This window comes from Serratia sp. B501 (genome assembly GCF_051172315.1).
Lineage (GTDB): Bacteria > Pseudomonadota > Gammaproteobacteria > Enterobacterales > Enterobacteriaceae > Serratia > Serratia ureilytica.
Genome location: NZ_JBPIZB010000002.1, coordinates 731,500 through 788,839, shown reverse-complemented (window position 1 = coordinate 788,839; position 57,340 = coordinate 731,500). Strand labels below are relative to the sequence as shown.

The 57,340-nt window shown below is 59.7% G+C and carries 53 protein-coding genes (2 of these 53 running past the window's edge); 28 read left to right on the top strand and 25 right to left on the bottom strand.

Annotated features, from left to right (window positions below):
• Together sbcC and sbcD are read right to left on the bottom strand one after the other, a co-directional pair.
• Positions 1 to 2,700, bottom strand: the 5' portion of a protein-coding gene (gene sbcC, locus ACSBQV_RS10320; protein ID WP_099783821.1) for an exonuclease subunit SbcC. The gene continues 552 nt to the left of window position 1, outside the view; the window shows 2,700 of its 3,252 coding nt (coding positions 1-2,700); the start codon lies at positions 2,698 to 2,700; the stop codon falls past the left edge of the window.
• Entirely contained in the window at positions 2,697 to 3,929 is a 1,233-nt protein-coding gene (gene sbcD / locus ACSBQV_RS10315) for an exonuclease subunit SbcD (protein ID WP_099783819.1), read from the bottom strand. Before sbcD ends, sbcC begins: the two co-directional genes overlap by 4 nt.
• Positions 3,930 to 4,144: 215 nt before the next feature.
• Here sbcD and phoB point away from each other — a divergent pair, with 215 nt between their 5' ends.
• From phoB to proY, 5 genes are all read left to right on the top strand, one after another.
• Positions 4,145 to 4,834, top strand: a complete 690-nt coding sequence (gene phoB, locus ACSBQV_RS10310; RefSeq protein ID WP_004940438.1) for a phosphate response regulator transcription factor PhoB — start codon at positions 4,145 to 4,147, stop codon at positions 4,832 to 4,834.
• A gap of 24 nt (positions 4,835 to 4,858) precedes the next feature.
• Positions 4,859 to 6,175, top strand: a complete 1,317-nt coding sequence (phoR, locus tag ACSBQV_RS10305) for a phosphate regulon sensor histidine kinase PhoR (RefSeq protein ID WP_004940434.1) — start codon at positions 4,859 to 4,861, stop codon at positions 6,173 to 6,175.
• Positions 6,176 to 6,189: 14 nt separating this feature from the next.
• Positions 6,190 to 7,152: a PstS family phosphate ABC transporter substrate-binding protein gene (locus tag ACSBQV_RS10300; protein WP_042783778.1), complete on the top strand. Its 963-nt coding sequence runs from the start codon at positions 6,190 to 6,192 to the stop codon at positions 7,150 to 7,152.
• Between the two features lie 485 nt (positions 7,153 to 7,637).
• The gene (gene brnQ / locus ACSBQV_RS10295; protein ID WP_021504688.1) at positions 7,638 to 8,954 is read left to right on the top strand and encodes a branched-chain amino acid transport system II carrier protein; all 1,317 of its coding nucleotides are present in this window, start codon (positions 7,638 to 7,640) and stop codon (positions 8,952 to 8,954) included.
• A gap of 73 nt (positions 8,955 to 9,027) precedes the next feature.
• A complete protein-coding gene (gene proY, locus ACSBQV_RS10290; RefSeq protein WP_033651183.1) occupies positions 9,028 to 10,434 on the top strand; it encodes a proline-specific permease ProY in 1,407 nt (468 codons plus the stop codon).
• 45 nt (positions 10,435 to 10,479) lie between these two features.
• Here the strand turns inward: proY and ACSBQV_RS10285 are convergent, their stop codons facing one another.
• The 4 genes from ACSBQV_RS10285 to ACSBQV_RS10270 form a co-directional block, all read right to left on the bottom strand.
• On the bottom strand, positions 10,480 to 10,767 hold the full coding sequence (locus tag ACSBQV_RS10285) for a HigA family addiction module antitoxin (RefSeq protein WP_025160069.1): 288 nt from the start codon (positions 10,765 to 10,767) through the stop codon (positions 10,480 to 10,482).
• A complete protein-coding gene (locus tag ACSBQV_RS10280) occupies positions 10,767 to 11,045 on the bottom strand; it encodes a type II toxin-antitoxin system RelE/ParE family toxin (RefSeq protein WP_033651073.1) in 279 nt (92 codons plus the stop codon). The genes ACSBQV_RS10285 and ACSBQV_RS10280 overlap by 1 nt, the downstream gene beginning before the upstream one ends.
• 85 nt (positions 11,046 to 11,130) lie before the next feature.
• Positions 11,131 to 11,400: a hypothetical protein gene (locus ACSBQV_RS10275; protein ID WP_033651074.1), complete on the bottom strand. Its 270-nt coding sequence runs from the start codon at positions 11,398 to 11,400 to the stop codon at positions 11,131 to 11,133.
• Between the two features lie 132 nt (positions 11,401 to 11,532).
• Complete coding sequence (locus ACSBQV_RS10270; protein ID WP_033651075.1) at positions 11,533 to 12,789, bottom strand: mechanosensitive ion channel family protein; 1,257 nt, start codon at positions 12,787 to 12,789, stop codon at positions 11,533 to 11,535.
• A 247-nt stretch (positions 12,790 to 13,036) separates the two neighbouring features.
• On the opposite strand from ACSBQV_RS10270, the gene malZ reads away from it, so the two are divergent.
• Positions 13,037 to 14,860, top strand: coding sequence for a maltodextrin glucosidase (gene malZ / locus ACSBQV_RS10265; RefSeq protein WP_033651076.1), 1,824 nt, complete (start codon positions 13,037 to 13,039; stop codon positions 14,858 to 14,860).
• 53 nt (positions 14,861 to 14,913) lie between these two features.
• On the opposite strand, the gene ggt is transcribed toward malZ, so the two are convergent.
• The 3 genes from ggt to ACSBQV_RS10250 form a co-directional block, all read right to left on the bottom strand.
• Entirely contained in the window at positions 14,914 to 16,677 is a 1,764-nt protein-coding gene (gene ggt / locus ACSBQV_RS10260; RefSeq protein ID WP_099783817.1) for a gamma-glutamyltransferase, read from the bottom strand.
• 235 nt (positions 16,678 to 16,912) lie between these two features.
• Positions 16,913 to 17,515, bottom strand: coding sequence for a peroxiredoxin C (locus ACSBQV_RS10255; protein WP_004940403.1), 603 nt, complete (start codon positions 17,513 to 17,515; stop codon positions 16,913 to 16,915).
• Positions 17,516 to 17,744: 229 nt separating this feature from the next.
• On the bottom strand, positions 17,745 to 18,326 hold the full coding sequence (locus ACSBQV_RS10250) for an ACP phosphodiesterase (RefSeq protein ID WP_025301748.1): 582 nt from the start codon (positions 18,324 to 18,326) through the stop codon (positions 17,745 to 17,747).
• A 120-nt stretch (positions 18,327 to 18,446) separates the two neighbouring features.
• Between ACSBQV_RS10250 and queA the strand changes: the two genes are divergently transcribed.
• The 5 genes from queA (at position 18,447) to secF (ending at position 23,931) form a co-directional block, all read left to right on the top strand.
• Positions 18,447 to 19,517, top strand: coding sequence for a tRNA preQ1(34) S-adenosylmethionine ribosyltransferase-isomerase QueA (queA, locus tag ACSBQV_RS10245; protein ID WP_434991438.1), 1,071 nt, complete (start codon positions 18,447 to 18,449; stop codon positions 19,515 to 19,517).
• A 72-nt stretch (positions 19,518 to 19,589) separates the two neighbouring features.
• Complete coding sequence (gene tgt, locus ACSBQV_RS10240) at positions 19,590 to 20,714, top strand: tRNA guanosine(34) transglycosylase Tgt (RefSeq protein ID WP_016928877.1); 1,125 nt, start codon at positions 19,590 to 19,592, stop codon at positions 20,712 to 20,714.
• 33 nt (positions 20,715 to 20,747) lie between these two features.
• Complete coding sequence (gene yajC / locus ACSBQV_RS10235; protein ID WP_004940391.1) at positions 20,748 to 21,080, top strand: preprotein translocase subunit YajC; 333 nt, start codon at positions 20,748 to 20,750, stop codon at positions 21,078 to 21,080.
• 24 nt (positions 21,081 to 21,104) lie between these two features.
• Positions 21,105 to 22,952, top strand: a complete 1,848-nt coding sequence (gene secD, locus ACSBQV_RS10230) for a protein translocase subunit SecD (protein WP_071845087.1) — start codon at positions 21,105 to 21,107, stop codon at positions 22,950 to 22,952.
• Between the two features lie 10 nt (positions 22,953 to 22,962).
• On the top strand, positions 22,963 to 23,931 hold the full coding sequence (gene secF / locus ACSBQV_RS10225) for a protein translocase subunit SecF (RefSeq protein WP_019454209.1): 969 nt from the start codon (positions 22,963 to 22,965) through the stop codon (positions 23,929 to 23,931).
• Between the two features lie 65 nt (positions 23,932 to 23,996).
• Here secF and ACSBQV_RS10220 read toward each other — a convergent pair whose 3' ends face one another.
• Positions 23,997 to 24,557 (bottom strand): DUF3251 domain-containing protein, encoded by a 561-nt coding sequence (locus ACSBQV_RS10220; RefSeq protein WP_099783814.1) that lies wholly within the window; start codon positions 24,555 to 24,557, stop codon positions 23,997 to 23,999.
• A gap of 176 nt (positions 24,558 to 24,733) precedes the next feature.
• On the opposite strand from ACSBQV_RS10220, the gene nrdR reads away from it, so the two are divergent.
• From nrdR to pgpA, 6 genes are all read left to right on the top strand, one after another.
• Complete coding sequence (nrdR, locus tag ACSBQV_RS10215; protein WP_004940387.1) at positions 24,734 to 25,183, top strand: transcriptional regulator NrdR; 450 nt, start codon at positions 24,734 to 24,736, stop codon at positions 25,181 to 25,183.
• 10 nt (positions 25,184 to 25,193) lie between these two features.
• Complete coding sequence (gene ribD, locus ACSBQV_RS10210) at positions 25,194 to 26,303, top strand: bifunctional diaminohydroxyphosphoribosylaminopyrimidine deaminase/5-amino-6-(5-phosphoribosylamino)uracil reductase RibD (protein ID WP_033642057.1); 1,110 nt, start codon at positions 25,194 to 25,196, stop codon at positions 26,301 to 26,303.
• A 107-nt stretch (positions 26,304 to 26,410) separates the two neighbouring features.
• Positions 26,411 to 26,881, top strand: coding sequence for a 6,7-dimethyl-8-ribityllumazine synthase (gene ribH / locus ACSBQV_RS10205; RefSeq protein WP_099783812.1), 471 nt, complete (start codon positions 26,411 to 26,413; stop codon positions 26,879 to 26,881).
• A 20-nt stretch (positions 26,882 to 26,901) separates the two neighbouring features.
• The gene (gene nusB, locus ACSBQV_RS10200; RefSeq protein ID WP_004940384.1) at positions 26,902 to 27,318 is read left to right on the top strand and encodes a transcription antitermination factor NusB; all 417 of its coding nucleotides are present in this window, start codon (positions 26,902 to 26,904) and stop codon (positions 27,316 to 27,318) included.
• 52 nt (positions 27,319 to 27,370) lie between these two features.
• Entirely contained in the window at positions 27,371 to 28,363 is a 993-nt protein-coding gene (gene thiL, locus ACSBQV_RS10195; protein WP_099783810.1) for a thiamine-phosphate kinase, read from the top strand.
• A complete protein-coding gene (gene pgpA, locus ACSBQV_RS10190) occupies positions 28,356 to 28,850 on the top strand; it encodes a phosphatidylglycerophosphatase A (protein WP_033634010.1) in 495 nt (164 codons plus the stop codon). Before thiL ends, pgpA begins: the two co-directional genes overlap by 8 nt.
• A 32-nt stretch (positions 28,851 to 28,882) precedes the next feature.
• On the opposite strand, the gene ACSBQV_RS10185 is transcribed toward pgpA, so the two are convergent.
• The 4 genes from ACSBQV_RS10185 to xseB all read right to left on the bottom strand — a co-directional run bounded on the left by ACSBQV_RS10185 (position 28,883) and on the right by xseB (position 33,055).
• Positions 28,883 to 29,857, bottom strand: a complete 975-nt coding sequence (locus ACSBQV_RS10185; RefSeq protein ID WP_033642059.1) for an aldo/keto reductase — start codon at positions 29,855 to 29,857, stop codon at positions 28,883 to 28,885.
• 108 nt (positions 29,858 to 29,965) lie between these two features.
• Entirely contained in the window at positions 29,966 to 31,831 is a 1,866-nt protein-coding gene (dxs, locus tag ACSBQV_RS10180; protein WP_033642060.1) for a 1-deoxy-D-xylulose-5-phosphate synthase, read from the bottom strand.
• Positions 31,832 to 31,865: 34 nt separating this feature from the next.
• Positions 31,866 to 32,786, bottom strand: a complete 921-nt coding sequence (gene ispA, locus ACSBQV_RS10175; protein WP_033651083.1) for a (2E,6E)-farnesyl diphosphate synthase — start codon at positions 32,784 to 32,786, stop codon at positions 31,866 to 31,868.
• Positions 32,787 to 32,791: 5 nt separating this feature from the next.
• Positions 32,792 to 33,055 carry an exodeoxyribonuclease VII small subunit gene (gene xseB / locus ACSBQV_RS10170; protein ID WP_033642062.1) on the bottom strand — a complete coding sequence of 88 codons (264 nt, stop codon included), beginning with the start codon at positions 33,053 to 33,055 and terminating at the stop codon, positions 32,792 to 32,794.
• Between the two features lie 160 nt (positions 33,056 to 33,215).
• On the opposite strand from xseB, the gene thiI reads away from it, so the two are divergent.
• A complete protein-coding gene (gene thiI / locus ACSBQV_RS10165; protein ID WP_033642063.1) occupies positions 33,216 to 34,664 on the top strand; it encodes a tRNA uracil 4-sulfurtransferase ThiI in 1,449 nt (482 codons plus the stop codon).
• A 66-nt stretch (positions 34,665 to 34,730) separates the two neighbouring features.
• On the opposite strand, the gene yajL is transcribed toward thiI, so the two are convergent.
• Positions 34,731 to 35,321, bottom strand: a complete 591-nt coding sequence (gene yajL / locus ACSBQV_RS10160; protein ID WP_033642064.1) for a protein deglycase YajL — start codon at positions 35,319 to 35,321, stop codon at positions 34,731 to 34,733.
• On the bottom strand, positions 35,284 to 36,195 hold the full coding sequence (gene panE / locus ACSBQV_RS10155) for a 2-dehydropantoate 2-reductase (protein ID WP_089194354.1): 912 nt from the start codon (positions 36,193 to 36,195) through the stop codon (positions 35,284 to 35,286). Before panE ends, yajL begins: the two co-directional genes overlap by 38 nt.
• 182 nt (positions 36,196 to 36,377) lie before the next feature.
• Between panE and ACSBQV_RS10150 the strand changes: the two genes are divergently transcribed.
• Positions 36,378 to 36,869: a YajQ family cyclic di-GMP-binding protein gene (locus ACSBQV_RS10150; RefSeq protein ID WP_004940373.1), complete on the top strand. Its 492-nt coding sequence runs from the start codon at positions 36,378 to 36,380 to the stop codon at positions 36,867 to 36,869.
• A gap of 34 nt (positions 36,870 to 36,903) precedes the next feature.
• On the opposite strand, the gene ACSBQV_RS10145 is transcribed toward ACSBQV_RS10150, so the two are convergent.
• From ACSBQV_RS10145 to ACSBQV_RS10110, 8 genes are all read right to left on the bottom strand, one after another.
• Positions 36,904 to 38,268, bottom strand: coding sequence for an MFS transporter (locus tag ACSBQV_RS10145; RefSeq protein WP_168177229.1), 1,365 nt, complete (start codon positions 38,266 to 38,268; stop codon positions 36,904 to 36,906).
• A gap of 199 nt (positions 38,269 to 38,467) precedes the next feature.
• Positions 38,468 to 39,358, bottom strand: a complete 891-nt coding sequence (gene cyoE / locus ACSBQV_RS10140) for a heme o synthase (RefSeq protein ID WP_025301761.1) — start codon at positions 39,356 to 39,358, stop codon at positions 38,468 to 38,470.
• Between the two features lie 17 nt (positions 39,359 to 39,375).
• Positions 39,376 to 39,714, bottom strand: coding sequence for a cytochrome o ubiquinol oxidase subunit IV (locus ACSBQV_RS10135; protein WP_004940369.1), 339 nt, complete (start codon positions 39,712 to 39,714; stop codon positions 39,376 to 39,378).
• Positions 39,714 to 40,328, bottom strand: a complete 615-nt coding sequence (locus ACSBQV_RS10130; RefSeq protein WP_004940367.1) for a cytochrome o ubiquinol oxidase subunit III — start codon at positions 40,326 to 40,328, stop codon at positions 39,714 to 39,716. The genes ACSBQV_RS10135 and ACSBQV_RS10130 overlap by 1 nt, the downstream gene beginning before the upstream one ends.
• The gene (gene cyoB / locus ACSBQV_RS10125) at positions 40,318 to 42,309 is read right to left on the bottom strand and encodes a cytochrome o ubiquinol oxidase subunit I (protein ID WP_033642067.1); all 1,992 of its coding nucleotides are present in this window, start codon (positions 42,307 to 42,309) and stop codon (positions 40,318 to 40,320) included. Before cyoB ends, ACSBQV_RS10130 begins: the two co-directional genes overlap by 11 nt.
• Positions 42,310 to 42,312: 3 nt before the next feature.
• Positions 42,313 to 43,263: a cytochrome o ubiquinol oxidase subunit II gene (gene cyoA, locus ACSBQV_RS10120; RefSeq protein ID WP_033642069.1), complete on the bottom strand. Its 951-nt coding sequence runs from the start codon at positions 43,261 to 43,263 to the stop codon at positions 42,313 to 42,315.
• A gap of 440 nt (positions 43,264 to 43,703) precedes the next feature.
• Positions 43,704 to 45,182 (bottom strand): muropeptide MFS transporter AmpG, encoded by a 1,479-nt coding sequence (gene ampG / locus ACSBQV_RS10115; RefSeq protein WP_033642070.1) that lies wholly within the window; start codon positions 45,180 to 45,182, stop codon positions 43,704 to 43,706.
• 51 nt (positions 45,183 to 45,233) lie between these two features.
• Entirely contained in the window at positions 45,234 to 45,812 is a 579-nt protein-coding gene (locus ACSBQV_RS10110; protein ID WP_033642071.1) for a lipoprotein, read from the bottom strand.
• 314 nt (positions 45,813 to 46,126) lie between these two features.
• Between ACSBQV_RS10110 and bolA the strand changes: the two genes are divergently transcribed.
• The 9 genes from bolA to ACSBQV_RS10065 all read left to right on the top strand — a co-directional run bounded on the left by bolA (position 46,127) and on the right by ACSBQV_RS10065 (position 56,765).
• Entirely contained in the window at positions 46,127 to 46,441 is a 315-nt protein-coding gene (gene bolA, locus ACSBQV_RS10105) for a transcriptional regulator BolA (RefSeq protein WP_004940361.1), read from the top strand.
• Positions 46,442 to 46,808: 367 nt separating this feature from the next.
• Positions 46,809 to 48,113, top strand: coding sequence for a trigger factor (gene tig, locus ACSBQV_RS10100; RefSeq protein WP_031300019.1), 1,305 nt, complete (start codon positions 46,809 to 46,811; stop codon positions 48,111 to 48,113).
• A gap of 438 nt (positions 48,114 to 48,551) precedes the next feature.
• Positions 48,552 to 49,175 carry an ATP-dependent Clp endopeptidase proteolytic subunit ClpP gene (clpP, locus tag ACSBQV_RS10095; protein ID WP_016928858.1) on the top strand — a complete coding sequence of 208 codons (624 nt, stop codon included), beginning with the start codon at positions 48,552 to 48,554 and terminating at the stop codon, positions 49,173 to 49,175.
• Positions 49,176 to 49,318: 143 nt separating this feature from the next.
• Complete coding sequence (gene clpX / locus ACSBQV_RS10090) at positions 49,319 to 50,590, top strand: ATP-dependent protease ATP-binding subunit ClpX (protein ID WP_004940354.1); 1,272 nt, start codon at positions 49,319 to 49,321, stop codon at positions 50,588 to 50,590.
• A 194-nt stretch (positions 50,591 to 50,784) separates the two neighbouring features.
• Complete coding sequence (gene lon / locus ACSBQV_RS10085) at positions 50,785 to 53,139, top strand: endopeptidase La (RefSeq protein ID WP_019454189.1); 2,355 nt, start codon at positions 50,785 to 50,787, stop codon at positions 53,137 to 53,139.
• A gap of 216 nt (positions 53,140 to 53,355) precedes the next feature.
• Positions 53,356 to 53,628, top strand: a complete 273-nt coding sequence (gene hupB / locus ACSBQV_RS10080; protein ID WP_004940351.1) for a nucleoid-associated protein HU-beta — start codon at positions 53,356 to 53,358, stop codon at positions 53,626 to 53,628.
• Between the two features lie 178 nt (positions 53,629 to 53,806).
• Positions 53,807 to 55,690, top strand: a complete 1,884-nt coding sequence (gene ppiD, locus ACSBQV_RS10075; protein WP_033642073.1) for a peptidylprolyl isomerase — start codon at positions 53,807 to 53,809, stop codon at positions 55,688 to 55,690.
• Positions 55,691 to 55,828: 138 nt separating this feature from the next.
• Positions 55,829 to 56,209: a ComEA family DNA-binding protein gene (locus ACSBQV_RS10070; RefSeq protein WP_033642074.1), complete on the top strand. Its 381-nt coding sequence runs from the start codon at positions 55,829 to 55,831 to the stop codon at positions 56,207 to 56,209.
• Between the two features lie 154 nt (positions 56,210 to 56,363).
• Complete coding sequence (locus ACSBQV_RS10065; RefSeq protein ID WP_033642075.1) at positions 56,364 to 56,765, top strand: acyl-CoA thioesterase; 402 nt, start codon at positions 56,364 to 56,366, stop codon at positions 56,763 to 56,765.
• Positions 56,766 to 56,812: 47 nt separating this feature from the next.
• Here ACSBQV_RS10065 and queC read toward each other — a convergent pair whose 3' ends face one another.
• Positions 56,813 to 57,340: the 3' portion of a 7-cyano-7-deazaguanine synthase QueC gene (gene queC / locus ACSBQV_RS10060; RefSeq protein WP_033644204.1), read on the bottom strand. It continues 171 nt past the right edge of the window; 528 of the gene's 699 nt are visible here — the last part of the coding sequence; the start codon falls outside the window, past its right edge — the gene reads right to left on this strand; it ends in the stop codon at positions 56,813 to 56,815.

Here is a 57,340-nt window from a genome sequence, read left to right as displayed (position 1 = left end):
CGCCTGCTGATTGAGGCGACGAGCGGCATCGCTTTCCAGCTGATTGCGCAGTTCGCCCTGACGCAGCTGCAACGTTTTCAACTGCTGTGCCAGCTCGGCCAGCGATTGAGTGAGCGCATCGATATCCGCATTGGCCTCATCCAGCCCTTCAGGACGGTGCTGCCGATGCTGCTCCAGCGTTTGCGTCGCCTGTGTCAGCAGGGCGGCGGCCTCCACCTGTCGCTGTTGCAGCCGCTCTTTGCGCTGCTGCAATTCGCGACGCAGGGCGTCGTCCAGCAGCGCGGCGGCGAAGGCGGTTTCATCGGCGAACTCGCTGTCGGCCAGCGCCTGCTGCCACTGCTGCTGCGCCTGCTGCAGCCGCTCCTGCATCTGGGTGAGCTGTTGTTGCAGCCCGGCCTGCTGGCCGGCCAGGCGTTCGCGCAGTTCCTGCGCCTTTTGCCACTGCTCGGCGGCCTGTAAGCTGGCCTGTTCACAGGCGGTTTGTTTGGCGCGCAGCTGCTCGCGCACCTGAGTCACCTGCTGTTCGCCGAACAGCGCCAGCCGCTGCGCACGTCGTTCAGCGAGGGTTTTCTCGCCTTCTTGCCAGCGTTGTTGCAGCTCTTGCTGCTGTTGCAGGCTGTCGGCGTGGGCTTTCTGCAGCAGCGTAAAGCGTTCTTCGAGCAACGCCAGCTGTTGCTGCGTCTGCTGCTGCTGCGTTTGCAGAGCGATGAGCGCGTCTTTCGCCTGCTGTACCGCCTGCGCCGCCTGTTCATGCTGCTGCAGCGCCTGTTGCCCGCGCCGTTCTTCGTCGTCGCAGCCGTTCAGCCAGGCGCTGAGCTGCTCGCCATCCGCCAACGTAAAGTCGAACGCCAGCGGTGCGCTGAGCTGCCGCCACTGCTGCTGTTGGGCAGCCAGCTGCTGTTCATCCTGCGCGATGGTTTGCTGTTGGCGCTGTTGTTGTTCCTGCAGGCCTTCGCAGCGGGTACGCAGCTCGGTGCCCTGGGTTTGCAGTTTCTCGGCGAGGGTACGCATCTCGACCAAACGCTGTTCCGTGGCCGAAGGCTGCACTGCCTGATACTGCTCTACCGCCGGATGGCTGGTGGAACCGCACAGTGGGCAGGGGGCACCGCTTTGCAGCAGGGCGCGCTCCGCTTCCAGACTGACGATGCGTTTTTCCAGTTCGTGGATCCGCTCCACTTCCTGCAGCTGCGCCTTGTGCTGTTTGAATTGCTGACGCGCGCTCTCCAGCTGTTGTTGCAACCCGGCGAGCTGCGTTTGCCGCTCGGCATGCTCCGCCTGTTGCCGGGCCAGACGCTCGCGAGTCTGACGGTGAAGGGACGTCAGAGTAAATAGCTGCTGGCGCGTTGGGCGCAGGTCTGCCAGGGCGCTCAGGCGCTGGCGCAGCGGGGCCAGCGGCGTTTTCGCCTCCAGCGTCTGCTGCTGTTGCTGTTGAGCGGCCAGCGCATCACTCAGCGCATTCAACTGCTGCTGAAACTGTGCGGCCTGCGTCGTCAGCTGGCTGCGCTGAGCGGTGAGCTGCTCCAGCGTAGTTTGCTGCTGGGCGCACTGCTGCGCGGCGGCATCGCCGGCCTGTCGCCGCTCGGCCTGGGTCGATAGCAGTTGGGCTATCTGGTGATCGAGCGGGGCGACCTGCTCGTCGATCAGCTGTTGCTGTTGCCGCATATGCTCGGCATGGGTTTGCTGCGCCTGGCGGGTTTTCTCCACCGCCTGCTGCAGCGGGGTCAACTGCGCTGACTGCTGTTCCTGCTGCTGCGCCAACAGAGCCGCTTGCTGCTGTATCGTCTGCAGCTCGGCGCGGCAGCGATCGCGTTCACCGCGCAGCGGCCGCAATTTCTCGGCCGGCTCGCTGAGCGTCAGCCGCTGCAGCTGTGGGGCGGCCTCTGCCTGCTCGCGCTGGGCGGTGTCCAGCCGCAATTGCCCCTCGTTTTGCTGTTGCCGGAGGCGTTGCCATTGTTGCAGCCAGCTCAGCGCCTGTTGCTGCCGCTGGGTTTGCTCGCCGAGGGCGCTTTCCTGCGTGCTCAGCGCCGCCAGCTGTTCGGTCAGAGACTGGCGCTGCTCGTCGTTCAGCAGTTCGATGCCGCTGGCGCGTTGGTGCAACGCATCCAGGTCAGTTTTGGCCTGCTTGTGCGACTCGAACACCTGCTCGGACAGCCGCCCATAGATTTCGGTGCCGGTCAGCTCTTCCAACAGCTCGGCGCGATCGTTGGCGTCGGCGTTGAGGAAGGCGGCGAACTGCCCCTGAGACAGCATCATCGATTTGGTGAAGCGGCCGAAGTCCAGCCCGGTGATGGCGGCGGTGAGCTCCAGCTTGTCGCGCACTTTGTCCGCCAGGATCTTGCCGTCCTCGCGGCGCGCTAGTTCGACCTTCGGCGCCTGCAGGTTGCCGTCCGGCGCATTTTTGGCGCGGCGCTGGCTCCAGAAGGCGCGATAGCCGACGCCCTTGACCTCGAACTCGACCTCCGCCAGCGACTCGGCGGTGTGGCGGGTCATCAGCTCATTCTGGCTCGGGGTGACGTTAAGGCGCGGCGTTTGGTGGTACAGCGCCAGGCAAATGGCGTCCAGCAGGGTGGTTTTGCCCGCGCCGGTCGGGCCGGTAATGGCGAACAGGCCGTTGCTGGCGAAAGGCTCGGCGGTGAAGTCAATTTTCCATTCGCCCTGCAGCGAGTTGAGGTTTTTTAACCGCAGGCTGAGGATCTTCATGAATTCGTCTCCTCGGCGTTGTGCTGCACCGCCTCGACCACCTGGCGGAACATCTGGCGCATCCGCTGTTGGCGCGTTTCGGGCATCTCAGCCTCCTGTGCCAACCTGCGCTCGAACACCTCGTTGACGCTCAGTTCGTTCAGCGTTTCCTTATCCTGCTGCGCAATCGCCTGGCGGCGCTGCTCTTTGCTGCGCCGCAACAGCACCACTTCCACCGGCAGCTCATCCGCCAGCAGCTGGATGCGGCGCTGGATGTCGCTGAGGTAGTCCTGCGTCGCCACTTCGATATCCAGCCACACCGGCCGCTCGCCGGCATAGTCGGCAAATTGCCGCAGCTGCCGTTCGATCTCGGCCAGATCGCCTTTGATCAGTTGCATGGGCTGGAACTGCGGGATCGTTAACGCGTCAACCCGCTGCAGGGCGCCGTCGGCGAAATCCACCAGGAAGACGCTTTTGGCTTTGCCCAGCTCATCGAAGCTGAGCGGGATCGGCGAACCGCTATAGCGAATATGCTCCGATTTGGCGACGTTCTGCGCGCGGTGAATGTGGCCCAGCGCGATATAGTCGGCGGGCGGGAAGGCCTGCGCCGGGAAGGCGTCGAGGGTGCCGATATAGATGTCGCGCACCGAGTCGGAGGTGGTGACGCCGACGGTGGTCAGGTGGCCGGTGGCGACGATCGGCAGCGGCAAGCTCAACTGGTCGCGGCGCTCGCAGGCCGCCTGATACAGCGTCTGATAATGTTCGGCGATGGCTTCCTGCAGCGCCTGCTGTTTCTGCGCGCCGGATTCGCCGGCGCGGCTGGTGAGCAGATCGCGCGGCCGCAGGAACGGAATGGCGCACAGCACCGCGCCCGGCTGGCCGTCGCGCCGGTTCAGCACCACGATTTGCTGTTCCGGGGCGCCTTGCGCGCTGGCGATCACCGTGGTGTTCAGGCAGGAGAGCAGCTCCCGCGATTCGTTCAGCGTCGCCACCGAGTCGTGGTTGCCGCCCAGCACCACCAACTGGCAGCCGGTGCGCTGCAGTTCCACCACGAAGCGGTTGTACAGCTCGCGGGCATAGCTGGGCGGTGAGCCGGTATCGAACAGATCCCCGGCGACGATCAGCGCATCCACCTGCTGCTGTTCGATCTGTTCGATCAGCCAGTTCAGAAAAGCCTGGTGCTCGGCGGCGCGGCTTTTGGTGAAAAAGTACTGGCCAAGGTGCCAGTCAGAGGTGTGGATCAGGCGCATGACACTCCCGGATGCAAAGATAATGGCGATGATTATAAAGGCCGCGGCGGCGGCTGTCCCGGCGCAATGATGATGACAACCGGATGATTTTTCTTTACTGCAGGAAATAATCGCTATGCTTACTGCCTATAACAGCCGGTTTTTTTCATAAAAGTGTCACAAAACTGACGCATAATGGCGCCCGAAAAGTCGCTAACACATTGGCAGGATTGACGATGGCAAGACGCATACTGGTGGTGGAAGACGAAGCGCCGATCCGTGAGATGGTGTGCTTTGTGTTGGAACAAAATGGTTACCAACCGTTGGAAGCCGAGGATTATGACAGCGCCGTGACGCGTCTGTCTGAGCCGTTCCCTGATTTGGTGTTGCTTGACTGGATGTTGCCCGGGGGTTCCGGCATTCAGTTTATCAAACATATGAAGCGCGAAGCGCTGACCCGCGATATCCCGGTGATGATGTTGACCGCGCGCGGCGAAGAAGAAGACCGGGTGCGCGGCCTGGAAGTGGGGGCGGATGATTACATCACCAAGCCGTTCTCGCCCAAGGAGCTGGTGGCGCGCATCAAGGCGGTCATGCGCCGCATTTCACCGATGGCGGTGGAGGAGGTGATTGAAATGCAAGGGCTGAGCCTGGACCCGTCCTCCCACCGCGTGATGGCGAACGATCAGGCGCTGGACATGGGGCCGACCGAGTTCAAGCTGCTGCACTTCTTTATGACCCACCCGGAGCGGGTTTATAGCCGTGAGCAGTTGCTTAATCACGTCTGGGGCACTAACGTTTATGTGGAAGACCGTACCGTTGACGTGCATATCCGTCGGCTCCGCAAGGCGTTAGAAACCAGTGGGCATGATAAAATGGTTCAAACCGTTCGGGGCACCGGCTACCGGTTCTCAACGCGCTACTGATCGCGCCGCGCTGGAGAATATGCCGTGTTAGAACGTCTGTCGTGGAAGAGGCTGGCTCTGGAGCTGGCTCTTTTTTGTTTGCCCGCCTTACTGCTGGGGCTGATTTTCGGTTATCTGCCCTGGTTCCTGCTGGCCTCCGCGCTGGCTGCGCTGGTGTGGAATTTCTACAACCAGCTCAAACTCTCCCATTGGCTGTGGATCGACCGCAGCATGACGCCGCCGCCCGGCCGCTGGAGCTGGGAGCCGCTGTTTTATGGCCTGTATCAGATGCAGCAGCGCAACCGCCGCCGCCGGCGCGAGCTGGCGCTGCTTATCAAGCGCTTTCGCAGCGGGGCCGAATCGCTGCCTGACGCGGTGGTGATGACCACCGTCGAGGGCAACATCTTCTGGTGCAACGGGCTGGCGCAGCATCTGCTCGGCTTCCGCTGGCCGGAAGACAACGGCCAGCACATCCTTAACCTGCTGCGTTATCCGGAATTCAGCCACTATCTGCAACAGCAGGAGTTTTCGCGTCCGCTGACGCTGCAGTTGAACAACGAACACTACGTCGAATTCCGCGTGATGCCGTATTCCGAAGGGCAGTTGCTGATGGTGGCGCGCGACGTCACCCAGATGCGCCAGCTGGAGGGCGCGCGGCGCAACTTCTTCGCCAACGTCAGCCATGAGCTGCGCACGCCGCTGACGGTGCTGCAGGGCTACCTGGAGATGATGGGCGACGAAGAGCAAGACGGTTCGCTGCGCAGCAAGGCGCTCAGCACCATGCAAGAGCAGACCCGCCGGATGGACGGGCTGGTCAAGCAACTGCTGACGCTGTCGCGCATCGAGGCGGCGCCCAATGTCGACATGAACGAGCGGGTGGATATCCCGCTGATGCTGCGGGTGTTGCAGCGCGAGGCGCAATCGCTGAGCGGCGGCAATCATGAGATCACCTTCCGGGTGAACGAACAGCTCAACGTGTTCGGCAATGAAGACCAGTTGCGCAGCGCGGTGTCTAACCTGGTGTACAACGCGGTCAACCACACGCCGAAGGGCACCCATATCGAAGTGAGCTGGCAACAGACGGCGCATGGCGCGCAGTTCCAGGTCAGCGACAACGGGCCGGGCATCGCCGCCGAACACCTGCCGCGCCTGACCGAGCGTTTTTACCGCGTCGACAAGGCCCGCTCGCGCCAGACCGGCGGCAGCGGGCTGGGGCTGGCGATCGTCAAGCACGCGCTCAGCCATCACGACGCGCGGCTGGAGATCCTCAGCGAACCGGGGATCGGCACCCGCTTTATCTTTACCTTGCCCAATCGGTTGATTGTTCCCGCCGCTTTATCAGAGAATGCGGTGAAAAATTAACGCGAGACACCGGTATGACCCGAATAACCCGAGGGCTGTTGCTTTGCCTGGCGCTGCTGGCCGGACGCGGCGCGCTGGCGCAGCCTGACGGCATGTTGGCGGGCAACCTGTCCAGCGTCGGTTCCGACACGCTGGCGAATCTGATGGCGCTGTGGGCGCAGGATTTCAGCCAGCATTATCCCAACGTCAACCTGCAGATCCAGGCCGCCGGCTCCTCGACCGCGCCGACCGCGTTGGCCGCGGGCGCCGCGCAGCTCGGCCCGATGAGCCGGCCGATGAAGGCGGCCGAGATCTCGGCATTCGAACACCGTTACGGCTATGCGCCGCTGGCGGTGCCGGTAGCGGTGGATGCGCTGGTGGTATTGGTGCATCAGGATAATCCGCTGCGCGGCCTCAACCTGCAGCAGCTCGACCGCATTTTCTCCGCCACCCGGCGCTGCGGCGAAAGCCAGCCGCTGACGCGCTGGGGCGAGCTGGGTCTGCGCGGCGACTGGGCGTCGCGTTCGCTGCAGCGCTTTGGCCGCAACTCGGCGTCCGGCACCTATGGCTACTTCAAACTGCGCGCGCTGTGCGGCGGCGATTTCATGCCGCGTGTCAATGAGCTGCCCGGCTCGGCCTCGGTGGTGCAGGCGGTGGCCGGTTCGCTCAACGGCATCGGCTACGCCAGCATTGGCTTTCGCGCCAGCGGCGTGCGGCTGCTGCCATTGGCGGAGTCGGGAGAGGACTATGTCGCGCCTACCGCCGCCAACGTGCGCAACGATCGCTACCCGCTGTCGCGCTATCTGTATATCTACATCAACAAAGCCCCCCATCAACCGCTGGAGCCGCTGACCGCCGCGTTTCTCGATCGCGTGCTGTCGACACCAGGCCAAAGCCTGGTCAACCACGACGGCTATCTGCCGCTGCCGCCGGCCACCCTGCAGAAGACCCGTCAGGCGCTGGGGTTGCCACCGCTCGCGCCGGCCATGGCGCAATAAACGACAAAAAACGGCGTAATTTTCACCTTTTTTTATGGCGAAACGAAGCTCATGCCACGCGAAAATCGGCTTTTTATTGGCGATTTCGAGCGGTAAAACGATATATGCTTCACGTTTTGTGAATTCATTGTTCAAAAATGATACAAATCATGTAGTGTATATTTATTGATAGCCAATATGATCGACTGGTGGCTAAAGTTTATATGGTCGATAGCTCTGCTTTTCGCCGTGCGTCTTGCCTTGAAGCGCTATAAACGTTTACCTTAGCCTTCGTTGTCGGATTAAACCTCCATTTTTATAACTCCTAAAATTTTGCCCATCTTTATGAGCGGCCACTTTCGAATAGGGACATAAACGCCGGATCGACTGCGTTTAGGGTGCTTATTTGGCGCGGCGACGATCGGGCATGCCGGCAACCGGGTGGGGCGTCACGCCACCACGCTATCGGACCCTTTTTTTCATTTGAACAGGCAACACGACATCGTATGAGTCATCGTTTAACGTCAAAAGATATCCTGGCACTGGGCTTTATGACCTTTGCCTTATTCGTCGGGGCCGGGAACATCATCTTCCCGCCGATGGTCGGTTTGCAGTCCGGTGAACACGTCTGGACTGCGGCGCTGGGCTTCCTGATCACCGCCGTGGGCCTGCCGGTCATCACCGTCATCGCGCTGGCGCGCGTCGGCGGCGGCATCGACGCCCTCAGTTCGCCAATCGGCCGCGGCGCCGGCTTGCTGCTGGCGACCGTCTGCTACCTGGCCGTCGGCCCGCTGTTCGCGACGCCGCGTACCGCCACCGTGTCCTTCGAAGTGGGCATCGCCCCGCTGACCGGCGACGGGGCCATGCCGCTGTTCATCTACAGCCTGGTGTACTTCGCGCTGGTGATCGGCATCTCTCTGTATCCGGGCCGCCTGCTCGATACCGTCGGCCATGTGCTGGCGCCGCTGAAGATCGTCGCGCTGGCCGTACTGGGCATCGCCGCGCTGCTGTGGCCTGCCGGTGCGCCGATTCCGGCGACGACGGCTTATCAGAGCGTGCCTTTCTCCTCCGGCTTCGTTAACGGCTATCTGACCATGGATACGCTGGGCGCGCTGGTGTTCGGCATCGTTATCGTCAACGCGGCGCGTTCGCGCGGCGTGAAAGACGCCGGTTTGTTGACCCGCTACACCATTCTGGCCGGTTTGATCGCCGGCGTGGGCCTGACGCTGGTGTACCTGAGCCTGTTCAAACTGGGTTCCGGCAGCGGCGCGCTGGTGCCGGACGCCACCAACGGCGCGGTGATCCTGCACGCTTACGTTCAGAACACCTTTGGCGGCCTCGGCAGCTTCTTCCTGGCGGCGCTGATCTTCATCGCCTGCATGGTGACCGCGGTGGGCCTGACCTGCGCCTGCGCCGAGTTCTTCGCGCAATATCTGCCGTTCTCTTACAAGACGCTGGTGTTTATTCTGGGCCTGTTCTCGATGGTGGTGTCCAACCTCGGTCTGAGCCACCTGATCCAGATCTCCATTCCGGTGCTGACCGCGATTTACCCGCCGTGCATCGTGCTGGTGGTGCTGAGCTTCACCCTGCGTTGGTGGCACAGCGCGCCGCGCATCATCGCGCCGGTGATGCTTGTCAGCCTGTTGTTTGGTATCCTTGACGCGGTGAAAGCGTCCAGCTTCCAGCAGTTGCTGCCGGCCTGGACCACTCACCTGCCGCTGGCGGAGCAGGGGTTGGCATGGTTGCCGCCTTCGCTGCTGATGCTGGCGCTGGTCGCGATTTATGATCGGGTGTGCACGCGTTCCCAAGTGACCGCGCACTGATAATCCCCCGGCTTAATCTAGGGCCACGGACATGTCCGTGGCTTTTTTACGTTTAAAACTATGGGTCATTTTCATGCAACAACAGTCACCCACCACTGTCCCCGACAATAAGCTGAAACGCGGCCTCAGCACGCGTCATATCCGCTTTATGGCGTTGGGGTCGGCCATCGGCACCGGCTTGTTCTACGGCTCGGCGGACGCCATCAAAATGGCCGGCCCGAGCGTGCTGCTGGCTTACCTGATCGGCGGCATCGTGGCCTTCATCATCATGCGCGCACTGGGGGAGATGTCGGTCAACAACCCACAGGCCAGCTCGTTTTCCCGCTACGCGCAGGACTACCTCGGCCCGATGGCGGGTTACATCACCGGCTGGACCTACTGCTTTGAGATCCTGATCGTCGCCATCGCCGACGTGACCGCCTTCGGCATTTATATGGGGGTCTGGTTCCCGGAAGTGCCGCACTGGATCTGGGTGCTGAGCGTGGTGTTGATCATCGGCGCCATCAACCTGATGAGCGTCAAGGTGTTCGGCGAGCTCGAGTTCTGGTTCTCGTTCTTCAAGGTTGCCACCATCATCATCATGATCGCGGCCGGCATCGGCATCATCATCTGGGGCATCGGCAACGGCGGGCAACCGACCGGCATTCATAACCTGTGGTCGAACGGCGGCTTCTTCAGCAACGGCTTTATCGGCATGATCCTGTCGCTGCAGCTGGTGATGTTCGCTTACGGCGGCATTGAAATCATCGGCATCACCGCCGGCGAAGCCAAGGATCCGAAAAAATCGATTCCGAAAGCCATCAACTCGGTGCCGTGGCGCATTCTGGTGTTCTACGTCGGCACGCTGTTCGTCATCATGTCTATCTACCCGTGGAACCAGGTGGGCACCAACGGCAGCCCGTTCGTGCTGACTTTCCAGCATATGGGCATCACCGTGGCGGCGGGCATCCTCAACTTCGTGGTGATCACCGCTTCGCTGTCGGCGATCAACAGCGACGTGTTCGGCGTCGGCCGCATGCTGCACGGCATGGCCGAACAGGGCCATGCGCCGAAGATGTTCAGCAAGGTGTCGAAACGCGGCATTCCTTGGGTGACGGTAGTGGTGATGATGTTGGCGCTGCTGCTGGCGGTATACCTCAACTACATCATGCCGGAGAGCGTGTTCCTGGTGATCGCCTCCCTGGCGACCTTCGCCACCGTGTGGGTGTGGATCATGATCCTGTTCTCGCAAATCGCCTTCCGCCGCAGCCTGAGCAAAGAGCAGGTGAAGCAGCTGGCGTTCCCGCTGCGCGGCGGGGTGTTCACCTCGGTGGTGGCGATCGTGTTCCTGGTGTTCATCATCGGCCTGATCGGCTACTTCCCGACCACGCGCGTCTCGCTGTACGCCGGCCTGGTCTGGGTAGTGTTGCTGTTGGCGGGGTACTGGTTCAAGGTCAACCGCCAGAAAAAACGCGCGCTGCTGGCGACGCAGCAAGACTAAATGGAAAAACACCGGCTGAGGCCGGTGTTTTTTTAGGGGCAGGCGTCAAGCGAAGTCCAGCTTGCGCAGTTTGGAAACGTCGATGGACTGCCTGGCCTGCCACAGATCGTAAGCATCTTGCATTCCCATCCAGACCTGTTCGGAACTGCCTATTACGATGGACAGGCGGATGGCCATTTCCGGCGAGATATCGGATTTACCGCTGATCAGGCGTTGAACCGTAGACGGCGCGACGTCCAATGCTTTGGCCAGCGCGCGCGCGCTGAGATTCAGCGTTTCCATGGTTTCTTTGATCAACTCACCAGGATGAGGAGGATTATGCATGCGGTTCATTAGTGATAGTCCTCATAATTCACGATATAAACATCACCCTCGACCAGTTCAAACGTGATGCGCCAGTTACCGGTCACGGTGACGGACCATTGCCCATTGCGAGCGCCCGTTAGCGGATGCAAGAAGAAGCCGGGTAAATCCACGTCATCAATCACTTTCGCTAAATCCAGCACGCTCAGCCGCAGCGCGATTTTTTTCGCCTGTTTGGCGTCGATACCTGCTGTTGAACCGGTTTCGAAAAACTTTTTGAGTCCCTTATGCTTGAAGCTTCTTATCATCCTGATGGCTCCATGAGTGTTGCGCTATACGCATCATAGTAGGGTGTTGCGTATCACGCAACAAATTGGGGCGTTTTTTAACCCACTATGTCTGGCGTTTGTCCTCCGCTTCCTCATCCCCGGCGGCGCGGGCTTCGATGCGTATGCCGCCGTCGTTCAGGCGTTCCTCCTCTTCCTCGCCGGCGCAGCGCGCCAGCACTTCGCGAATGTCCTGCAGGTTGCTGCTGAGGGCGCTCAGCGAAGGTTGCAGATTGCGGGGCATGCGGCTTTCATCCAGCAAAGCGTTGTGCAGGCAGCCGATAAACAGCAGGGTGGCCATCAGGGTAAACAGCCGATGACGTATCCGTTTCAGCAAGGGCTTTCCCTCTCGGTGGTGAAGGTGAGGGCGCATTAACGCCGTTTTCGCCGGGGAAAAGAAGGGGATGGAGATATCTGCTGGCAATTGAAAGCGAATAATTACCAGCAGACACAGTTACGTCAGCCGACGTCAGGAAGCGTTCGCGCTTTGTCGCAGCATGCCGCGCATGTCGTTGCCGGTCGGCGTCTGATGCACGCGCAGGCCGAACTCGTCGATCACCGCCAGGATATGGTCGAAAATATCCGCCTGAATGCTTTCGTACTCCGCCCAGACCGTGGTGTTGGTGAAGGCGTAGATTTCCAGCGGCAGGCCTTCCGGCGTCGGCGCCAGCTGGCGCACCATCAGCGTCATGTTTTGGTGAATGCGCGGGTGAGCGCGCAGGTAGGCTTCCAGATAGGCGCGCAGCGTGCCGAGGTTGGTCAGGCGGCGGCCGTTGAGCGGCGAGGCCAGATCGACGGCGATCTCCTGGTTGTGCTGGCTCAGCTCCTGGGTCTTAACGTTCAGGTAGCTGTGCAGCAGCGGGTTGCGCTGCAGGCGGCGCTGTTCCTCTTCCGACAGGAAGTGCACGCTGCCGGTGTCGATATTCAAGCTGCGCTTGATGCGGCGCCCGCCGGATTCCGACATCGAACGCCAGTTTTTGAACGAGTCGGAGATCAGCGCGTAGGTCGGTATGGTGGTGACGGTGTTGTCCCAGTTACGCACTTTGACCGTGGTCAGGCCGATGTCGGTGACCGCGCCGTCGGCGCCGTATTTCGGCATTTCCAGCCAGTCGCCGATCTTTAGCATGTCGTTGGCGGAGAGCTGAATGCCGGCCACCAGCCCGAGGATCGGATCCTTGAACACCAACATCAGGACCGCCGTCATGGCGCCCAGGCCGCTGAGCAGCAACAGCGGCGATTTGCCCATCAGCAGCGAGACGATCATGATGCCGATCAGGATCGCCGCCACCAGTTTCAGGCCCTGGAAAATGCCGCGCAGCGGCAGCTGATTGGAAATCGGGCTTTGGCGCAGCAGCGCCAGCAGCGTATCCAGCAGCGAGAACAGCGACAGCAGGGTGAAAGCGAGTATCCACACCTGTGCGGCGGTAACGATCACCGCCTGAGTCTGGCTGCCGCTCTGCAGCCACAGCGTCGCCTGGATGCTGATGATCACCCCTTGCAGCAGCAGCGCCACGCGCTGGAACAGTTTGTATTGGGTGATGGCCTGTTGCCAGACGCGTTGCGACTGCTGGCCGCGGCGCTGAAGGGCGGCCAACACCACCCGGTGCAGCACCAGGTGGATCACCACCGAGATCAGGACGATCAACCCCAAGACCATCAACAGCGACATCACTCCGCCGAATTCCAACCCAAATTGTTCCAGCCAGCGCGTTATCTGTTGTTGCATTACCGCTCCTTAAAAAATGCGCAAAAAATATCCTGTATGCTCAAAACGCGTTAGCCTAAGGGGTAACGTGCAGGATTTGTGCCTGTTTACCTTTTTTTACATCGAGTTAGCGTTATTTTTCGGTCTCCGCCCCCCGGCTCATCCCTGGGTTTTGCGGTCAGAGAGGAGGGGGAGTTGCACTTAACGTGGCATTGTTCGCATTCTTGAAGAATGCCGTCGATTTCGTTTGGTACAGCAGGAGAACAGTATGCTTAACGCCTGGCATCAACCGGTTCCGCCTTTTGTGGTGAAGCAAGGGCAACGTTTGGATATCACGCTGTGGTTACAAGGGGATGAACTGCCGGAACGGGTGTTTTTGCGCGCCGAACCGGACAACGAAGAATGGCTGCTGGTGATGAAAGCGCAGCGTCACGAGGGGATGCGGCGCTACCAGGCCAGCCTGACGCTGAATGAGGGCGAGCCGACGCGGCGATACTGCTTCAAGCTGCTGTGGGCCGATCGCCAGCAGTGGTTCGGGCCGCAGGGCTGGTCGCCAACGCCGCCGGGCCAGCTGGCGCAATTCGCCGTCGACGAGCCTGACAATGGCCCCGAGTGGGTGGCGGATCAGCTGTTCTACCAGATTTTCCCCGATCGCTTTGCCAGCAGCGGCGGCGAGCACGGCATCCAGAGCGGCAGCTACCGCCATCACGCGGCCGGCGCCGAGGTGATCCGGCGCGACTGGCAGCATCCGCTGGAGGATAGCCACGCCGCTTCGACCTTTTACGGCGGCGATCTGGACGGCATTTGCGCCAAACTGCCGTACCTGCAGCAGCTGGGCGTGACGGCGCTGTACCTGAACCCGATTTTTACCGCGCCGAGCGTGCATAAGTACGATACCGAGGATTATTACCAGGTCGATCCGCACTTCGGCGGCAACGCGGCGCTGGCGCGTTTGCGAGTGAGCACTCACAAGGTAGGCATGAAACTGGTGCTGGACGGGGTGTTCAACCACACCGGCGACTCGCATCCGTGGTTCGACCGCCATCGCCAAGGGCAAAACGGCGCCTGCCACCATCCCGATTCGCCGTATCGCGGCTGGTTCAACTTCTACCCGGACGGGCGCGCGCTCGACTGGAAGGGCAACGCCAGCCTGCCGAAGCTCAACTTCGCCGAGCCGCAGGTGGCGGAAGCGATCTATCGCGGGGAAGGCAGCGTGGTGCGCCACTGGCTGCGTCCGCCGTACAGCATCGACGGTTGGCGGCTGGACGTGGTGCATATGCTGGGGGAGAACGGCGGCGCTGCTGGCAACCTGCGTCACCTGGCGGGCATCTATCAGGCGGTGAAGCAGGAGAATCCTCAGGCCTACGTAGTGGGCGAGCACTTTGGCGACGCGCGTCGCTGGCTGCACGCCGGCGTGGAGGATGCGGCGATGAACTACATGGGGTTCGCGCTGCCGGTGCGGGCGTTTTTGGCGGGGCTGGACGTGGCCTATCACCCGGTGCGGCTGGACGCCGCCGGGTGCGCGCAGTGGATGGACGGCTACCGCGCCGGGTTGCCGCACGGCCGCCAGCTGATCCAGTTCAACCAGCTGGACAGCCACGATACCGCGCGTTTCCTCACGCTGTTGCAGGGGAACGCGGCGCGCATGCAGATGGCGGCGGTGTGGTTGCTGAGCTGGATCGGCGTGCCTTGCCTCTATTACGGCGATGAGATTGGCCTGGACGGCGGCAACGATCCGTTCTGCCGCAAGCCGTTCCCGTGGGACGTCGGCGACTGGGATCGGCCGCTGCTGGCGCTGTTCCAGCGCATGGCGGTGCTGCGTAAACAGAGCCTGGCGCTGCGTCGCGGCGGCTGTCAGGTGCTGTACGCCAGCGGAGAAACGCTGGTGTTCGTGCGCCTGTATCAGCAGGAGCAGGTGCTGGTGGCGCTGCAGCGCGACGGCAGCGGCCAGGCGCAGCTGCCGCACAACCCGCTGTTGGCCCGCGGCCCGTGGCGGCGTGTGGAAGGGCGGGGAGAGTTGAGCGAAACGGCTGGCGGGCTGCGCCTGCAGCTGGCGGAAGAATCGGCCACCGTGTGGCGCTGTGAAGGCTAAGGGAACTGCGGGGGCCGAAGGGCCCCCGCGATTAAGGTGAGTGGGCGTTTACATCAGTAACCGACCGCGGAGCCTGCCGGGCGACGCACGTCGTTGGCGCCGTACAGGTAACCTTCGCGCACTTTGCCGGAAACCGCCGAATCGTTGCCGGAGTTGGCCGGGCTGACGCCCGCCGCGCCCGGCAAACCGACCAGAATCAGTTCGGCGGCGCCCCACGGCGTTTGTTCGACCATCTTATAGCCCATGCCGCTCAGCAGTTTCAGCGTATCGGCGGAAACGCCGCGCTGTTCGTAGTACACCTCATCCGGCAGCCATTGGTGATGGATGCGCGGCGCGTCCACCGCTTCCTGCGGCGCCATGCCGTGGTCGATCACGTTCAACGCGGTCTGCAGGGTGATGGTGATGATGCGCGAACCGCCAGGCGAGCCCAGCACCATAAAGATCTTGTTGTCCTTGGTCACCAGCGTCGGGCTCATTGACGATAGTGGGCGCTTACCGGGGGCAATACTGTTGGCGGTGCCTTGCACCAGCCCGTACAGGTTTTTCTCGCCCACTTTGACCGTAAAATCGTCCATCTCATCGTTGAGGAAGAAGCCGGTGCCCGGTGCGATCACCACGGCGCCGAAGCGGCCGTTGACGGTATAGGTGGTGGAGACCGCGTTGCCGTCATGGTCGACGATCGAATAGTGGGTGGTTTCCGGCTTCTCATGCGGTTCCATGCCGGGCTGTACGTTTTCCGACGGCGTGGCCTTGTCCGCGACGATTTTCTTGCGGATCTGCTCGGCGTAGCTCTTGCTCACCAGCCGGTCGATCGGGTTCTTGATGAATTCCGGGTCGCCGAGGTAGGTGTTGCGGTCCATGTAGGCATGGCGCATCGCCTCGGTCATGGTGTGAATGGCCGCCGCCGAGTTGAAGCCCATGCTTTTCAGGTCATAGCCTTCCACCACATTGAGGATTTCGCACAGCGTCACGCCGCCGGAGCTGGGAGGCGGCGCCGACACGAACTTGTAGCCGCGATAGCTGCAGGTGATCGGCGGGGTTTCGGTGACTTTATAGTTGGCGAAGTCGGCCGCCGTCAAAATGCCGCCGCCCTGTTTGGCCGCCGCCTCTACCGCCTGCGGGATCTTGCCTTTGTAGAAGGCGTCGGTTCCCCCTTTGGCGATGGCTTCCAGCGTATTGGCCAGATCGGTTTGCACCAGTTTGTCCCCCGGCTGCAGCGGGCTGCCGTCCGGGCGCAGGAAGATTTTGGCCGACTCGGGATCCTGTTTGAAGCGCGCGATGGTGGTGTCGAGAATATCGGTATCGGCGCGGGTCAGCACAAAGCCTTCGCGCGCCAGCTTGATCGCCGGCGCCAGCACCTGTTCGCGGCTCAGTTTGCCGTACTTCTCACGCGCGGTTTCCATTCCCAGCACGGTGCCCGGCACGCCCGCCGCCAGATAGCCGTACAGGCTGGCGTCTTTCTTCACCTTGCCGTCGGCGTCCAGATACATGTTGGCGCTGGCCGCCGCCGGCGCGGTTTCGCGGAAGTTGATGAAGGTGTCGGTGCCGTCCGCCAGGTGGACGGTCATAAAGCCGCCGCCGCCGATGTTGCCGCAGCAGGGGTTAACCACCGCCTGCGCGTAGCCGACCGCCACGGCGGCGTCGATGGCGTTGCCGCCCATCTTCAGGATATCCACCCCGACCTGCGAAGCCAGATGCTGCGAGGTGACCACCATGCCGTTTTTGGCCTCCACCGCCGGATTGGACGCCGCATGCAGGCTGCCGCTGACCAGCAGCGCCGCCATGGTCAGGGGTTTGCTCCATTTCTGTAAAAACATAGTTATTCCTACCCTGTCAGTTTTTTATTGTGTTGTGTTTGCTTGGCTGTTGTTCACTTGCAAAGCGCGAGCCAGCGTTATTGATAGTAGCCGCAGATGGGCGCACGCGCGGCGAGCAGGGTGGGAAATGTGAGCGGAAACAGGGAAATAAAGCACTGAAGGCGGGCGTATTGCCCCAAAAAGGGGCATAAAAAAACCGGCCGCGGAGGCCGGTTGATTCACTATCAGGCTGAAATTACAGCTTGGCAGCGTTTTCAGACAGGTATTTTGCCACGCCGTCTGGGGAAGCGCCCATACCTGCTTTGCCTTTTTCCCACTGAGCCGGGCACACTTCACCATGCTCTTCGTGGAATTGCAGCGCGTCAACGGTACGGATCATTTCGTCGATGTTACGGCCGATTGGCAGGTCGTTAACAACCTGAGCACGCACGATGCCGTCTTTGTCGATCAGGAAGGAGCCGCGCAGCGCAACGCCGGCTTCCGGGTGTTCGATGCCGTAAGCTTTCTGGATTTCACGCTTAACGTCAGCAACCATTGCGTATTTCACTTCACCGATGCCGCCTTTGTCGACAGGGGTTTTACGCCATGCGTTGTGGACGAACTCTGAGTCGAAGGAAACGCCAACCACTTCAACGCCACGCTTCTGGAACTCTTCATAGCGGTGATCGAAAGCGATCAGCTCGGAAGGGCATACGAAGGTGAAGTCCATTGGCCAGAAGAACAGGACGGCCGGTTTGCCGTTCAGGTGCTTCTTCAGGTTGAAGTTTTCAACGATTTCGCCGCTACCCAGTACGGCAGCTGCAGTGAAGTCAGGGGCTTGACGAGTTACCAGGACCATAATTACTCCTGTAATAGGTGTTAAAGGGTGGATGTAAAAACAAGGGCCAGTATAGGGGCCGCGACGTGGTGAATAAAGGGCAAAAGACCAATCGATGAGATAGCTTTTACCTATTAAATTCATTAATTAAATTTGACAGGCTTTAAAAATAACCTTTTCCTACAAAAGGGCAAGCGGCAAAACGTAAATTCTTGCAAGGCGCTGCAATTTCAAACGCTTGGGCTTGACCTCACAGCGTTTTTTCCTTCGCCTGCTGCATCATTTGCGGATAAAACTGCCAGAATTGTGTTTCAAGCTGATGATAATGCCGCTCAACGTCGGCGAACGAGCCGGCCAGGGCATCGAGGCGCGGACGGCGGCTGGCCATGCCCTGCAATACCCGGGCGATGAACGGCAATTCGGCGTAGCGTTCCAGCCAGCGTTCCGGCCACAGATAGCCGTTCAGGTTCTGAAAACGCGGCGGCGTGAGCGGCAGGTAAGGTTCGATCTGGCTGCGGGCTTCCTGGGTAAACTGGTGCAGGTCGCGTGAAGGCTCCAGCTGCTGCCAGTGGCGCGCCAGAAAATGGTCCCACACCACGTCGAGGGTAATGGGCGCCACGCGGCGGTAAGGGGCGCTGAAATAGTCGCGGCAGGCTTTCACCTGCGGCAGGCTGTCGGTCAGCACGTCGACGCGGCGGTGCATCATGATGCCGGCTACCACGTCGGGCTGATAGTCGGCGGCGGGGTTGCCGCGCACGAAATCGGCCAGCAGGTTGCCCAGCAACGAGCTGTCCGCCAGCATGGCCAAGTGAAGATGAGCGAGAAAATTCATCCCTCAACTATACCCGAAGTCAGGCAAATCCTCCTTATTTCTTGCCGCTGACCGCCCCCGGCTTTAGACTAGGCCGCCTGTTTTTTACCAACCAGCCTTAAATTGAAGAAGTGAATACCCATGCGCGTCGCTGATTTTTCGTTTGAACTTCCCGAATCCCTGATTGCCCACTATCCCCAGGCCGAGCGCAGCGCATGCCGCCTGCTGCAGCTGGACGGGCTGAGCGGGGCGCTGACGCACGGCGTATTCACCGATCTGCTGGACAAGCTGGAAGCCGGCGACCTGCTGGTGTTCAACAATACCCGCGTGATCCCGGCGCGCATGTTCGGCCGCAAGGTCAGCGGCGGCAAGATTGAAGTGCTGGTGGAGCGCGTGCTGGACGACCATCGCGTGCTGGCGCACGTGCGCGCGTCGAAAGCGCCCAAGCCGGGCGCCGAGCTGCTGCTGGGGGATGACGAGAGCATCGCCGCCACCATGGTGGCGCGCCACGAGACGCTGTTCGAGCTGCGCTTCAACGACGAACGCGATGTCTTCACCCTTCTCAACGCGGCCGGCCACATGCCGCTGCCGCCTTATATCGCTCGCCCGGATGAGGACGCCGACCGCGAACTGTATCAGACGGTCTACAGCGAGAAGCCGGGCGCGGTCGCCGCGCCGACCGCCGGTCTGCACTTCGACGAACCGCTGCTGGCGGCGTTGCGCGCCAAGGGCGTTGAAATGGCGTTCGTGACGCTGCACGTCGGCGCCGGCACCTTCCAGCCGGTGCGCGTGGAAACCATCGAAGATCACGTGATGCACGCCGAATACGCCGAAGTGCCGCAGGAGGTCGTGGATGCGGTGCTGGCCTGCAAAGCGCGCGGCAAGCGCGTGGTGGCAGTGGGCACCACCTCGGTGCGTTCGCTGGAAAGTGCCGCGGCGGCCAGCAAAGAGGCGCTGATTGCGCCGTTCTTCGGCGACACCAGCATCTTTATCTATCCGGGTTACCATTATCAGGTGATCGACGCGCTGGTGACCAACTTCCACCTGCCGGAGTCCACCCTGATCATGCTGGTGTCGGCTTTCGCCGGCTACAAAAATACCATGAACGCCTATCAGCAGGCGGTGGCCGAGCAGTATCGCTTTTTCAGCTACGGCGATGCGATGTTCATCAGCCGTAATCCGCAGGCGAAAAACGAGTCCGTCGGCGGTTAATTTCCCGGGCTGCGCCCACGGCGCGGCCCCGTTTCAACGACATCAGACTGTTTCTCTGATGCTGGAGGCTTTGTGAAGTACGAACTACAAACTACCGATGGCCGCGCACGCCGCGGCCGCCTGATTTTCGACCGCGGCGTGGTGGAAACCCCGGCCTTTATGCCGGTCGGCACCTACGGCACGGTCAAGGGCATGACGCCGGAAGAAGTGAAAGAGACCGGCGCGCAGATCCTGCTGGGCAACACCTTCCACCTGTGGCTGCGCCCTGGCCAGGAGATCATGAAGCTGCACGGCGATCTGCACGATTTCATGCAGTGGCCGGGCCCGATCCTCACCGACTCCGGCGGTTTCCAGGTGTTCAGCCTGGGGGCGATGCGCAAGATCAAAGAGGAAGGCGTGTACTTCCGCAACCCGATCAACGGCGACAAGGTGTTCCTGAGCCCGGAAAAATCGATGGAAATCCAGTATGACCTGGGTTCCGACATCGTGATGATCTTCGATGAATGTACGCCGTACCCGGCCGACTGGGACTACGCCAAACGTTCGATGGAAATGTCGCTGCGTTGGGCGCAGCGCAGCCGCCAGCGTTTCGACGAGCTGGAAAATAAAAATGCGCTGTTCGGCATCATTCAGGGCGGCGTTTACGAAGATTTACGTGATGTTTCAGTAAAAGGGCTGGTGGATATCGGCTTTGATGGGTACGCTGTGGGCGGCTTGGCTGTAGGCGAGCCGAAAGAGGATATGCATCGCATTCTTGAACACGTTTGCCCGCAAATTCCGGAAGATAAGCCACGCTATTTGATGGGCGTCGGCAAGCCGGAAGATTTGGTGGAAGGCGTGCGCCGCGGCATCGACATGTTCGACTGCGTCATGCCGACCCGCAACGCCCGCAACGGCCATTTGTTCGTGACTGACGGTGTGGTAAAAATCCGTAATGCCAAGCACAAGGATGATACTTCTCCGCTGGATAAAGACTGTGATTGCTACACGTGTCGCCATTACAGCCGCGCCTACTTGCACCATCTCGACCGTTGCAACGAAATATTGGGTGCTCGACTGAACACAATTCATAACCTGCGTCACTACCAGCGCCTGATGGCGGGTTTACGCCAGGCTATCGAAGAGGGTAAATTAGAGCAGTTTGTTGCGGATTTCTATGGTCGGATCGGCAAGCCGATTCCGCCTTTAAACGCTTGATCTAATAATTGATAACTTAATGAGGGAATTTCAATGAGCTTTTTCATTTCTGACGCCGTCGCATCCGCAGGGGCTCCGGCTCAGGGAAGCCCGTACTCTCTGATCATTATGCTGGTGGTGTTCGGCCTGATCTTCTACTTCATGATCCTGCGCCCACAGCAGAAGCGCGCGAAAGATCACAAGAAGCTGATGGACTCCATCGGTAAAGGCGACGAAGTGCTGACCACCGGCGGCCTGATCGGTCGCGTGACCAAAGTGGCCGACACCGGCATCATCGCCATCGCGCTGAACGACACCACGGAAGTGATGATCAAGCGTGACTTCGTGGCGGCCGTTCTGCCGAAAGGTACCATGAAGGCCCTGTAATCTTTTTTCCCGAAGGGAATTGCCGTGCTAAACCGTTATCCTTTGTGGAAGTATCTGATGTTGATCGTCGTGATCCTCGTCGGTCTGCTTTATGCGCTTCCCAACATCTACGGTGAGGATCCGGCCGTACAAATCACTGGCGCGCGCGGCGTCGCCGCCAGTGAAACTACGCTGGACCAGGTCCGTACCGTATTAGAAAAAGACAACATCGCGAGCAAGTCGATTGCGCTGGAAAATGGCGCCATCCTGGCTCGCTTTAAAGATCCTGACGTTCAGCTGCGCGCCCGCGAAGCGCTGGTGACCGAGCTGGGTGACAAATTCGTCGTGGCGCTGAACCTGGCGCCGGCCACGCCGACCTGGCTGGCCATGCTGGGCGCAGAGCCGATGAAACTCGGTCTGGACCTGCGCGGCGGCGTGCACTTCCTGATGGAAGTGGACATGGACACCGCGTTGAGCAAGCTGCAGGAACAGACCATGGATACCCTGCGCAGCGAGCTGCGCGAGAAGGGCATTCCTTACGCGTCTATCCGCAAGCTGGACAACAACGGCGTGGAAGTTCGCTTCCGCGACGATGCGGCCCGTGACCAGGCCATCAGCTACATCGGCCCGCGTCAGCGCGATCTGGTGCTGTCCGCCAATGGTGCCAACACCATGAAGGCCAGCCTGACGGACGCCCGTCTGAGCGAAGCGCGCGAATACGCCGTACAGCAGAACATCACTATCCTGCGTAACCGCGTCAACCAGCTAGGCGTCGCCGAACCGCTGGTGCAGCGCCAGGGATCCGACCGCATCGTGGTTGAGCTGCCGGGCATTCAGGACACCGCGCGCGCCAAAGAAATTCTGGGCGCCACCGCGACGCTGGAATTCCGTCTGGTGAACACCAATGCGGACGCCACCGCGGCGGCCAACGGCCGCGTGCCGGGCGATTCCGAGGTGAAATACACCCGCGACGGCCAGCCGATCGTGCTGTACAAGCGCGTGATCCTGACCGGTGACCACATCACCGACTCCACCTCGAGCACCGACGAATACAACCAGCCGCAGGTTAACATCTCGCTGGACAGCGCCGGCGGCACGTCGATGTCCAACTTCACCAAGGACAACATCGGTAAACCGATGGCGACCCTGTTCGTGGAGTACAAGGACAGCGGCAAGAAAGACGCCAACGGCCGTGCGGTGCTGGTGAAACAGGAAGAAGTGATCAACGTGGCGAACATTCAGTCGCGTCTGGGCAACAGCTTCCGCATCACCGGCATCGGCAACCCGAACGAAGCGCGTCAGCTTTCGCTGCTGCTGCGTGCGGGTGCGCTGATTGCGCCGATTCAGATCGTTGAAGAGCGCACCATCGGTCCAACCCTGGGTCAGCAGAACATCACCCAAGGTCTGGAAGCCTGTCTGTGGGGCCTGGTGGCGTCCATCGTCTTCATGGTGGTCTGGTACCGTAAGTTCGGCGTGATCGCCACCACGGCGCTGGTCGCTAACCTGGTGTTGATCGTCGGCGTGATGTCCCTGTTGCCGGGGGCGACGCTGACCATGCCGGGCATTGCCGGGATCGTGTTGACGCTGGCGGTGGCGGTCGACGCCAACGTACTGATTAACGAACGTATCAAGGAAGAGCTTAAGAACGGCCGGTCCGTTCAGCAGGCGATCCATGAGGGCTATAAAGGCGCATTCTCCAGTATCGTCGACGCCAACATCACCACCCTGATCACCGCGGTCATCCTGTACGCAGTCGGCACCGGTTCGATCAAGGGCTTTGCGATCACTACCGCTATCGGTGTGGCGACGTCCATGTTCACCGCGATTGTCGGTACCCGTGCCATCGTCAACCTGCTTTACGGCGGCAAACGCATTAACAAGCTGTCTATCTGAGGAGTGCGTTGTGGCACAGGATTATACTGTTGAGCAACTCAACTACGGCCGTAAAGTCTACGACTTTATGCGCTGGGACTACGTGGCTTTCGGCATCTCGTTGGTGCTGTTGGTCGCGTCGATCGCCACCATGTCGGTGCGCGGCTTTAACTGGGGTCTGGATTTCACCGGCGGTACGGTGATTGAAATCAACCTGGAGAAGCCGGCTAACCTCGACCTGATGCGCGATACGCTGGAGAAGGCCGGGTTCCAGGATCCGATTATCCAGAACTTCGGCAGCAGCCGCGACGTGATGGTGCGCATGCCACCGGCGACCGGCACCGCAGGCCAGGAACTGGGCAATAAGGTGATCGGCGTGATCAACGACTCGGTGGATAAAAACGCCACCGTGAAGCGCATTGAGTTCGTCGGCCCGAGCGTGGGCAGCGAGCTGGCGCAAACCGGCGGCATGGCGCTGCTGGTGGCGTTGATCTGTATCCTGATCTACGTCGGCTTCCGCTTCGAATGGCGCCTGGCGCTGGGGGCGGTTATCGCGCTGGCGCACGACGTGATCATCACGCTGGGCGTGCTGTCGCTGTTCCACATCGAGATTGACCTGACCATCGTCGCGTCCCTGATGTCGGTTATCGGTTACTCGCTGAACGACAGCATCGTGGTCTCCGACCGTATTCGTGAGAACTTCCGCAAGATCCGCCGCGGCACGCCTTACGAGATCATGAACGTGTCGTTGACCCAGACGCTGAGCCGTACGCTGATGACTTCCGGGACCACCCTGATGGTGGTGCTGATGCTGTACATCTTCGGTGGCGCGATGCTGCAAGGCTTCTCGCTGGCGATGCTGATCGGCGTGTCGATCGGTACAGTTTCCTCTATCTACGTCGCGTCCGCGCTGGCGTTGAAGCTGGGGATGAAACGCGAACACATGCTGCAGCAAAAAGTGGAAAAAGAGGGCGCGGATCAGCCTTCGATTCTGCCTTAACCGCCGCAGTATTCAGCGAAATGAGAAGGAGCGCCCATCGGCGCTCCTTTTTTTTGCCTCGGATTTCAGTGTTGCTGCACCACCGCCGGCTGGGCGGTGGCTACCAGGCTGTGCAGACGGATATAGCCCAGCTGTTCCGGCGTCAGGCCGCTGAAGCGCAGCTCGAAGTCCTGCCCGGGTTTTGGCAGCAGCGAGTCGGCGCTGGCGATCGGTTGCGACAGCGCCTCGGCGGTCAGCGGCCGGCCGGTGGCCGCGTCCAGTTGGCCCCATTCCACCACCGCTTTAAACGGCGGCAGCGTGGCCTGTGAGAGGATGCGCACATGCAGCTGCGCCTGGGCACCGTTGGCTTCGCTCTTGATGTGGCTCAGCGAAACGCTCAGTTCGCCGATGCCGCTTTGCAAACGGGCGGCGCTCCGCGCCGCCGGCAGCAGGTAGACGCCGTTGTCGGAGTGCTGATTGAGCTGGTTTTGCCGCTCCAGCGCGGTGGCCTGATCGGTCAATACGCTCACTTTTTGGTTCAGCGCGGCGACCTGATGGCGCAGCTGAGGCACGGCGGCGTTGTGCGCGCAGCCAGTGAGCAACACGGCGGCGGCGAGCAGGGCGATTTTGGGGGAACGGGTTGTCATGACGGCGATTTCCTATGCTGAATCTCCTGCTATCAAGCTTAGCCCGCATGGCGGTGAAAGTCATATCGACGCCGCCTGCCCGCCGCTTATCGCAACAAATGGCTGACGCCCTTTGTTGTGGCTTCACTTCGGGTTAAACTGCATTTATCTATAAAAAACGTTTATCAGGACGTGTTATGCATTGCCCTTTCTGCGCCGCCGTTGATACCAAAGTCATTGATTCCCGCCTGGTGGGGGACGGTTCGCAAGTACGCCGTCGTCGCCAGTGTCTGGTATGCAATGAACGCTTCACCACCTTCGAGGTGGCCGAGCTGGTGATGCCGCGAGTGATTAAAAGCGATGAGGTGCGCGAGCCGTTCAACGAAGACAAACTGCGTCGCGGCATGCTGAAAGCGCTGGAAAAGCGCCCGGTCAGCTCGGACGACGTGGAAAACGCCCTTAACCATATCAAATCCCAACTGCGCGCCACCGGCGAACGCGAAGTGCCGACCAAGTTAGTCGGCAATCTGGTGATGGACGCGCTGAAAAAGCTGGATAAGGTCGCCTACATTCGCTTCGCGTCGGTGTACCGCAGCTTCGAAGACGTGCGCGAGTTCGGCGAAGAGATTGCCCGCCTGCAAGACTAAAGGATCTTTCATGCATCACGACGAATTTTACATGGCGCGCGCCTTCGAGCTGGCGCGGCTGGGGCGTTTCACCACCGCGCCCAATCCGAACGTCGGCTGCGTTATCGTGCGCGACGGCGAAATTGTCGGTGAAGGCTATCATCTGCGCGCCGGCGAGCCGCACGCGGAAGTGCACGCGCTGCGCATGGCGGGCGACAAGGCGCGCGGCGCCACCGCCTATGTGACGCTCGAGCCGTGCAGCCATCACGGCCGCACGCCGCCCTGCGCCGATGCGCTGGTGGCCGCCGGCGTGACGCGGGTGGTCGCGGCGATGCAAGATCCCAATCCTCAGGTGGCGGGGCGCGGCTTGTACAAGCTGCAGCAAGCCGGCGTTGAGGTACGTCATGGCCTGATGCTGGCCGAGGCCGAAGCGGTCAACCTGGGCTTCCTCAAACGCATGCGCACAGGTTTTCCCTATGTGCAACTGAAGCTGGGCGCGTCGCTGGACGGCCGCACGGCGATGGCCTCCGGCGAAAGCCAATGGATCACCTCACCCGAAGCGCGTCAGGACGTGCAGCGGCTGCGTGCGCAGAGCGCCGCCATTCTCAGCACCAGCGCCACCGTGCTGGCGGACGATCCGTCGCTGACGGTGCGTTGGGATGAGCTGGATGCCGAGACCCAGCGCCTCTATCCGCGCGAAAATCTGCGTCAGCCGCTGCGCATCCTGCTCGACAGCCAAAATCGCATCACCCCACAGCACCGCGTGGTGCAGCAGCCGGGCGCCACCTGGCTGGCGCGGCTGCAGGCGGATGAACAGGCCTGGCCGCAAGACGTTGAGCAGTTTATCTGCCCGGCGCACGGCGGCGGCGTCGATCTGGTGGTGATGATGATGCTGTTGGCCAAGCGCCAGGTGAATTCAATCTGGGTGGAGGCGGGGGCGACGCTGGCCGGCGCGCTGCTGCAGGCCGGCCTGGTGGATGAGCTCATTTTGTACATCGCGCCAAAACTGTTGGGCGATAATGGCCGCGGCCTGTGTCATTTGCCGGGCCTTGAGCGTCTGGCCGACGCACCGGAATTCGTCTTTAGCGACGTGCGCCAGGTTGGCCCCGATCTGCGTTTGCGCCTGCGGGCGAAACACTGAATCTCGCGCCCGCGCGCCGGTTTTACAAAAGCGCCGCGCAGGCGATGAAAGAATATGATAGAATCCGCCCCCCTGCGGGGTATTGAACCCATTTTTAAGGAAAGCCCATGAAAGTTATCGAAGGTGTTGTTGCTACTCCAAATGCCCGTGTGGCGATCGCAATTGCACGTTTTAACAATTTCATCAACGACAGCCTGCTGGAAGGCGCCATCGACGCGCTGAAACGCATTGGTCAGGTTGCTGACGACAACATCACCGTTGTCTGGGTCCCGGGCGCTTACGAGCTGCCGCTGACGGCGAGCGTATTGGCCAAAACCGGCAAATACGACGCGGTTATCGCGCTGGGCACCGTTATCCGTGGGGGCACCGCGCACTTCGAATATGTGGCGGGCGAAGCCAGCTCCGGCATCGGCAACGTTGCGATAAATGCCGAAATCCCGGTTGCCTTTGGCGTGCTGACCACCGAAAGCATCGAACAGGCGATCGAACGCGCCGGCACCAAAGCGGGCAACAAGGGCGCTGAAGCCGCGTTGACCGCACTTGAAATGATTAATGTTATCAAAGCTATTAAAGCCTGAATTTAGTTAAGGGGAATTCCGTGAAACCTGCTGCTCGTCGCCGCGCTCGTGAGTGCGCTGTTCAAGCGCTTTACTCTTGGCAGTTGTCTAAAAACGACCTTGCCGATGTTGAACACCAGTTCCTGACGGAGCAGGATGTCAAAGATGTTGACGTCGCCTATTTTCGCGAGTTGCTGTCCGGCGCGGCAGTGAATGCAGGTATGCTGGACGAGCTGATGGCACCTTACCTGTCGCGTCAGCTCGAAGAGCTGGGCCAGGTGGAACGCGCGGTGCTGCGCGTCGCGCTGTTTGAACTGAAAATGCGCGAGGATGTCCCTTACAAGGTGGCGATCAACGAAGCGATCGAGCTGGCGAAAACCTTCGGCGCGGAAGACAGCCACAAGTTTGTGAACGGGGTGCTGGATAAAGTGGCGCCAACCCTTCGCAAGAAAAAGTAAAAACATTAAGGCCGGCATTCCCGGCCTTAATTTCTTCTAGTGGAATATCGATATGGCATGCGGCGAATTTGACCTCATTGCCCGCTATTTTGACCGGTTTAAGCGCGTGCGCCGGGATGTACAGTTGGGCATTGGAGATGACTGCGCACTGCTGGCAGTGCCGGAAAAACAGCTGGTGGCCGTCAGTACCGATACGTTGGTCGCGGGCATTCACTTCCTGCCGGACATCGATCCGGCCGATCTCGGGTATAAAGCGCTGGCGGTCAATCTGAGCGATCTGGCGGCGATGGGCGCCGATCCGGCGTGGCTCTCGCTGGCCCTGACGCTGCCGGAGGTGAACGAACCCTGGCTGAAGGCGTTCAGCGACAGCCTGTTCGATCAACTCAATTATTACGGCATGCAGCTGATCGGCGGCGATACCACGCGCGGCCCGCTGAGCATGACCTTGACCATTCAGGGGCTGATCCCGGCCGGCCGGGCGTTGACCCGCAGCGGCGCGCGCATCGGCGACTGGATCTATGTGACCGGCACGCTGGGCGACAGCGCCGCCGGTTTGGCGATCCTGCAGGATCGCCTGGCGGTGACGGATAGCGCGGCGCGCGATTATCTGGTCGCTCGCCACCTGCGTCCGCAGCCGCGGGTGCTGCAGGGGCAGGCGCTGCGCGATCTGGCCAGCTCGGCAATCGATCTTTCCGACGGCCTGATTTCCGATCTGAAGCACATCCTGAAGGCCAGCGACTGCGGCGCGCGCATCGTGCTGGACGAGCTGCCGATGTCGCAGGCGCTGAGCAGCCATGCCGATGCCGAACAGGCGCTGCGTTGGGCGCTGGCGGGCGGCGAAGACTACGAGCTGTGCTTCACCGTGCCGGAGATCAACCGCGGCGCGCTGGACGTGGCGCTGAGCCACCTCGGGGCCGATTACACCTGTATCGGCCAGATTGGCCCGCTGTCTGAAGGCATTCGCTATTACCGCAACGACGAGGCGGTGGTGCTGGACTGGGCCGGGTTCGATCATTTCAACGCGGAGCCGGGCACCCATGGATGAAGCCAAGCGTCGGCTGCGGATGAGCAATCCGTGGCACCTGCTGGCCACCGGTTTCGGCAGCGGTTTGTCACCGGTGATGCCGGGCACCATGGGATCGCTGGCGGCGATCCCGTTCTGGCTGCTGCTGATCCAACTGCCGTGGCAGCTCTACTCGCTGACGGTGATGTTCAGCATTTGCATCGGCGTCTATATTTGCCACCGCACGGCAAAAGACATGAAGGTGCACGATCACGGCAGCATCGTCTGGGATGAGTTCGTCGGCATGTGGATCACGCTGATGGCGCTGCCGGTCAACGATTGGCGCTGGGTTGCCGCCGGTTTCGTCATCTTTCGCATTCTGGATATGTGGAAGCCGTGGCCGATCCGCTGGTTTGACCGCAACGTGCATGGCGGCATGGGCATCATGGTCGACGATATCATCGCCGGCGTGCTGTCTGCGGGCATCATCTACCTGATTGGGCACCACTGGCCGATCGGGCTGTTCTGACAGCCGGGCGCGCTTCTTCGCGCCCGCTTCTCTTATTCAAACCCCGTCACCCGATGCGGCACGTAAGCCGTTTCCAACTCCGCCACCTCTTGCGGCGACAAACTCAAATCGACCGCGGCAATGGCGTCGTCCAACTGCTCGCTGCGTGACGCGCCAACGATCGGCGCGCTGACCGCCGGCTTGTTCAGCAGCCAAGCCAGCGCGATCTGCGCGCGTGGCACGCCGCGTTCCTCTGCCAGGCTGGCGACGCGCTCGGCGATAATGGCGTCGATGCCTTCGGTTTCATCGTACAGGCTCTTGCCGAACTGGTCCGAGACCAGGCGGGCGGTGGTTTCGCCCCAGGGGCGGGTCAGGCGGCCGCGCGCCAGCGGGCTCCACGGTAGTACGGCGATGCCTTCGGCGGCGCACAGCGGGTGCATCTCGCGCTCTTCTTCGCGCTGGATCAGGTTGTATTGATCCTGCATGCTGACGAAGCGCGTCCAGCCGTGCAGATCGGCGGTATACAGCGCCTTGGCGAACTGCCAGGCGTACATGGAAGAGGCGCCGATGTAACGCGCCTTACCGGCTTTCACCACGTCGTGCAGCGCTTCCAGCGTCTCTTCCAGCGGCGTTTCGTAATCCCAGCGATGGATTTGCAGCAAATCGACATAGTCGGTGCCGAGACGGCGCAGGCTGTCGTCGATGGACTGCATGATCTTGGCGCGCGACAAACCGCGCTCCAGGTTGCTCAGCGGGAAATAGACCTTGGTGGCGATCACCACCTCCTCGCGGCGTGCATAGTCGCGCAGCGCCCGGCCGAGGATCTCCTCGCTGCTGCCGTCGGAATAGCTGTTGGCGGTGTCGAAAAAGTTGATGCCGGCTTCCAGCGCCTGTTTCAACAGTGGGCGGCTGCTTTCTTCCGGCAGCGTCCAGGCGTGATTGCCGCGGCTCGGTTCGCCGTAGGTCATGCAACCCAGGCAGATGCGCGAGACGTTCAGATCGGTGTTGCCCAGTTTGAGATATTTCATGCTTGCCTCCCATTCACAGCTCAGACAGTAACTGTAGCGCGGATCCCGGAGGGCGGAAATGAAAACGCCCCCGAAGGCGGAGGCGTTTTATCAGGCGCGAGTGGCGAATTACTGCGCCAGCCAGGTTTCGATTTGGCGCTGAATGCCGGCGGCGTCCAGCCCCAGATCGGCGCGCAGTTCTTCCTGGGTGCCCTGTGAGACGAAGCTGTCCGGCAGGCCGAGGTTCAGCACCGGCACCGGGCGGCGTTTGGCCATCAGCAGTTCGTTGACGCCGCTGCCGGCGCCGCCCATGATGGCGTTCTCTTCCAGCGTGACCAGCGTTTCATGGCTGGCGGCCAGTTCGAGCACCAGCTGCTCGTCCAGCGGTTTGACGAAGCGCATGTCGACCAGCGTGGCGTTGAGCGCTTCAGCCGCCGCAGCGGCCTCCGGCAGCAGGGTGCCGAAGTTGAGAATGGCGATCTTTTCCCCCTGGCGGCGCACCACGCCTTTGCCGATCGGCAGCAGGCTGAGCGGCTCCAGCGCAGCGCCGGTGCCGGTGCCGCGCGGATAGCGCACGGCGCTCGGGCCGTCGTTGTAGTGATAGCCGGTATACAGCATCTGGCGGCATTCGTTTTCGTCGCTCGGCGTCATGATCACCATGGTCGGGATGCAGCGCATGAACGACAGATCGAACGCCCCCTGGTGGGTCTGGCCGTCGGCGCCGACGATGCCGCCGCGATCGATGGCGAACATCACCGGCAGGTTTTGGATCGCCACGTCATGGATCAGCTGATCGTAGGCGCGTTGCAGGAAGGTGGAATAGATCGCCACCACCGGCTTGTAGCCGCCGATCGCCAGCCCGGCGGCGAAGGTGACCGCGTGTTGCTCGGCGATCGCCACATCGAAATATTGCTGCGGATAGTCGCGCGAGAACTGCACCATGCCGGAACCTTCGCGCATCGCCGGCGTGATCGCCATCAGTGAGCTGTCTTTGGCGGCGGTTTCACACAGCCAGTCGCCGAAGATTTTCGAATAGGTCGGCAGACCGCCGGCGCTTTTCGGCAGCGTGCCGCTGGCGGGATCGAACTTCGGCACCGCGTGGAAGCTGATCGGATCCTTCTCCGCCGGCGCGTAACCGCGGCCTTTCTTGGTCATGATGTGCAACAGCTGCGGGCCTTTCAGATCGCGCATGTTTTTCAACGTGGCGACCAGGCCCTGTACGTCGTGCCCGTCTACCGGGCCGATGTAGTTGAAGCCCAGCTCTTCGAACAGCGTACCCGGCACCACCATGCCTTTCAGGTGCTCTTCGGTGCGTTTCACCAGCTCCTTGATCGGCGGCACGCCGGCCAGCACTTTTTTGCCGCCTTCGCGCAGGGTGGAGTAAAGTTTGCCGGACAGCAGCTGTGCCAGATGGTTGTTCAGCGCGCCGACGTTTTCCGAGATCGACATCTCGTTGTCGTTCAGTACCACCAGCATGTCCGGATTGATGTCGCCGGCGTGGTTCATCGCTTCGAACGCCATGCCGGCGGTGATGGCGCCATCGCCGATCACGCAAACCGTGCGGCGGCCTTTGCCTTCACGCTCTGCCGCCACCGCCATGCCGAGGCCGGCGCTGATCGAGGTTGACGAATGGCCGACCGACAGCACGTCGTATTCGCTTTCGGCGCGCCACGGGAAGGGGTGCAACCCGTTCTTTTGCCGGATAGTGGCGATCCGGTCGCGGCGGCCGGTCAGGATTTTGTGCGGGTAGGCCTGGTGGCCGACGTCCCACACCAGATGATCGAACGGCGTGTTGTAGACGAAATGCAACGCCACCGTCAGTTCGACGGTACCCAGCCCGGAGGCAAAGTGGCCGCTGGAGCGACTGACGCTGTTCAGCAGATATTGCCGCAGCTCATCGCACAGCTTCGGCAAGCTCTCTTTGGGCAGTGAGCGGAGTTCCTCGGGGTTTTCCGCTAGCGCCAGGGTTGGGTATTTGGCTATATCAAGACTCATTCGATACTCATATCAGAGGAGTTAACGTCACACGTTAATTGTCGCGTTCAATAATGAAGCTGGCTAACGCTCGCAATGGCGCTGTGTTATAAGATTGCGCTGCCAAAGTGTCTAATGCAGCTAATGCTTCCTGATAGAGATCCCACGCTTTTGCTTTCGCGCTGTCAAGCCCGAGTAACGCCGGGTAGGTACTCTTTCCGTGTTGTTGGTCCGCTCCCTGGCGCTTGCCGATCTTTTCAGTCTCGCCGACAACGTCCAAAATGTCATCCTGCACCTGGAACGCCAGGCCGACCGCAGCGGCGTAACGATCCAACTGCGGCAGCGCCGCTCGTCCTGCTTCGCCGGCGCTCAGCGCGCCCAGACGCACCGCGGCACGGATCAACGCACCGGTTTTGTGGCGGTGGATCTGCTCCAGCGCCTGCAGATCGACGCGCTTGCCTTCGGCCTCCAGATCCAGCGATTGGCCGCCGCACATGCCGGCGACGCCGCTGGCTGCCGCCAGTTCGGAGACCATCGCCAGCCGATCGCGCAGCGCCACGTCGGGCATTTCGGCATCGGCCAGGATCGAAAACGCCAGCGTTTGCAGCGCATCGCCGGCCAGGATCGCGTTGGCTTCGCCGAATTTAATGTGGCAGGTCGGCTGGCCGCGGCGCAGATCGTCGTCGTCCATCGCCGGCAGATCGTCGTGGATCAGCGAGTAGGCGTGAATGCATTCCACCGCCGCCGCCGGCGCGTCCAGGTTGGTCAGCGATACGCCGAACATCTGGCCGGTGGTGTACACCAGGAACGGGCGCAGGCGCTTGCCGCCCAGTAAGGCGCCATGACGCATCGCCGCCACCATGTTGCCGTCGTTGAACGGCAGCGGGGCGATGAAATCCAGCAGCGCGCGATCGGCGCGCCGGCGGAAAATCTGCAGTTGATCGGCAAAAGCGGCCGATGGGACGATCTCAGACATGTCGGTTACTCGGTATCCGGTGTGAAAGGCGCCAACGCCGCGTCGTCGGCGCTGTCGTTAAGGAGGATCTGCACACGCTGTTCCGCCTGTTGCAGTTTCTGCTGGCCTTGACGCGCCAGCTGCACGCCGCGTTCGAATTCGTTCAGCGCGTCTTCCAGCGGCAGTTCGCCCGACTCCAGACGCGTCACGATGCTTTCCAGCTCGCCGAGGGCGCTTTCAAAGCTGGCTGTTTGCTCTGTACTGGCTGATTGTGCTGGTTTTTTCGGCATAATTTTCTTTTTACGTCATCATGTGAACCGTGGCGCCAGAGCCTATCCTAGCGGATCTTGATTAGCAAATCATGGCGCTCATGTGTGGTTTTGTGCGTAGAGCACGGCGATATGGTGATATACTCCGCGCCGTAATTCTTATCTGACAACAAAGACCGCCATGAAGTTTATCATTAAATTGTTCCCAGAAATCACCATCAAGAGCCAATCTGTGCGCTTGCGCTTTATCAAGATTCTCTCGACCAATATTCGCAACGTCCTGAAGCAGTATGATGAAACGCTGGCGGTCGTCCGTCACTGGGATCATATCGAAGTTCGCGCCAAAGATGAAAACCAGCGGCCGGTCATCGCCGACGCGCTGACGCGGATCCCCGGCATCCACCATATTCTGGAAGTGGAAGATCGCGCTTATACCGATATCCACCACATCTTCGAGCAGACGCTGGAAGCCTACCGCGCCCAGCTGGAAGGCAAAACCTTCTGCGTGCGCGTCAAGCGCCGCGGCAAGCAGGCCTTCAACTCGCAGGACGTGGAGCGCTACGTCGGCGGCGGTCTGAACCAGCATATCGACAGCGCGCGCGTTAACCTGACCCGCCCGCAGGTCACGGTAAACCTCGAGATCGAAGACGACAAGCTGATGCTGGTTAAACGCCGCCTCGAAGGCATCGGCGGTTACCCGGTCGGCACTCAGGAAGACGTGATGTCGCTGATTTCCGGCGGTTTCGACTCGGGCGTGTCCAGCTATATGCTGATGCGTCGCGGCTGCCGCGTGCACTTCTGCTTCTTTAACCTGGGCGGCGCCGCGCATGAGATTGGCGTGAAACAGGTGGCGCACTATCTGTGGAACCGTTTCGCCAGTTCGCACAAGGTGCGCTTCGTCGCCATCGACTTCGAACCGGTGGTGGGCGAGATCCTGGAGAAAGTCGACGACGGCCAGATGGGCGTGGTGCTCAAGCGCATGATGGTGCGCGCCGCTTCGCAAGTGGCCGAACGCTACGGCGTGCAGGCGCTGGTAACCGGTGAGGCGCTGGGGCAGGTGTCCAGCCAGACGCTGACCAACCTGCGCTTGATCGACAATGCGTCCGATACGCTGATCCTGCGTCCGCTGATCTCGCACGATAAAGAGCACATCATCAAACTGGCGCGTGAAATCGGCACCGAGGACTTCGCCAAAACCATGCCGGAATACTGCGGCGTGATTTCGAAGAGCCCGACGGTAAAAGCCGTCAAGGCCAAGATTGAAGAGGAAGAAAGCCACTTCGATTTCAGCATTCTCGATCGGGTGGTGAGCGAGGCGAAGAACGTCGATATTCGCTCCATCGCCGAGCAGGCGCAGGAGCAGGTGACCGAAGTGGAAACCGTCGCGGCCTTCGGCGCCGACGAGGTGATCCTGGATATCCGTTCCAACGACGAGCAGGAAGAGAAACCGTTGCAGCTGGAACAGGTTGAAGTGAAAGCGCTGCCGTTCTACAAGCTGAGCACCCAGTTCGGCGATCTGGATCAGAGCAAAACCTATCTGCTGTACTGCGAGCGCGGCGTAATGAGCCGCCTGCAGGCGCTGTACCTGCTGGAGCAGGGCTTCAGCAACGTGAAGGTTTATCGCCCCTAACGCGGGCAGCGGCGTAAACGAGAGGGGCTGAACCGGTGTTCAGCCCTTTTTTTATCGGCAAGCCGCTCAGTCGCGGAAATCGTACATCCCAGGGATCAGCACCAGCTGCGCGGCGATCTCCGCCGCTTTGGCCTTGCCGAGCAGCAGGTCTATCAGCTTCAGCGCAAACTCCATCGCGGTGCCCGGCCCCTGGCTGGTGAGTAGGTTGACGCGCGCGTCGTACACCACGCGGCGCTCCATCCATTTATCCGCCGGTATCCGATCTTTCAAACCCGGAAAACCGGTCATGTTGCCGATCGGGAACAGATCGTGGTGCTGCAGCACCAGCGCCGGGGCCGCGCAGATGGCGGCGACGATGTGGCCCTGCAGATGCATCTGCCGCACTTTTTCCACCAGCAGCGGACTGTCGCGGAAGCATTCCGCCCCCTGCAGGCCGCCGGGCAGCACGATGGCGTCGAAAGGCTCATCGACGATCGCCACCAGCGGCGCGTCGGCCAGCAGCTTGACGCCGCGCGAACAAACGATAGTCAGCTCGCCGTCGCCGGCGACGCTGGCGGTAGTGACTTTAACGCCCGCCCGCACCAGCAGATCGATGGTGGTGACGGCTTCGGTTTCTTCGCTACCAGGTGCCAGGCAGACCAGCGCCGATACGCTCATATTCATTTTCCTTTCGTTTAATCAATTCAAACAGCCGCGCATTCTCCGGCAGCGTGAGGCCGTGGCTGCGTGCGCGGCGCAGCAGGTAGCCGGTGATGTAGTCGATCTCGGTATGCCGCTGGCTGCGGATATCCTGCAGCATCGACGAAACGTTGTCGGCGGTGCTGTGGATCACGTCCATCACGTATTGCATCAGGCCTTCGCAGGAGGTGTGGTAACCCTCCATGACCATCACGCTGGCGACTTCACGACACAGCGCTTCGATCTGCTCCGGGTAGCGCTGCAGATCGCCGTTGCGGCAGCCGTACAGCGCCGTCAGCGGGTTGATCACGCAGTTGACCGCCAGCTTGCGCCAGTTGGCCGAGGCGATGTTGTTGTGCCAGGCGACGTCGGGCAGCGCCTGATGCAGCACTTCCGCCAGGTGGCTGAGATGCTGGGCGGCCGGTGAGGTGGGGCCGATGTGGGTGATGCCGGTGGCGACGTGGATAATGGTGCTGCCTTCGTGGCGCGCGGCGTGGGTGGTGGTGCCCTGCAAGATGGGCTGGCCATTCGGCGGCAGCTCCTCCTGAGTGCCCATGCCGTTGTGCAGCAGCAAGATGGCGCAGCGGGGGCTCAGCTTCGGCAACAGCGCGCTGACCGCGCTGGATACCTGCCAGGCTTTCAGCGTCACCAGCAGCAGCTCGCTTTGCGCGAGGTGCTCCGGATCGTTGGTGGGCAAATTGCGATTAAACGAGACGCCTTCCGGCTCTATCACGTTCACGGCGCAAAAAGGCTGCGGCACTCTTAGCCATCCCTGTACATCGTGGCCCTGCTGATACAGCCGGGAGAGCCACAGTTGTCCGAGCGCGCCGCAACCAAGAATGGTTATTTTCATTCAGTCTCCTTGGAAACACGGGAATACCGCTCAATTACCGTGATCTAACTATAGGCTTTATGGCAGCCTGAAGCGCTATCCCTGCGTGCGTTCAGCAGATTTTGTCTGAGGCGGCAAAGCGGTTATCATGCTCGGCATCAAAATCGCCTAAGCTATTAGGCACTCATTCAGGAGGAAGAAGTATGCCATCTTTCGACATCGTTTCCGAAATTGATATGCAGGAAGTGCGTAACGCCGTTGAGAACGCCACCCGCGATCTCGGCACCCGCTGGGATTTTCGCAACGTGCCGGCCAGCTTTGAGCTAAACGAGAAGAATCAAAGCATCAAGGTTGCCACCGAGTCTGATTTCCAGGTGCAGCAGCTGCTCGACATTCTGCGCGAAAAGCTGAGCAAGCGCAGCATCGACGGCGCCGCGCTGGAGATCCCGGAAGAGTTTACCCACAGCGGTAAAACCTACAGCGTGGAAGCCAAGCTGAAGCAGGGGATTGAAACCAGCGTGGCGAAGAAAATCGTCAAGCTGATCAAAGACAGCAAGCTGAAGGTGCAGGCGCAGATCCAGGGCGAAGAAGTGCGGGTGACCGGCAAGTCACGCGACGACTTGCAGAGCGTGATGGCGCTGGTGCGCGGCGGCGATCTGGGCCAGCCGTTCCAGTTCAAGAACTTCCGCGATTAATCTCGACGGGGCCGGCATTGCCGGCCCTGATTTTTTACAGCGAATTGACCAGCGCTTCCAACTGACCGCGATTGGTCTGCTTGGTATCCACCTTGACGTAGGCGCTGCGCTCTTCCGGCACGACGATCGCCTCGGCCACGCCGGGCTGCGCCTTCAGGCGGCTTTCCAGCGCTGAATCCTTCACCGCCAGTTCCGACAGCGTAATGCGCAGGCTGCTGACATACGGCGGTTCTTTCATGGTGCTGCTGACCAGGAACCAGACGGCGGCCAATACCGCGCCGGCGATAAACACCAAGCCTGCCCCCTGCAAACCGTACAGCCAGCCGCCGAGGCTGCCGCCGATCGCCACGCCGATAAACTGGCTGGTGGAGTACACCCCCATCGCGGTGCCCTTGTAGCCGGCCGGCGATTCTTTGCTGATCAGCGAAGGCAGGATGGCTTCCATCACGTTGAAGGCCATAAAGAACAGCTGCACGCCGGCGATGATGCCCCATAGATGAGCGCCGGAGAGCCACAGCAGCACTTCGGCGCAGAACAGCACCGCCACGCAGCCCATAAAAACCTGCTTCATGCGGCGATATTTCTCGGCATAGATAATGAACGGCACCACGGCGGCGAACGACACCAGCATGGTCACCAGGTAGACGATCCAGTGTTCGCTGGCCGCCAGCCCTGCTTTTTCCATCGCCAGCGGCAGCGCCACGAAACTCGACATCAGCAGAATGTGCAGACACATGATGCCGAAGTTGAGTTTCAACAGGCGCGAGTTGCTCAGCACTTTGCGGAAGCTGCCGCGCACGATGCTGGACTCGCGGTTCAGCAGATGGGTGTCGGCGGAAGGCACCACTGCCAGGGTGATGACGATGCCGGCCAGCGCCAGCATGGCGATCATCCAGAACAGCGCGTGCAGGCCCAAGGCGTGAGTGATGATAGGGCCCAGAACCATGGCGATGGCGAAGGTGATGCCGAAGCTGACGCCGATAAACGCCATCGCTTTGGTGCGGTTCTGCTCGCGGGTCAGATCGGAGAGCAGCGCCATTACCGCGGCGGCGATGGCGCCGGAGCCTTGCAACGCGCGGCCGAGGATCACGCCCCAGATAGAGTCAGTGACGGCGGCGATCACGCTGCCGAGGGCAAAGATCAGCAGGCCGCCGACGATCAGCGGCTTGCGGCCGATGCGATCGGACACCAGGCCGAACGGGATCTGAAACACCGCCTGCGCCAGGCCGTAAATGCCGATGGCGATGCCGATCAGCGCTTCGCTGGCGCCGTTGAGCGCCATGCCGTAGGTGGTCAACACAGGCAATACCATAAACATGCCGAGCATGCGCAGGGAGAATACGGTGCCTAATCCCCAGGTGGCGCGGCGCTCCTGCGGGGTCATTGAATTATCGTTCACATCAAACCTCGGTAAAAACCATGCCATCAGACGTTGAGACAGCGCCTGATGGCATGATTTCTGTAAAGCTGCGTCATTTTAGTGTGCAGGGCAGGGGGGGGTAAATCGAATGTTGTTTAACAGATATTACAGTTTGGCCGCTTTTCGGCGTGACAAATAAAATGGGCCGCATACGCGGCCCATTGACAGATGATTTGGCTTACCAAACGTAGGTCACCAGCGCTTCAGGCGCCGCCGTGGCGCTGAAGTCGATCGACATCATCACGCTCAGCGAGGTGATGGCGACGATGGAGAACACGAACAGTTTACGCGCCCAGACGCTGTCGTTTTCGGTTTTGTAACCGCGCAGCGCCATGCCCAGCCACCATACGCTCACCGCCGCAGCGACGATCAGGTATTTGTAGCCGGCGTAGCCCACCAGGGTCAGCATCAGCGTGGCGATCATAAACGCCAGGATGTAGACCGTGATGTGGTTCTTGGCGACGGAAATGCCTTTCACCACCGGCAGCACCGGAATGTTGGCCGCCTGGTAATCTTTAAAGCGGAAGATAGCGATCGCATAAGAATGCGGCATCTGCCACAGGCTAAAGATAGCCAGCAGGATCAACGCGCCGGCGTCGAACTCGTTGGTGACCGCGCAGTAACCGATAACCGGCGGCGCGGCACCCGACAAGCTGCCGATCAGCGTGCCGTAGACCGAGTGGCGCTTCATGTACAGGCTATAAACGCCGACATAAACCACGAAGCCCATCACCGCCAGCCACATGGCCAGCGGGTTGGCCGCGATATACAGCAACGCGAAGCCCACAATACCCAACGCGGTCGCATAAACCAGGGTGACACTCGGCGCGATCAGGCCTTTTACCAGCACCCGATTCTTCGTTCTCTCCATCTTCTTGTCGATGTCGCGGTCGATGTAGTTGTTAAACACACAGCCCGACGCGACCACCAACGAGACACCCACCAGGGTGGCGAGAAACAGGGGATAGTCGATGCTCCCTTTGGAAGCGAGCAGGAATCCCCCAACGACAGAAATTAAATTGCCGAAAATAATTCCTGGTTTAGTGACTTGCAGGTATTGCTTAATCATCACGTGCAGCTCAGCTCTTAATCGACCATCATATTGATGTTGAGGTTGTACATAATCCAGAGTGAACCTACAACAACGATACCGATGATCATAGCGGTGAACAGCAATGCCACCAGGTTCCAGCGCTCTTCCGATGAGGTGTTCATGTGCAGGAAGTAAACCAGGTGAACAATCACCTGGATAACCGCCATACCGACAACAACCGCCAGGATGGTGGAATGAGAGGCAGTGCCGTTCATTACCATCGCAAATGGAATTACCGTCAGGATGATCGACAGGATAAAGCCGATCAGGTATGACTTCACGCTGCCGTGGCTTGCGCCGCCGTGAGAGGTTTCATGGGATGAATGGCTCATTACATAACCCCCAGCAGGTAGACAACGGTAAATACGCAGATCCAGACCACGTCCAGGAAGTGCCAGAACAGGCTCAGGCACATCAGGCGGGTTTTGTTGGTCGCGGTCAGGCCGAACTTGCTCACCTGAATCATCAGCACGATGATCCAAATTAGGCCGGAAGTCACGTGCAGACCGTGGGTGCCGACCAGCGCGAAGAAGCTGGACAGGAACGCGCTGCGATCCGGACCGAAGCCTTCGGCGATCAGGTGATGGAATTCATAGATTTCCATCGCCACGAAGCCCAGACCGAACAGGAAGGTCAGGAACAGCCAGGTGTTTACACCGCCAACTTTACCCTTGTTCATGGCGATCATCGCCATGCCGTAGGTGATGGAGCTGAATAACAGCAGGAAAGTTTCGACCAAGACAAACTTCAGGTCGAAGATGTCTTTGCCAGAGGGACCGCCGGCGGTCCCGTTCACCAGGACTGCATAAGTCGCGAACAAGCTCGCAAACAAAATACAGTCGCTCATCAGGTAGATCCAGAATCCGAAGACCTTGGTCTCACCCGCATCGTGGTGCCCATGCTCTGCATGGGCTGCGTTATGATTGGTCAGAGTTTCAGTTGACATGGTTCACGCCTGCTTTACGGATTTGTTCGTAGTGTTGGTTCTCAATGCGCTCGATTTCATCAACCTGCACATAGTAGTCAACATCGTGATCGAAGCTCTTGCCGATCCAGACGACGATCATACCGATGAAACCGGCCAGAGCCATCCACCAGATTTCCCAAATCATTGCGAAACCGAATACCAGGCTGAAGAAGGCGATGATAACGCCGGCGCCGGTGTTCTTAGGCATATGAATCGGTTCGTACTTAGCCGGTTTCTTATAGGCTTCGCCTTTTTCTTTCATGTCCCAGAACTCATCACGGTCATGAATCTGCGGCACTACGGCAAAGTTATAGAACGGCGGTGGAGAAGACGTTGACCACTCCAGAGTACGAGCGCCCCATGGGTCACCGGTCAGATCGCGGTTCTGTTCGCGGTCACGGATACTGACGAAGATCTGGGTCAGCTGGCACAGGATGCCGCAGGCGATCAGCGCCGCACCGCCGGCTGCTACCAGCAGCAGAGGGTGGAACTCAGGGTTGATGTTCTGGCTGATACGACGGGTCATGCCCATAAAGCCCAATGCGTACAGCGGCATGAAGGCGGTGAAGAAGCCGATGATCCAGAACCAGAACGCGCGGATGCCCCATTTTTCGTTCAGCGTGAAGCCGAAGGATTTCGGGAACCAGTAGGTCAGACCCGCGAAGCAACCGAACACCACGCCGCCGATGATGACGTTGTGGAAGTGCGCGATCAGGAACAGGCTGTTGTGCAGCACGAAGTTCGCGCCCGGCACCGCCAGCAGAACGCCGGTCATACCACCCACGGAGAAGGTGATGATGAAGCCAACGGTCCACAGCATTGCGGAGTTGAGCTTGATGCGGCCCTGATACATGGTGAACAGCCAGTTGAAGATTTTCACCCCGGTCGGGATGGAAATGATCATGGTGGCGATACCGAAGAAGGCGTTAACGTTCGCGCCGGACCCCATGGTGAAGAAGTGGTGCAGCCAGACGATGAACGACAGAACGGTGATCGCGATGGTTGCCCATACCAGTGAGGTATAGCCAAACAGGCGTTTTCTGGAGAAGGTCGCGGTGACTTCGGAGAATACGCCGAACACCGGCAGAACCAGAATGTACACCTCTGGGTGACCCCAGGCCCAAATCAGGTTGATGTACATCATCATGTTGCCGCCCATATCATTGGTGAAGAAATGGGTGCCCAGATAGCGATCCAGGGTCAGCAGCGCGATGGTGACGGTCAGAATTGGGAAAGAAACGATGATCAGGACGTTGGTACACAGCGCCGCCCAGGTGAACACCGGCATCTTCATCATAGGCATGCCAGGGGCACGCATCTTCAGAATGGTGGCGAAGAAGTTCACGCCGGTCAGCAGGGTACCCAGACCGGAAATCTGCAGACTCCAGATCCAGTAATCGACCCCGACGCCAGGACTGTACTCTTTACCCGACAGCGGCGGATACGCCAGCCAACCGGTCTGAGCGAATTCACCGACCCCCAGGGAGATGTTGATCAGCACAACGCCCACCACGAAGAACCAGAAGCTCAGGGAGTTCAGGAACGGGAAGGCGACGTCGCGCGCGCCGATTTGCAGCGGCACCACGACGTTCATCAGGCCAACCACGAAAGGCATCGCCATGAAGAAGATCATGATGACGCCGTGCGCGGTGAAGATCTGGTCGTAGTGGTGCGGCGGCAGGAATCCGGCTTCGCCGGCGGACGCCAACGCCTGCTGGCTACGCATCATGATGGCGTCGGCGAAGCCGCGCAGCAGCATGACCATCGCCACGACGATATACATGATACCAATTTTTTTATGGTCGACCGAAGTCAGCCATTCGCTCCACAGCCACTTCCATTTGCCGAAATAGGTCAGCAGCGCCAGCACTGCCAGGCCCCCGACGATAATTGCGGCTACGGTGACCATGATGATCGGTTCGTGGTACGGAACCGCATCAAGTGTTAATTTTCCCAACATCAGTTATTCCTCGGCTCCGGCGTGAGCAGCATGTTCACCCATGTCCATACCTTGGCTCATGTCCATGCCTTCGTGCGCGCCAGCGCCCTTGTGCATATCCATGTCGCCCATGAATTTGGCAATTGTTTCTTTGAACAAATTCGGTTTGACAGCGGCAAAGTACTCGACCGGGTTGTTTTCACTCGGCTCTGCCAGTTTGTTAAAGTCGTCGGTGGTGTTCAGGTTTTTAGGCGATGCCTTCACCTTGGCCACCCACTGATCGAAGTCGCCTTCGGTCGGGGTAACGATCGCGGTGAATTTCATACCGGAGAAGCCTGCGCCGCTGTAGCTGCTGGAGATGCCCTTGTAGGCACCGGCTTCGTTGCCGATCAGGTGCAGTTTGGTCTGCATGCCGGCCATCGCATAAATCTGTCCACCCAACTGCGGGATAAAGAACGAGTTCATTACCGAGTTAGAGGTGATCTTGAATTCGACTGGAACATCTTTCGGGAAAGCCAGCTCATTAACGGTCGCAATGCCTTGTTCCGGGTAGATGAACAGCCATTTCCAGTCGAGCGACACCACTTCGATCGTCATCGGCTTCTTGTCGGTGACAATCGGCTTGAACGGGTCGAGTTCGTGGGTAGTCTTCCAGGTAATGGTGCCAAGGATGGCGATGATAATGATAGGAATGGTCCAGACGACCGCTTCGATCTTGTTGGAGTGGGCCCAGTTCGGACTGTACTTGGCGTCTTTGTTGGAAGCGCGATACTTCCAGGCAAAGGCGAACGCCATGAAGATAACTGGCACCACCACGATCAACATCAACGCGATTGCAGTGATAATCAGTGTCCGTTGCTCAACACCAATTGCTCCTTTGGGATTCATCAAAACCATATCGCAGCCACTGAGCAATACAGTGCCTGCAATTAATGACAGCATCCCAATACTTTTATTGTATTTCTTAAGTCTCATCTAACGACCTCAATAACAAAGGCTCAATTGTCGTTTCATGTGTGCGGGCATTTTACGGGAAGGTTGCAGTACTGTAAACATGCTTAAGGGAGTGTCAGCGGCTTGTTGACACTTTCTGTTAAGGGGGTCACAGATGTAACCCTGCGTGACAATTTACCAATGACAACAAAGCGTTGGCACGCTGAATCGTGACGAGCAGTCCGTATGTTAAGGAAAACTAAAGGTATGATGAATCTGGCGAAGAAATGCGCGGCGGGGAAATACGCAGAAAAGGTTTATTTAATGTAAAATAATTGTGTCTTAAAGGTGAATTTAATTTTATTTCCGAGCGCCGCAGTCGGATAAAAAAATAATTTTCTCGCTGATTATCTTTTTTTAACGAAATAAATACACCCCCGGATCGCTTTTTTTTCGGCCGGCAAAATCGCCGGCCGGTCGGGTTACGCCAAACGAGCGCGGCGCAGCGCCAGATAATCCAGCATGCTGCCCATCGCGACGCCGAGCAGGCTCAATGCAGCGCCGATCTGCAGCAGCCGGTCGGCCAACAGCGGCGCCTGCGTCCAGTCGAGCGCATTAGCGATCAGCAGCAGCAACCACAGCCCCAGCAGCGAGCAGCCCAGCGTCAGCAGGCGCAGCGCCCAGCGGTAAGCCTGGGTAAACGCGGTGCGCGGCATAAAATCGCCATGCTGCTGGGTGTGTTCCAGCGTCTGGCGGCAGACGCCGAGCAACAGCAAGCCCGGCAGCGCGGCGGCGATCGAGAACAGATAGAACAGCGGCCAACCATGGGCTTCGACGAACCAGCCGGCGATCGGCCCGACATAAACGCGACCCACGGCGGACAGCGCCGACAGCAGCGCGAACTGGGTGGCGGAGAACGAACGGTTGCACAGCGTCATCAGCAGCGCGACGAAGGCCGCGGTGCCCATGCCGCCGCACAGGTTTTCAAGGAAGATGGCGCTGCCCATGGTGAGCAGGTTCTTGTCGGTCACCGCCAGAATCCAATAGCCGAGATTGGAGACCGCCTGCAGGACGCCGAACAGCATCAGGGCGCGGAACAGGGTGAGACGCTGCATCAGCACGCCGCCGAACAGAGCGCCGACGATGGTGGCGAACAGCCCGAGGGTTTTGTTCACCAGCCCCACTTCGCCGGCGTCGAATCCCACGCCGCGGATCAGGAAGGTGGTGCTCAGGCTGCCGGCGAAGGCGTCGCCCATTTTGTACATCACGATCAGTAGCAGGATCAGCCAGGCGTTGTTGCGGCCGAAGAAATCGCGCAGCGGCGCGACGACCGCCTGTTCCATGGTGCGCGGCGCCGGGATGCTTTCATCCGGTTCCGGCGCCATCAGCGTGGCAGCCACGCCGATCAGCATCAATCCGGCCATCAGCCAGTAGGTGGCTTGCCAGCCGAAATAGCGATCCGCCAGCCACAGCGCCAGGCCGCCGGAAACCAGCATCGCCAGCCGATAACCCAGCACCGATATCGCCGCGCCCGCGCCGCGTTCTTCGGCTTTCAGCAGGTCGGTTTTATAGGCGTCGAACACGATATCTTGCGAGGCGGAGCAGAACGCCACCAGCACCGCCAACGCCGCCAGCCACCACAGGTGCTGCGCGGGTTGCATAAAGCCCATCGCCACGATCGCCGCCACCAGCAGCAGTTGGCTGATCAGCAGCCAACCGCGCCGCCGCCCGAGGAACGGCGGGGTATAGCGATCCATGAAGGGCGACCAGAGGAATTTGAAGACGTAGGCCTGGCCCACCAGCGAGAAGATGCCGATGGTTTTCAGATCGATGTTTTCGACGGTCATCCAGGCTTGCAGCGTGCCGGAGGTCAGTGCCAGCGGCAGACCCGACGCGAAGCCCAGCAGCAGCAGAATGGCGGAGTTACGCTGGGTGAAGATGTTCAGATAGTGTTTCGACATGAGTTCCCTGTCTGCGCCGCCCGATCCGCCGGGCGGCGCCAGGCGCGCCGATTAGCGCGCGTTTTGCTTGATAAAGTCGTTGACGCTGGTGTCCTGTGCCATGTCGGCGATCACGTCGCCCAGCACGGAGTTGACGGCGTCGGTGATCTTGTCGTTGGTCGCCGTGAAGGCGCCCTGCACGTTATAGGTCGAGCGGTAGTTTTTCACCTGCTTGTTGCCGTTCTTCGCCTGGGCGATGATCGAGATGTCGGCTTTGGTGGTGATGTTGTAGCGCAGGTTGCCTTCGGATACGTCCGCGTACAGATTATTGACGACCACCTGCAGCGCGACCGGGCCGTCGGCGCCAATCATGTAACCGCGGGCGCCCATTTGTTTCTCCAGCACTTCCTGCAGCAGGAAACGCAGATCGCGCGACGGCGTCAGCGTGACCAGTTGGCCGTCGCGGTTCACCTTGGCCAGCGCCTGATCGGTGCGCTGATCCGCGCCATTGATGCTGATGGTGATGCCCTGCAGGGTCGGATCCTGCTGCGGCAGAACGATTTTCGGCGTGACGTTCAGGGTGTTGCTGCTGGTCGCGCAGCCGGCCAGCAGCAGGGCGGTCAGCAAAGGAAGACAAAGTTTCTTTAACATGTTTTCTGTCTCATTCTCGATGGATTTAGCAATAATCAGAGCGGGATAGCCGACAACGAATTGCCGACATCATAGCATCGCCGCCGTGCGGTGGAAGCGCGGAAGGCGCCTGAGTGACAAATTTTTACCTGCCGTTGATAAAAACACGCTTTTTTGGCCCGCTCAATCGGATAATCCCCCAAGCGGCGGGGATGACGCTCATCCTCTGACCGCAGAAAAGAGAAATTTGTCCAGGCGATGGTCTAAACGGGGGAAAACCGGCTAATATTGAACTAGATGGGCACGGTCCTCTGCCGGTGTTGTAAGGAGATCCTATGATTCGCGAGCAAATAGAAGCAAAGTTAAGGGCGGCGTTTGAGCCCGCGTATCTGGAAGTCGTTGATGAAAGCTATCGTCATAACGTTCCGGCGGGTTCAGAAAGTCATTTCAAAGTGGTATTGGTCAGCGATCGCTTCGTCGGCGAACGGTTTTTGACGCGTCACCGCTCCATCTACGGGGTATTGTCGGAAGAGTTGGCCGATGGCGTACACGCGCTGGCGCTGCACACCTATACGCTCAAAGAGTGGGAAGGGTTGCAGGATACCGTGCCGGCCTCGCCGCCGTGCCGCGGCGCCGGGACGCTGGCCTGAGGGGGAAATTTTCAGGTATCAGTGGAACTTTGCCCTCGAATTAGGGTATTACTACTGACGAATTTTGAAACGGCCTGCGGGCCGTTTCTGTTTTTGACGACGACACGGCCGATGCGCAATATGGCCAACGTTCGGTCTGTTTTGGCGGCCTTTTGGCGATCGAATCGACAAAAGTGTGATTTTTAGCGCGCCTGCGCCGCCTAGCTTTCCTCGACTCGCCATGCATGCGCCGCTATAATGTCGCGTCTTATTTTTCCGGAATGGTTTCGGGACGCTTCTGTCATCAGGGAACTCGGTTCTTATTTGTAGCCGTCCTGGTTCTTGGAACGGAGTTGACCGAGCACTGTGATTTTTTTGAGGTAACAAGATGCAAGTTTCAGTAGAAACCACTCAAGGCCTTGGGCGCCGTCTCTCTATTACTGTACCGGCTGATACTATCAAGCAGGCGGTGAAGAAAGAGCTGATCAACGCAGCGAAAAGCGTGCGTATCGACGGCTTCCGCAAAGGCAAAGTGCCGATGAACATCGTGGAACAGCGTTACGGCGCCTCTGTTCGTCAGGACGTGCTGGGCGAAGCGATGCAGCGCAGCTTCGTTGACGCGATCATCAAAGAAAAGATTAATCCGGCCGGCGCACCAAACTACGTGCCGGGCGAGTACAAAGAAGGTGAAGACTTCACTTTCGCCGTTGAATTCGAAGTGTATCCAGAAGTTGAGCTGAAAGGCCTGGAAAACATCGAAGTTGAAAAACCAGTAGTGGAAGTGAACGACGAAGACGTCGACGCGATGCTGGACACTCTGCGCAAGCAGCAGGCGACCTGGAAAGAAACCGATCGCGCGGCGGAAGCTGAAGATCGCGTGACCGTTGACTTCACCGGTTCTATCGACGGTGAAGAGTTCGAAGGCGGCAAAGCGTCCGACTTCGTGCTGGCAATGGGCCAGGGCCGCATGATCCCAGGCTTCGAAGAAGGTCTGGTCGGTCACAAAGCGGGCGAAGAGTTCTCCATCGACGTGAACTTCCCGGAAGACTACCACGCGGAAAACCTGAAGGGCAAAGCGGCCAAATTCGCTATCGTGCTGAAGAAAGTTGAAGAGCGCGAGCTGCCGGAACTGACCGAAGAGTTCATCAAGCGTTTCGGCGTGGCGGACGGTTCCGTTGCCGGTCTGCGCACCGAAGTTCGCAAGAACATGGAGCGCGAGCTGAAAGGCGCCGTGCGTAACCGCATCAAGTCTCAGGCGATCGAAGGCCTGGTGAGCGCGAACGAAATCGACGTGCCTGCTGCGCTGATCGACGGCGAAATCGACGTGCTGCGTCGTCAGGCTGCACAGCGTTTCGGCGGCAACGAGAAGCAAGCGCTGGAACTGCCACGCGAGCTGTTCGAAGAGCAAGCCAAACGCCGCGTAGTGGTTGGCCTGCTGCTGGGCGAAGTGATCAGCACCAACGATCTGAAAGCTGACGAAGACCGCGTGAAGACGCTGATCGAAGAAATGGCCTCCGCCTACGAAGATCCGAGCGAAGTCATTGAGTTCTACAGCAAAAACAAAGAGCTGATGAACAACATGCGCAACGTGGCTCTGGAAGAGCAAGCGGTTGAAGCCCTGCTGGCAAAAGCGAAAGTGACTGAAAAAGCCACTACCTTCAGCGAGCTGATGAACCAAACTCAACAGGCGTAATGCCTGCGTGCCGGGCGCGATGAACGGCGCCCCCGGTTTCGCCTGGCGAACCGGCGCACGATGAAAAAGCCCGTAACCTCAGGTTGCGGGCTTTTCTTTTTGCCACGTTGCTGATTAATCTCAGGTTAAGCGGGGCAATATGCACTATATTTACCCTGTTGCCTGGGGAACTGGCTGGCATGATAACGGTCAGAATAACGGCATCGTTTCCGGCGCGCGGAGAAAATCGGCCTCTGGGCTTGAAATCGCGCCGGGCTCCCCCAATCTGTAAAGAATAATTCTGGGGCTGTTTGCCAAAGTGCGCGGGATGAAATAACCGTCGGGTACGTGTGGCGCGGGTCGAATGCTTGAGCATAGTCATCATGGCCGTTCTCAAGTAGAATCGGCGTATTAGGGTGACACCCTGGCCGCCAAGGCAATTTCTATTAGGAGACGGTAATGTCATACAGTGGCGAACGAGATCAATTTGCACCGAACATGGCGCTGGTGCCGATGGTGGTAGAGCAGACTTCACGCGGGGAGCGTTCTTACGACATCTATTCCCGCCTGCTGAAAGAGCGCATCATTTTCCTGACCGGCCAGGTGGAAGATCACATGGCCAACCTGATCGTGGCGCAAATGCTGTTCCTCGAAGCGGAAAGCCCGGAAAAAGACATTTTCCTCTACATCAACTCGCCGGGCGGGGTGATCACCGCGGGCATGTCGATTTACGACACCATGAAGTTCATCAAGCCGGACGTCAGCACCATCTGTATGGGGCAGGCGTGCTCGATGGGCTCCTTCCTGCTGACCGCGGGCGCCAAAGGCAAACGTTTCTGCCTGCCGAACTCGCGCGTGATGATTCACCAGCCGCTGGGCGGCTACCAGGGCCAGGCGACGGACATCGAAATCCACGCGCGTGAAATCCTCAAGGTGAAAGCGCGCATGAATGAACTGATGGCCGAGCATACCGGCCAGCCGCTGGAGCAGATCGAGCGCGATACCGAGCGCGATCGCTTTATGACCGCGGAAGAAGCCGTGGAATACGGCCTGGTTGACGGCATTCTGACACACCGCAGCTAGAACCACGCGGCGCCGATGGACTATAGTAATCAGAGTGGGCAGGGGCTCGCTCTGTTGTAGCCCCCCGGCGTTCCCGATATGAGTTTGGGCGCACTGCCGCCGTGATTTTCCTGCGGGACAAGACTAAAGAAGAGGTTTGACTGATGACAGATAAGCGCAAAGACGGTTCAGGAAAGCTGCTGTACTGCTCTTTTTGCGGCAAAAGCCAGCATGAAGTGCGTAAGCTGATTGCCGGGCCGTCAGTGTATATCTGCGATGAATGTGTCGATCTGTGTAACGACATTATTCGCGAAGAGATTAAAGAAGTTGCCCCGCATCGTGAGCGCAGTGCGCTGCCGACGCCGCACGAAATCCGCCACCACCTGGATGACTATGTCATCGGTCAGGAGCAGGCGAAGAAAGTGCTGGCGGTTGCGGTGTACAACCACTACAAACGCCTGCGCAACGGCGATACCAGCAACGGTATCGAGTTGGGCAAGAGCAACATCTTGCTGATTGGCCCAACCGGCAGCGGCAAGACTCTGCTGGCGGAAACGCTGGCGCGCTTCCTGGACGTGCCGTTCACCATGGCCGACGCCACCACGCTGACCGAAGCCGGTTACGTGGGCGAGGACGTGGAAAATATTATCCAGAAGCTGTTGCAAAAATGTGACTATGACGTGCAGAAAGCGCAGCGCGGCATCGTTTATATCGATGAAATTGATAAGATTTCCCGCAAGTCCGACAATCCGTCTATCACGCGTGACGTTTCGGGTGAAGGCGTGCAGCAGGCGCTGCTGAAGCTGATTGAAGGTACCATCGCCGCGGTTCCGCCGCAGGGCGGGCGCAAGCATCCGCAGCAGGAGTTCCTGCAGGTCGATACCTCCAAGATCCTGTTTATCTGCGGCGGCGCATTTGCCGGCCTGGATAAGGTGATCGGTCAGCGCGTCAACACCGGCTCCGGCATCGGCTTCGGCGCGACCGTCAAGGGCGAGTCCGAGAAGGCCACCGAAGGCGAACTGTTGCTGCAGGCCGAACCGGAAGACCTGATCAAGTTCGGTCTGATCCCTGAGTTCATCGGCCGTCTGCCGGTGGTGGCGACCCTGAGCGAGCTGAGCGAAGACGCGCTGATTCAGATCCTGAAAGAGCCGAAGAACGCTCTGACCAAGCAGTATCAGGCGCTGTTCAACCTGGAAGGCGTGGAGCTGGAGTTCCGTGACGAAGCGCTGAACGCCATCGCCAAGAAAGCCATGGCGCGCAAAACCGGCGCCCGCGGCCTGCGTTCCATCGTGGAAGGCGCGCTGCTCGATACCATGTACGATCTGCCGTCGATGGACAGCGTGGATAAAGTGGTGATCGACGAGTCGGTGATCGCCGGTCAATCCAAACCGCTGCTGATTTACGGCAAGCCGGAAGCCCAGGCGTCTGGCGAATAATTAGCCAGTTAAACCAGCGCGTTATCAGCAAAATGGGGGATTTCATCCCCCATTTCTTTTTCCTGCATTCTTGCCGTTGAATGTAAGAGATTCATCCCCATATACTCATTAACCAGATTTTATGAAACGTTAGATGCTTGCGTCTCATGAGATTCCCCCTCAACCTGGCGGAAATTAAACTAAGAGAGAGCTCTATGAACCCTGAGCGTTCCGAACGCATTGAAATCCCCGTTTTGCCATTGCGCGACGTGGTGGTTTATCCGCACATGGTGATCCCGTTATTTGTTGGCCGGGAAAAATCGATTCGGTGCCTCGAAGCCGCAATGGATCACGATAAGAAGATCATGCTGGTGGCACAGAAAGAGGCCTCAACGGATGAACCTGGCATTAACGACTTGTTCTCGGTTGGCACCGTAGCGTCGATCCTGCAGATGCTGAAGCTGCCGGACGGCACGGTAAAAGTGCTGGTCGAGGGGCTGCAGCGCGCACGCATCACTACGCTGTCCGACAGCGGTGAGCATTTTGCCGCGCAGGCGGAATACCTTGAATCGCCGGCTATCGACGAGCGCGAGCAAGAAGTGCTGGTGCGCACCGCGATCAATCAGTTTGAAGGCTATATCAAACTGAACAAAAAAATCCCGCCGGAGGTGCTGACGTCACTGAACAGCATCGACGACGCCGCGCGCCTGGCGGACACCATCGCCGCCCACATGCCGCTGAAACTCAGCGACAAACAGTCGGTGCTCGAGATGTCCGACATCACCGAGCGTCTGGAATACCTGATGGCGATGATGGAGTCGGAGATCGACCTGCTGCAGGTTGAGAAACGCATCCGCAACCGCGTCAAGAAGCAGATGGAGAAGAGCCAGCGCGAGTACTATCTGAATGAGCAGATGAAGGCGATTCAGAAAGAACTGGGTGAGATGGACGACGCGCCGGATGAGCACGAAGCGCTGAAGCGCAAGATCGATGCGGCGAAAATGCCGAAAGAGGCGCGCGAGAAAACCGAAGCGGAACTGCAAAAGCTGAAGATGATGTCGCCGATGTCGGCGGAAGCGACCGTGGTACGCGGCTACATCGACTGGATGCTGCAGGTGCCGTGGAACGCGCGCAGCAAGGTGAAAAAAGACCTGGTCAAGGCGCAGGAAGTGCTCGATACCGATCACTACGGCCTGGAGCGCGTCAAGGATCGCATCCTCGAGTACCTCGCGGTGCAGAGCCGAGTCAGCAAAATCAAAGGGCCTATCCTGTGTCTGGTTGGGCCGCCGGGCGTGGGTAAAACCTCGCTGGGGCAGTCGATCGCCAAAGCGACCGGGCGCCAGTACGTGCGCATGGCGTTGGGCGGCGTGCGTGACGAAGCGGAAATCCGCGGTCACCGCCGTACCTACATCGGATCGATGCCGGGCAAACTGATCCAGAAAATGGCCAAGGTTGGGGTGAAGAACCCGCTGTTCCTGCTGGATGAGATCGACAAGATGTCTTCCGACATGCGCGGCGATCCGGCTTCCGCTCTGCTGGAGGTGCTGGATCCGGAACAGAACGTGGCGTTCAACGACCACTACCTGGAAGTGGATTACGATCTGTCCGACGTGATGTTCGTCGCCACCTCCAACTCGATGAACATCCCTGCGCCGCTGCTGGACCGTATGGAAGTGATCCGTCTGTCGGGTTATACCGAGGATGAAAAGCTCAACATCGCCAAACAGCACCTGCTGCCGAAGCAGCTTGAGCGCAACGCGCTGAAAAAAGGCGAGCTGACGGTCGACGACAGCGCCATCATCGGCATCATTCGCTTCTACACCCGCGAAGCCGGGGTGCGCAGCCTGGAGCGTGAAATATCCAAACTGTGCCGTAAAGCGGTGAAAACGCTGCTGATGGACAAGAAGCGCAAACACATCGAGATCAACGGCGACAACCTGAAGGACTACCTGGGCGTGCAGCGCGTCGATTACGGCCGTGCGGATACCGAAAACCGCGTGGGCGAAGTCACCGGGCTGGCGTGGACGGAAGTGGGCGGCGATCTGCTGACCATCGAAACCGCCTGCGTGCCGGGCAAAGGCAAGCTGACTTACACCGGCTCTCTGGGTGAAGTGATGCAGGAATCGATTCAGGCGGCGCTGACCGTGGTGCGCGCGCGCGCGGAGAAATTGGGCATCAACGCCGATTTCTACGAGAAGCGCGACATCCACGTGCACGTGCCGGAAGGGGCGACGCCGAAAGACGGCCCAAGCGCCGGTATCGCGATGTGCACCGCGCTGGTCTCCTGCCTGACCGGCAACCCGGTACGCGCCGATGTGGCGATGACCGGCGAGATCACCCTGCGCGGCCAGGTATTGCCGATCGGTGGCCTGAAAGAGAAGCTGCTGGCGGCGCATCGCGGCGGCATCAAAACCGTGCTGATCCCTTACGAGAACAAGCGCGATCTTGAAGAGATCCCGGACAATGTCATCGCCGATCTGGAGATTCATCCGGTGCAGCGAATCGATGAAGTTTTGAACATTGCGTTGCAAAACCCGGCCTTCGGCGCACTGCCGGTAGCGGCAAAATAGTGACGAATCGCAAAAACCATTGATAAAACTTATACTGGCAAGCCATTTCGGACTTGCCAGTATTTTTTTGTACCGCTAAGTTAGATCTCTGTCGGCCCACGTTTTGCCACGCAGTCGGTGGCTTGCCAAGGTTCGATGGGATTGATATAACAGCTGCGCTGTCGCAACCGTAGGGATTTTTCGGTGCGACGATAGAATTCTAGAGGGGATGATAGAGTGAATAAGTCACAACTGATCGACAAGATTGCCGCAGGTGCTGATATTTCCAAAGCGGCAGCTGGACGTGCTTTAGACGCAGTAATCGCTTCCGTTACCGACTCTCTGAAAGCTGGGGATGACGTGGCTCTGGTTGGTTTCGGTTCCTTCACCGTGCGTGAACGTTCGGCTCGTACCGGCCGTAACCCGCAAACCGGTAAAGAAATCAAGATCGCGGCAGCCAAAGTGCCGGCCTTCCGTGCAGGGAAAGCGCTGAAAGACGCTGTAAACTGATTTGGCGTCTAACCGTTTAGCGTAACAGGGTTTTGTAATAAACAATCACCTGACGCAGCGGTGCTGGTAAGGTAAGATACAAGGCGCATCGGACTGATGCGCTTTTTTTATTTTTGTCGCAGGGAACGCGCCTGCACAAGGGTTGTTAATCCACATCACAGCGGAGTGTTGTCACACTATGATGGACAATTTACGCGCGGCTGCCAATCACGTCGTGCTCAAAATCATCCTGGCCCTGATCATCCTGTCATTCGTCCTGACCGGGGTGGGTAACTACCTGATCGGCGGCTCCGGCGATTATGCTGCGAAAGTAAATGGTCAGACGATCGAACGCGCTCAGCTGGAACAGGCTTTCCAAAGCGAGCGTAGCCGCATGCAGCAGCAGCTGGGTGACCAGTTCTCTGCGCTGGCCGGCAACGAAGGCTACATGCAGCAGATGCGCCGTCAGGTGTTGTCCCAGTTGATCGACAACATGCTGCTCGACCAATACGCCAAGAAGCTGGGCCTGGCAGTCAGCGACGATCAGATCAAGGACGCCATCCGCAAGGCGCCTTATTTCCAAACCAACGGCCAGTTCGATAACGCCAAGTACCTCGACCTGATCGGCCGTATGGGCTACACCGCCGACAACTTCGCGCAGTCGATGCGTCAGCAGCTGGTCAATCAGCAGCTGATCCAGGCCTTCGGCGAATCCGGCTTCGTGCTGCCGTCCGAATCGCAAGCCATGGCGGCGTTGGTGCTGCAGGAGCGCGACGTGCGTCTGGCGACTATCGATCTGAAGGCGCTGCAGGCGAAACAGAGCGCCGGCGACGACGAACTGAAGGCGTATTACGATCAGAACAAGAACAGCTTCATCGCCCCGGAGCAGGTGAAGGTGAGCTATATCCCGTTGGACGCCGCGTCCATGCAGGATAAGGTGAAAGTGAGCGAAGAGGACATCAGCGCTTACTACGACCAGCACAAGAGCAGCTACGGCCAGCCGGAGCGTAAAAACTACAGCGTGATCCAGCTGAAAACCGAGGCGGAAGCCAATGCGGCGCTGGACGAGCTGAAGAAGGGCGCCGATTTCGCCACGCTGGCGAAAGAAAAATCCACCGACATCATCTCACGCCGTACCGGCGGTGAACTGGGTTGGCTGGAGCCGGAAACCACCGCCGACGAACTGAAGCAGGCTAACCTGACTGAAAAAGGGCAGCTGTCCGGCGTGGTGAAATCTTCCGTCGGCTACCTGATCGTGCGTTTGAACGACATCGAACCAGAGAAACTGAAGCCGCTGAGCGAAGTGCATGACGCTATCGCCAAGCAGGTGAAGCAGGAGAAAGCGGTAGACGCGTATTACGCGCTGCAGCAGAAGGTGAGCGAAGCGGCAACCAGCGACAACGAATCCCTGGCCTCGGCTGAAGAAGCGGCGGGCGTGAAAGCGGCGCAAACCGACTGGTTCACCCGCGACAACATCCCTGCGGCGTTGAACTTCAAGCCGGTGGTGCAGGCGATCTTCGACGGTTCGCTGATCGGCGAGAACGGCGCACCGGGCAGTAACTCCGACGTGATCACCGTAGACGGCGACCGCGCCTTCGTGGTGCGCGTGAGCGGCCACAAGCCGGAAGGCATCGAGCCGTTCGACCAGGTAAAAGACCGCGTGGCGGATCTGGTGAAACGCAACAAGGCGGTGCAGGAAGCGAAACTGCAGGGCGAGAAGCTGCTGGTTGAGCTGAAGCAGGGCAAGGGCGACGAGGCGATGAAAGCCGCCGGCCTGAGCTTTGGCGCCGTGCAGAAGATGGCGCGCGCGCCGGAAGACAGCCAGCTGGTGGAGAGCGTGTTCGCGCTGCCGCACCCGCAGGACGGCAAACCGGTGTACGGCATGTCGCAGGATCGCCAGGACAACGTGGTGCTGATCGCACTCGATGCGGTGAAGCCAGGCACGCTGCCGGAAGACGAAATGAAAACCTTCGTCGGCAAGATGGAAGAGGGCGCGACCGGCGTTTCCTTCGATTCGCTGCTGGCGAGCCTGCGTAAAGAAGCCAAAATTAAAATGGGCGCCGCTGAGCAACAGCCGCAGTAATCGCCGCATTTTTCTGCAACGCAATGCAACAAACAAAGGCCGCTTTCGCGGCCTTTTCCACATCTGATATCCGCCGATTGCTGAATATCTGCCGCCGCGGCAAGGTAGCCGTGCTGTCACACACAAGGAGGATACAGCATGCAACATACAGAGAAAAAAACGTTATCAGGTTACCGTCATCACGTTAAAGCCGCGTTGGCCGCGCTGTTGTTATGCCTGGCGGTGCCGGCCGCCGCGGCGGATAAAGCCGATGCGCCGGCGCCGATGCTCTCAACCCCGACGAGCAATGGCGGGCAACAGGCGATGACCAAGGCGGCCGAAGAGACGGCGGTCAGTATCAATCAGGCCACTGCCGAACAGCTCGCAGCGGCTTTGAGCGGTGTCGGTCTGAAGAAGGCGGAAGGCATTGTGCGCTATCGCGAACAGAACGGGCCATTCACCCAGGTTGAGCAACTGCAGGAGGTGCCGGGCATCGGGCCGGCGCTGTTCGAGAAGAACCGCACTAGGCTGAAAATGTGATCCCGGTCGCGGCTGCGCGGCAAAATGCCGCTGAGGCAATGGCGACTCTGCTACATTTTACAGGTCTTACCAGTTTGGCGCGTTGACCAAACGGGCGAGGGAGCCCACGCGGCTCCCTCTTTCTGTAATCACCAGGCAGGAGCGATCGTTCCCTATGCAAACCTTTATCAAAGTTCGCGGTTATCACCTTGATGTCTACCAGCACGTTAACAATGCCCGCTATCTGGAGTTTCTGGAGGAGGCGCGCTGGGAGTGGCTGGAAAACGAGGCAGGGTTCCGCTGGATGACGGAAAACAACATCGCTTTCATCGTGGTGAACATCAATATCAATTACCGCAGCCCGGCGGTATTGGGGGATAAACTGCGCATCGACAGCCAGATGGTGCAGCTCAACGGCAAAAGCGGGGTGCTGAGCCAGAAGGTGACGCAGGATCCGGCGGGGACGCCGGTGGCCGACGCGCTGCTGACTTTCGTGTGCGTCGATCTGAAAACGCAGCGGGCGCTGCCGATTGAAGGGGAATTGCGCGAGCACCTGGAAGCGCTCACGCCCAAATAACATTCGCAGTCAGCTCACCGGCGGCGGAGGCTGCCGCCGTCGCTGCCTCAGGCCAGACCGGCCTTCTGTTTCAACGCCGCCATCACTTCCGCCTGGTTGGCGCGATACTGCGTCAGGCCATTGGCGCGCAGGTTGCAGGCGGCGCATTCGCCGCAGCCGTCACCTTTGATGCCGTTGTAGCAGGTCAGCGTATCCTGACGCACCCGATCCAGCTGCTGGTAATAGTCCGCCAGCGCCCAGGTTTCGGCCTTGTTCAGCCACATCAACGGCGTTTCGAAGCGGATATCGCGGGCGATGCCCAACACCACCGCCTGGTTCAGCGCTTTGACGAACTCGTCGCGGCAATCCGGGTAGCCGGAGAAGTCGGTTTCACACACGCCGGTGATCACCGCCTCCGCTTCCACCTGGTAGGCGTAGATCGCCGCCAGCGTCAGGAACAGGATGTTGCGGCCCGGCACGAAGGTGCTCGGCAGCGCGTTTTTCTGGTTGGGATCGTAGGCGGGAACCGGAATATTGTCGCGAGTCAGGCTGCTGATGGCCAGCTCATTGAGCAACGTCACGTCCAGCACCTTGTG

Coding starts and splice junctions, on each gene's coding strand:
- sbcD (WP_099783819.1), bottom strand. CDS start 3,929: ATGCGCCTGATCCACACCTCTGACTGGCACCTTGGCCAGTACTTTTTC.
- phoB (WP_004940438.1), top strand. CDS start 4,145: ATGGCAAGACGCATACTGGTGGTGGAAGACGAAGCGCCGATCCGTGAG.
- ACSBQV_RS10300 (WP_042783778.1), top strand. CDS start 6,190: ATGACCCGAATAACCCGAGGGCTGTTGCTTTGCCTGGCGCTGCTGGCC.
- brnQ (WP_021504688.1), top strand. CDS start 7,638: ATGAGTCATCGTTTAACGTCAAAAGATATCCTGGCACTGGGCTTTATG.
- proY (WP_033651183.1), top strand. CDS start 9,028: ATGCAACAACAGTCACCCACCACTGTCCCCGACAATAAGCTGAAACGC.
- ACSBQV_RS10285 (WP_025160069.1), bottom strand. CDS start 10,767: ATGAACCGCATGCATAATCCTCCTCATCCTGGTGAGTTGATCAAAGAA.
- ACSBQV_RS10280 (WP_033651073.1), bottom strand. CDS start 11,045: ATGATAAGAAGCTTCAAGCATAAGGGACTCAAAAAGTTTTTCGAAACC.
- ACSBQV_RS10270 (WP_033651075.1), bottom strand. CDS start 12,789: ATGCAACAACAGATAACGCGCTGGCTGGAACAATTTGGGTTGGAATTC.
- malZ (WP_033651076.1), top strand. CDS start 13,037: ATGCTTAACGCCTGGCATCAACCGGTTCCGCCTTTTGTGGTGAAGCAA.
- ggt (WP_099783817.1), bottom strand. CDS start 16,677: ATGTTTTTACAGAAATGGAGCAAACCCCTGACCATGGCGGCGCTGCTG.
- ACSBQV_RS10255 (WP_004940403.1), bottom strand. CDS start 17,515: ATGGTCCTGGTAACTCGTCAAGCCCCTGACTTCACTGCAGCTGCCGTA.
- ACSBQV_RS10250 (WP_025301748.1), bottom strand. CDS start 18,326: ATGAATTTTCTCGCTCATCTTCACTTGGCCATGCTGGCGGACAGCTCG.
- queA (WP_434991438.1), top strand. CDS start 18,447: ATGCGCGTCGCTGATTTTTCGTTTGAACTTCCCGAATCCCTGATTGCC.
- yajC (WP_004940391.1), top strand. CDS start 20,748: ATGAGCTTTTTCATTTCTGACGCCGTCGCATCCGCAGGGGCTCCGGCT.
- ACSBQV_RS10220 (WP_099783814.1), bottom strand. CDS start 24,557: ATGACAACCCGTTCCCCCAAAATCGCCCTGCTCGCCGCCGCCGTGTTG.
- nrdR (WP_004940387.1), top strand. CDS start 24,734: ATGCATTGCCCTTTCTGCGCCGCCGTTGATACCAAAGTCATTGATTCC.
- ribD (WP_033642057.1), top strand. CDS start 25,194: ATGCATCACGACGAATTTTACATGGCGCGCGCCTTCGAGCTGGCGCGG.
- ribH (WP_099783812.1), top strand. CDS start 26,411: ATGAAAGTTATCGAAGGTGTTGTTGCTACTCCAAATGCCCGTGTGGCG.
- thiL (WP_099783810.1), top strand. CDS start 27,371: ATGGCATGCGGCGAATTTGACCTCATTGCCCGCTATTTTGACCGGTTT.
- pgpA (WP_033634010.1), top strand. CDS start 28,356: ATGGATGAAGCCAAGCGTCGGCTGCGGATGAGCAATCCGTGGCACCTG.
- ACSBQV_RS10185 (WP_033642059.1), bottom strand. CDS start 29,857: ATGAAATATCTCAAACTGGGCAACACCGATCTGAACGTCTCGCGCATC.
- dxs (WP_033642060.1), bottom strand. CDS start 31,831: ATGAGTCTTGATATAGCCAAATACCCAACCCTGGCGCTAGCGGAAAAC.
- ispA (WP_033651083.1), bottom strand. CDS start 32,786: ATGTCTGAGATCGTCCCATCGGCCGCTTTTGCCGATCAACTGCAGATT.
- xseB (WP_033642062.1), bottom strand. CDS start 33,055: ATGCCGAAAAAACCAGCACAATCAGCCAGTACAGAGCAAACAGCCAGC.
- thiI (WP_033642063.1), top strand. CDS start 33,216: ATGAAGTTTATCATTAAATTGTTCCCAGAAATCACCATCAAGAGCCAA.
- yajL (WP_033642064.1), bottom strand. CDS start 35,321: ATGAGCGTATCGGCGCTGGTCTGCCTGGCACCTGGTAGCGAAGAAACC.
- panE (WP_089194354.1), bottom strand. CDS start 36,195: ATGAAAATAACCATTCTTGGTTGCGGCGCGCTCGGACAACTGTGGCTC.
- ACSBQV_RS10150 (WP_004940373.1), top strand. CDS start 36,378: ATGCCATCTTTCGACATCGTTTCCGAAATTGATATGCAGGAAGTGCGT.
- cyoE (WP_025301761.1), bottom strand. CDS start 39,358: ATGATTAAGCAATACCTGCAAGTCACTAAACCAGGAATTATTTTCGGC.
- ACSBQV_RS10135 (WP_004940369.1), bottom strand. CDS start 39,714: ATGAGCCATTCATCCCATGAAACCTCTCACGGCGGCGCAAGCCACGGC.
- ACSBQV_RS10130 (WP_004940367.1), bottom strand. CDS start 40,328: ATGTCAACTGAAACTCTGACCAATCATAACGCAGCCCATGCAGAGCAT.
- cyoB (WP_033642067.1), bottom strand. CDS start 42,309: ATGTTGGGAAAATTAACACTTGATGCGGTTCCGTACCACGAACCGATC.
- cyoA (WP_033642069.1), bottom strand. CDS start 43,263: ATGAGACTTAAGAAATACAATAAAAGTATTGGGATGCTGTCATTAATT.
- ampG (WP_033642070.1), bottom strand. CDS start 45,182: ATGTCGAAACACTATCTGAACATCTTCACCCAGCGTAACTCCGCCATT.
- ACSBQV_RS10110 (WP_033642071.1), bottom strand. CDS start 45,812: ATGTTAAAGAAACTTTGTCTTCCTTTGCTGACCGCCCTGCTGCTGGCC.
- bolA (WP_004940361.1), top strand. CDS start 46,127: ATGATTCGCGAGCAAATAGAAGCAAAGTTAAGGGCGGCGTTTGAGCCC.
- tig (WP_031300019.1), top strand. CDS start 46,809: ATGCAAGTTTCAGTAGAAACCACTCAAGGCCTTGGGCGCCGTCTCTCT.
- clpP (WP_016928858.1), top strand. CDS start 48,552: ATGTCATACAGTGGCGAACGAGATCAATTTGCACCGAACATGGCGCTG.
- clpX (WP_004940354.1), top strand. CDS start 49,319: ATGACAGATAAGCGCAAAGACGGTTCAGGAAAGCTGCTGTACTGCTCT.
- lon (WP_019454189.1), top strand. CDS start 50,785: ATGAACCCTGAGCGTTCCGAACGCATTGAAATCCCCGTTTTGCCATTG.
- ppiD (WP_033642073.1), top strand. CDS start 53,807: ATGATGGACAATTTACGCGCGGCTGCCAATCACGTCGTGCTCAAAATC.
- ACSBQV_RS10070 (WP_033642074.1), top strand. CDS start 55,829: ATGCAACATACAGAGAAAAAAACGTTATCAGGTTACCGTCATCACGTT.
- ACSBQV_RS10065 (WP_033642075.1), top strand. CDS start 56,364: ATGCAAACCTTTATCAAAGTTCGCGGTTATCACCTTGATGTCTACCAG.